Source organism: Streptomyces sp. CA189, from assembly GCF_056428985.1.
Genome location: NZ_JBWJVM010000003.1, coordinates 170,264 through 227,934 on the forward strand (window position 1 = coordinate 170,264; position 57,671 = coordinate 227,934).

Consider the following 57,671-nt stretch of genomic DNA (forward strand, 5'->3'; position numbering starts at 1 on the left):
CCGGTCCGGTTCCGACCCGGTCAGCGTGATCGGCCGGCTGTTCTCCTCAGGCGATCCCGAGGTGGAGCCGGTGATCCGGCTCGACGAGCAGGCGGCCCGCGCCGCCCTGGACGGGATCGGCGCGAAGACCCGGCAGGAGGCCCGGGAGGGCTCGGTCTCCTTCGAGAAGGGCAAGGCCAAGGCGGTGGCCCCGGTCACCGGTACCGACCTCGACGTCGACGGCTCCCTCGGCGTGCTCCGCTCGTCCTACCCCCGGGCCGCGGACGGGCCCGTCGTGCTCCCCGTCCGGAGCACGGAACCCCGTATCGGGCAGCAGGAGACGGAGCGGGCGCTCAAGGAGTTCGCCGAGCCGGCGGTGTCCGCGCCGGTCACCCTGACCGTGGCGGGCAAGCGCATACCCGTCGGCCCGGCCGTCCTCGCCAAGCACCTCACCCTCAAGGACGACGGCCAGGGCCGCCTGGCGCCCGGCCTCGACGCCAAGGCGCTGCTCGCCGACCCTGAGCTGGCCGGTCCGCTGCGGCAGGCCGCGCCGGGACCCGTCGAGGCGAAGCTGCGTTCCGACTCCGCCGGCGGGGTCTCCGTCGCCGAGGAGGGCCGGGTAGGACGCCGGGTCGCCGAGGAGGGCCTGTCCGCCGCCGTGCTGCCGCTGCTGACGCGGGCGGGCGCGGCGGAGCGTACGGGCGAGGTCGCCACGGAGGAGGTCCAGCCGAAGCTGACCAAGAACACGGTCGCGCAGCTCGGCATCAAGGAGGAGGTGTCCTCCTTCACCGTCGACTTCGAGAAGGCCCCGTACCGTACGACGAACATCGGGCGGGCCGCGGAGCTGATCAACGGCTCGCTCGTGCTGCCCGACGAGACGTGGAGCTTCAACCGCCGCGTCGGCGAGCGCACGAAGGAGAACGGTTTCGTCGACGGCCTGATCATCAACAACGGCCAGTACGAGAAGGCCGCGGGCGGCGGTGTCTCGGCGGTGGCCACCACCGTCTTCAACGCGATGTTCTTCTCAGGGGTCAAGCCCGTCGAGTACGGGGCGCACTCCTTCTACATCGAGCGCTACCCGGAGGGCCGCGAGGCCACCGTGGCGTGGGGCAGCCTGGACCTGCGCTTCGCCAACGACTCGGGCAAGGCCCTCTACATCCAGGCCGAGGCGACCGACACCTCGATCACCATCACCTTCCTGGGAACGAAGCAGTACGACGAGATCCGCGCGGCCAAGGGTCCGCGGACGAACGTCAAGCCGCCCGCCACCCGCACGGACACCGGCCCGAAGTGCGAACCGCAGTCCCCGCTGGAGGGCTTCGACGTCGCCGTCGACCGGGTGTTCGTGAAGGGCGGGCAAGAGGTCAAGCGGGAGACGATGAAGACCCGTTACACGCCGAGGGACAGTGTGACCTGCGGCTGAGGCTCCTTTCCGAGGAGCCCGGACCACCCGTGCGGGTGAGCGCGTGCGGGGGTGCGGGCGTTCGTCGGGCAGGGTGGGCGGATGGAGTCGCGCCGGGGACCGAGGGTGCCCCTGATCGTTGTCGCGCTGGCCGTGGCGGCCGGGTGTCTGACCGGATGTGTGACCGTGGGCCCGGCCGGGTACGGCTCCGTTCCCGGGAACGGAGCCGTACCCGGGAACGGAGCACGGCCCGCGCCGACGGAGGTACGGACGGGCCTGCCGGGACCGGCGGCCGAGGCCTGGCCGCTGGGGGCGCTGCCGGAGGTCGCGCAGGATGCGGACCCGGTACCGGATACCGCCCCGACTCCCTTGCCCGGGGCAGCCGTTGCCCCGCCGCCGGCCCAGCCCGCGGCGCCCGCGGCCCGGCCGCGGAGCCGGGTGAAGCCCGCCGCGCCGCGGCACCGGCCGGAGCGGCCCCGGCGGGCCGCGCCGAAGAAGCCTGCGGCACCCGCCGCGAAGCCCCGTCGCGCCCGGCCCGCGCCGAACCGTACGTACGACATGGCGCCGCTGTGCGCGGCGGCCCGGGGGACGGTGGACCCCGCCATCGTCGCGCTGTGCCGCTGACCGCGTGGCGCTGCCGGGTGCGGGAGGCGGGATTCGCTTGGATGGGCCCGGCGGACCCCGACCGGGGCCCGTCCAGCCTCCACCCCCAGGAGTGGCCATGGCGAAGATCGCTCTCTTCGGCGCAACCGGCACCATCGGATCCCGGGTGCTCCACGAAGCACTCGGGCGCGGACACCAGGTCACGGCCGTCGTACGCGATCCCGCGCACTTCGCCGAGTCCGAAGCCAGCTCCGCGGACGTCACCGTCGTCGGCGGCAACGTCCTCGACCCCGCGTCCGTGACCCGGGCGGCGGCCGGGCAGGACGTGGTGGTCAGCACGTACGGTCCGGGCTCCGGTGATCCCGGCACGCTCGTCGGTGCGGCGAAGGCACTGATCGGCGGCGTACAGGCCCTCGGTGCGGACGAGGACCGGCCGCGCGTGCTCACCGTCGGCGGGGCGGGCTCGCTGCGCACCCCCGGCGGACCGAGGGTCTGGGACCAGGCCGGGATTCCGGCGCCGATCGTCGCCGTCATGCACGCCCACGGGGACGCCCTCGACTTCCTGCGGACCGTGCCGGTGGAGGAGGTCCACTGGACCAACATGAGCCCCGCCGCCACGGTCGAGCCGGGCACCCGGACGGGCACGTACCGGCTGGGGCTCGACGACCTGGTCGTGGACGACGACGGAAAGAGTCTGATCTCCGCGGAGGACTTCGCGGTCGCGCTGCTGGACGAGATCGAGCGCGACGCGCACGCGGGCAGGCGGTTCACGGTCGGGTACTGAACCGGGTGCCGTTTCGCGTGCCGTTTTTCGAGTGCCGAGGGGCGTGCCGGGTCCGCCCCGCCGCCGATATTCGCTGGTCCGGGCGGGTTCCGCCTCCCTAGAGTGACCAGGCACCAGCCTCGGCCCGCAGGGAGCGGATCATGCGCACGCACTACCCCCGGACCCCGCACCTGCCCTGGTCCCCCGGTGCCACGTCCGACGACGTGCGGACCAGCGGGCCCGGCATGCTGGCCGGGTTCGCCGGGCGCGAGGTCGTGGTCACCGAAAAGCTCGACGGCGAGAACACCACCCTCTACACCGACGGCCTGCACGCGCGGTCGCTCGACTCGGGCCACCATCCGTCACGGGCTTGGGTGAAGGGCCTGCAGAGCCGTATCGGCCCGGGGATCCCCGCCGGTTGGCGGGTGTGCGGGGAGAACGTCTACGCCCGGCACTCGCTTGCCTACGAGGAACTCGACGCGTGGTTCTACGGGTTCTCGGTGTGGGACGGCGACCACTGCCTGGACTGGGACCGGACGGCACTCTTCCTGCGCGACCTCGGGGTCCCGGGACCGCGCGTCCTGTGGCGCGGCGTCTTCGACGAGCGGGCACTGCGCCGGCTCCGCCTCGACACCACACGGCAGGAGGGGTACGTGGTCCGCACGACGGCCGGGTTCGAACGGGCCGACTTCGGGCGGTGCGTGGCCAAATGGGTCCGGGGCGGACACGTGCAGACGGACACGCACTGGATGTACGCCCAGGTGGTGCCGAACGGGCTCGGTCCCGCGGCCGCCCTCTGGGACGCCCGGTCGGGCGCGGATCCGGATGCCGCCGGCCTGCTCCGCGCGGTGGGCGCGGACACGATGGTGGACGCGGCGGGAGTCGCGCGACTGGTCGCCGAAGTGGCCGACCGCATCGACGGGTTGAGCGTACGCCGGTCCGGTGAGGACCGGCTGGCCGGGATCCTGGCGGCGGCCCTGCGCGGCGTACCGCGAGCCGCGCTCGCACCCCGGCTGGCGGCGGGGCCGCTCGGGATGGCCACCGCACGGCGGGTCGCGGACCTGGTCGGGCTCTACCCGGCGCTGCGCAGGCCCTTCCCCCATCCGGACACGGAACGGCGGGCGGGGCTCGTACGGATGGCGGAGGCGGCCGATCTGGGGGTGCTGCACGCGCTGGCGGGGGCGGTCCCCGAGTCCGGTGGAGGTGGCGAAGCCGGTAGCGGGGAGGGGGCCGGCGAGTGCGTGGAGTGGTCCGCACTGCACGCCGAGGAGGCGGGGGTGCTCGGGCCCGCGCCGCTGGAATCCCTGCGGGCCGGGCTTCGGGACGCCCTCGCCGGAGCAGGCGTACGCGACGGACACGGAAGCGGAGACGGGGATGCGAACGGCGGCGGGGATGCGAACGGCGGCGGCGGGATCGGCGGTGACGCCGCCGACCGCTGCTGGGCCGAGGCGCGCCGGGCGTACGGCCAGGGCAAGCTGACCGGCCCCGAGGAGGCGGTCGCGGCTACCTGTCGGTGGCGGGACGGCTCTTCCTTCCCCCGGCTGGTGCAGCTGTGCGGCCCCTCCGGCAGCGGGAAGAGCACCTACGCCCGGAACCTGCCCGCAGTGGAGTCCTACATCAGCCTCGACGAGCTGCGCCGTGCCCGGGGCTCCCGTGCCGACCAGCGGGACAACGCGGACGTGCTCCGGGAGGGCCTCGACCTTCTCGACTCGGCACTCGCCTCGGCCGCGCACCGCGGGGGCACGGTGGTGTGGGACGCGACCTCCCTCACCGCCCAGCAGCGCGGCCTGGCCGGCGCCGTCGCCCGTCGGCGCGACGCGCTGGTCACCCACGCCGTGCTGCTGGTCGGGGAGGCGGAGCTGTTGCGCCGCAACTCCACGCGCGCGCACCCGGTACCGGAGCAGGTGCTGACCTCGCAGCTCCGGCGGTTCGCTCCGCCGTATCCCGGCGAGGCGCACCGCACGTGGTACCTCGGGGCGGACGGAACCGTCGAGGACACGGCGGGCACGATCGGTGCGACGACCCGTACGGCTGCCCGTACGACGGCCCGTACGACTGCCCGTACGGCTGCCGGCGAGGAGGGCTGATGCGTACCAGCGAGGAGCTCTACCACCAGGTCCGCTGGGACCCCCGCTTCGACCCCGCCCGGTTCACGCTGGGACTGCTGCAGCGCGGAGCCGCACCGAAGCGGGTACCCCTCCCGTCCTTCGTGCCCGGGGGCGACATCCCCTGGCACCGGGTGCTGTTCGTGGAAGCCGACGGCGAGCTGGTGTGGGACCGGGCGACGGGCGTGGACGTCATCGGCAGCACGGCGGCCGGGCGGGTCCGCGACCCGAGGCTGCTGCGGGCGCCGTTCTTCACCGCGCGGACCCCGTACGCATGGGACGCGTCCGGAGGCGGCGCGTGGCGGGCGGCACCCGAGGGTGAAGTCCGCACCCAAAGGCCTTCGTGCGTGCGCCTGTTGACATGGAACACGCTCTGGGACCGGTACGACGCCCCGCGCATCGCCACGGCGCGGCGCAGGCCGTTGCTGCTGGCAGACCTCGCGGCGGCCGACGCCGATGTGATCGCGCTCCAGGAGGTGGAGCGCGAGCTGCTCGGCATGCTGCTCGCCGAGCCGTGGGTCCGCGCCTCGTGCACGGTCGCCGCGGACCCGGGCGGCCGGGACGTGGCGGAGAGCGGGCTGCTGGTGCTGAGCCGGCTGCCGGTGCGGGAGGCGGGCGTTCACGTGCTGGCTCCGCACAAGGCGGTCGTCGCCGTGACCGTGGACACGGCGGCCGGGCCGCTGGTGGTCGCGGCCACCCATCTGACGAGCGACCACACGGAGCGGGGCGAGGACCGGCGCACGGCCGAACTGACTCGGCTTTCCGAGGGGTTGGCGGGGATCGAGGCGGCCGACGTGGCCCTGCTCGGCGACTTCAACGACGGCCGGTCGGGAGGAGCGGGTCCGGCAGCGGCGCTGGGGCTTCGGGACGCGTGGACCGAGGCGCACGGGGCGCAGGACGGGACCCCGACCTTCGATCCGGTCGCCAATCCGCTCGCGGCGGTGGGGTCGCTGTCGGGACGGGCCGCTCGCCTGGACCGGATCCTGCTGCGGTCGCGGGGAGTTCGCGTGGCGGAGGCCGCACTGCGCGGCGCCTCCCCGGCCGCGGACGGACTGTTCATCTCCGACCACTACGGGGTCGAGGCCACCCTGGACTTCGACCCGGCGCCCGACGGGCGCGGAGGAGGCGGCGCGGGCTCCGGGCACGCAGTGCTGGACGTGCAGGCCACCGCGCGGACGGCCGTGGCGTGGCTGGCGCCGCGGGACGAGGCGGTGGAGGCGGTCCGTCGCGCACACGACCCGCAAGCGGAGCGATGGCCCGCACAGGTGAACCTGCTCTTCGGCTTCGTACCGGAGTCCTCCTTCGAGGCGGCACTGCCCCTGCTGGCCGAAGCGGCCGTGGAATCGGCCGCGTTCACGGCACGCCTGGACGGGGTGTACGCCTTCGGCCCGACCCTGTGGCTGGACCCGGCGGCGGCCGGCGACGCGCCGTGGCAGGAGTTGCGGCGGACGTTGGCGGCGAGATTCCCCGGCTGCGAGAGTCGGGTCGAGGGTTTCACCCCCCACCTGACGCTGGGACGCAGCCCCGATCCCCGGCGTGCGGAAAGGGAGTTCGCGGCACGCCTCGGCGACGGCCGGTCGGCGCGCGTGGACTCGCTCGCCGTGCTCTCCCGGCGGGGCGACGGCCCGATGGAGGTCCGGGCGACGGTGGAACTCGCAACCGGAAGGATCCGCTGGGTCGCGGAGCCCGCACGTGCCACGGCGGGCCGGGCGGACGGCGCAGGGCCGTCCGAGGCCGATGCCGAAGCCGACTCCGTCACGGCGCGGATCGCGGCGGCGCTCCCCGAGGGGGTCGTGCACGTGGCCGGCTCGCGCCGGATGGGCTGTGCGCTGCCGGACTCGGATCTGGACCTGGTCGCGGCCCTGCCCGGCGCCGTCGCCCTGGCGGAGGTACGGGCGCGGGTCGCCTCGGCGCTCCCCGAGGCCGAGCGGCTCCGCGAGGTGACCGGCGCCCGGGTGCCGGGCCTGCGGCTGAGCGTCGCCGGGCTGGACGTGGACCTGGTGGTGGTCGCCACCGGGCCGGTACCGCCTGACCGGGCCGTAGCCCGGCGGGCGCAGCTGGGCGAGGCGGCCGCGGTGGCGCTGAGCGCGGTGAGCGACACCGATGCGGTACGGGCCTTCGTGGCCCCGGAGCACACGGCGTTCGCCCGGCTGGCGCGCGAGGTCAAGGTCTGGGCACGGTCGCGGGGGCTGGACTCGGCGCCCTTCGGCGGCCTGCCGGGAATCGCCTGGGCCGTGCTGGCCGCCCACACGGTCCGCTCCGCCCCGGACCTCTCCCCCGGGCCCCTGCTCCGCACCTTCTTCGCCACCTGGGCCGCCTGGGACTGGCGCACGCCGGTGAGCTTGGCCCCGGCCGCGGACCCGACAGGGGGCGGGGGCGGCGCGGACGCCGTCACCGTGCTGACACCGTCCGCCCCGGTCCGTAGCTGCACCACCCAAGTCGGCGCAGGCACCGCCGACTTGCTGACGCGGGAGCTGTTCGCCGCATGGGAGGCGCTGGAGGAGAGCCCCACGGCCCAGCTCGCCGCCGCCGCGACCCCGCACCGTCGGCACGCCGCCTGGGCCGTGGTCACCGTGACGGGCTCCAGGCCCCTCGACTTCGAGGACAACGTGGGCCGCACGCGCGGCCGGCTGCGCGCCCTGCTCGGCTCCCTGACGGAGGCGGGCCTCGCGGACGCGCACGCCTGGCCCCGGCCCTTCGAGCGGACCCCGGCCCTGGCCCGCTTCGCGATCGGCCTCGGCCACACGCCGCCGGACCCGAGCGCCCTGGCGGCCCTCACCGCGCCCTGGTCGGCGACGCTCCCCGGCACCGAGGTGACGTGGGCGGATTGCGGCACCGTCCCCGACCTCCTCTGACGACAAGTAACGAACGCACGGCAGCACCAGGCCGAGCATCTGGCCCCACTCTCCGAACGCGGCCACGAGTCCGACCAGGGCTCCGCCCCGCCCCTAGGGCGTGGCGAGACGGAGCGGTCAGAGCCTCAGTAGAATCCTGTGAAGTTTTTTCGTCAACACTTTTCACAAGGATTGAAGAAACTCCAAGTTCACAGGCCTGATGCGTGATTGACACGCCGTTGGATCTTCAGTTCATGAACGTTCAAACCCTTGACGGCCCCGGCGCCGGGCAGTTCACTCACGCTTCGATCCCCCCGGATCCACAACGTCAGGAGTAGCCCCGCATGCCCCTCCTCTCCGCTCACCCGCCCCACCCGTCGCCCCACCCGGCGCGCCACCCGGCGCGCCGGCCGTCCCGGCTGACCGTCGCCTCCCTCGCGGCCGCCCTGGTCGCGGCCCTCCTCGTGCTGCTGCCGGGCACCGCGGCCACCGCCGCACCCACGCTCCTCTCCCAGGGCAAGGCCGCCACCGCCTCCTCCATCGAGGGCGCCGGCACCCCGGCCTCCGCCGCGGTCGACGGCGACAACGGCACCCGCTGGTCGAGCCAGTTCGCCGATCCGCAGTGGATACAGGTCGACCTCGGCGCGTCGGCTCAGCTCAGCCAGGTCGTCCTGCGCTGGGAGACCGCCGCCGCGAAGGCGTACCGCGTCGAACTGTCCACGGACGGCGCCAACTGGTCCACGGCCTACTCCACGGCCAACTCCACCGGCGGCGTCCAGACCCACGACATCACCGGCACCGCCCGCTACGTCCGCGTGTACGGCACCCAGCGCACCACTGGATACGGCTACTCACTCTGGGAGTTCCAGGTCTACGGAACCACCGGGGGCACCGGCCCGACCCTTCCCGGCGGCGGCGACCTCGGCCCCAACGTGATCGTCTTCGACCCGTCAACCCCGAACATCCAGGCCAAGCTGGACGAGGTCTTCACCCAGCAGGAGTCGGCGCAGTTCGGCTCCGGGCGCTACCAGTTCCTCTTCAAGCCGGGCACCTACAACGGCCTCAACGCCCAGATCGGCTTCTACACCTCGATCTCCGGCCTCGGGCTGAGCCCGGACGACACCACCATCAACGGTGACGTGACCGTGGACGCGGGCTGGTTCGGCGGCAACGCCACCCAGAACTTCTGGCGTTCGGCCGAGAACCTGGCGCTGAACCCGGTCAACGGCACCAACCGCTGGGCCGTCTCCCAGGCCGCGCCGTTCCGCCGGATGCACATCAAGGGCGGCCTCAACCTCGCCCCGAACGGCTACGGCTGGGCCTCGGGCGGCTACATCGCCGACTCGAAGATCGACGGCCAGGTCGGCAACTACTCGCAGCAGCAGTGGTACACCCGCGACAGCTCCATCGGCAGCTGGTCCAACGGCGTCTGGAACCAGGTCTTCTCCGGCACCCAGGGCGCGCCCGCACAGAGCTTCCCGGAGCCGCGCTACACCACCCTCGACACCACCCCGGTCTCCCGCGAGAAGCCGTTCCTGTACCTGGACGGCTCCGAGTACAAGGTGTTCGTCCCGGCCAAGCGCGTGAACGCACGCGGCACTTCCTGGGGCAACGGCGCTCCGCAGGGCACGTCGGTCCCGCTGAGCCAGTTCTACGTCGTCAAGCCCGGCACGAGCGCCGCGACGATGAACCAGGCGCTGGCCCAGGGCCTGCACCTGCTCTTCACTCCGGGCGTCTACCACGTCGACCAGACCATCCAGGTCAACCGCGCCGACACGGTCGTCCTGGGCCTCGGCCTCGCCACCATCATCCCGGACAACGGGGTGACGGCGATGAAGGTCGCCGACGTCGACGGCGTGAAGCTCGCCGGATTCCTGATCGACGCGGGCCTGGTCAACTCCCCCACCCTGCTGGAGGTCGGCCCGGCCGACGCCGCCACGGACCACGCGGCGAACCCGACCACCGTCCAGGACGTCTTCATCCGCGTCGGCGGCGCCGGCGCGGGCAAGGCCACGGTCGGCATGGTGGTCAACAGTCACGACACGATCGTCGACCACACCTGGATCTGGCGCGCCGACCACGGCGACGGGGTGGGCTGGGAGACCAACCGCTCCGACTACGGGTTCCGCGTCAACGGTGACGACGTGCTGGCCACCGGCCTGTTCGTCGAGCACTTCAACAAGTACGACGTGGAGTGGAACGGCGAGCGCGGCCGCACGATCTTCTTCCAGAACGAGAAGGCGTACGACGCTCCCAACCAGGCCGCGATCCAGAACGGTTCGATCAAGGGGTACGCCGCCTACAAGGTCGCCGACTCGGTCAACACCCACGAGGGCTGGGGCCTGGGCAGCTACTGCTTCTACAACGTCGACCCGACGATCCGTCAGGACCACGGCTTCCAGGTGCCGGTGAAGCCGGGTGTGAAGTTCCACGACATCCTCGTGGTCTCGCTCGGCGGCAACGGCCAGTACGAGCACGTCATCAACAACACGGGTGCGCCGACCTCGGGCACCTCGACCACCCCCTCCACCGTCGTCTCTTTCCCCTGATCCACCCCTGATTCCCGGTTCGCGGGGCGGCTGCCGGCCGCCCCGCGTTTTCCGGGCCATCTGAGAGAGCGCTCTCTCAGCGGGGGCCTCCCTCCCCCTCCCTCCCCCAGAAGGAGCTGAACGATGAATCTCCGACCGCGGACCCTGTCCGCATTCCTGGTCTCGGCGGCCATCGCCGTGACCGCGGCCGCCGGTCTCGGCGCCACCGCGCTCACGGCCCAGGCCACGCCCGACTCCGCCTCCGCCTCCGTCCACACGAACATGAACCACGCCGCCGCGGCCCCGCTCGCCGGCGGCGACGACCCCGACGGCGACGGCTACATCCCGGCCGTTCCGCAGGTCACCGGCGTGACCCCGTCCTGGAACAACCCGCCGGACCGCTATTTCCACGAGTTCCAGGCCAACTGCTCGGTCACCAAGACCGCACCCGACGACCCGATCGTCTACGCGGGCCGGCCGGGCGCCTCGCACGACCACACCTTCATGGGCAACACCGGCACGGACGCCAACAGCACCACCGCCTCACTGAGCGCCGGCGGCACGGCCTGCACCGCGGTCGGCGACCTGTCCGGCTACTGGATGCCGACGCTCTTCAACGGCAACCAGAAGGTCCTGCCCACCGGCCCCCAGGTCATCTACTACAAGACCGGGGTCACCGACTACACGAGCGTGCGCCCCTTCCCCAAGGGTCTGCGCTTCCTCGTCGGAAGCCCGACCCAGACCGCGGCGGAGTTCCGCGGGCACAAGGGCTGGGTCGAGGGCTGGGAGTGCGGTGACAGCTTCAGGAACACCGAGTTCCCGGCCAACTGCCCGGCCGGCACCCAGCTCAACATCCGCATGCAGTCGCCCAGTTGCTGGGACGGCAAGAGCCTCGACACCCCGGACCACAAGGCGCACATGGCCTACCCGGTCACCAAGCCCGGCAACAACGACAACGTCTGCCCCGCCTCCCACCCGGTCGCGGTCCCGATGGTCGAGTTCAAGATGGCCTTCCCGGTCAGCGGGGACATGTCGCAGGTCAGGCTGTCCAGCGGGTCCGGGCACTCCTTCCACTACGACTTCTTCAACGCGTGGGACGAGCGCACCCTGAACGCCATGGTCGAGCACTGCATCAAGGGCGGCCTGCAGTGCAACAACCGCGGCTACGACCAGTTCCACCCGGAGGCCGGCACCGTGCTCGGCCCCGACGGACGCCTCCCGTAGCACTTCCCCCTCCCCCCACCCCCTCCCAAGGAGGTTCCTGCATGCTCACCCGCATGCGCAGCACCGTGGTCACCGCCGCCCTGCTCGCGGGCGCCGTCACCCTCGTCCCCGCCGGTCCGGCCCAGGCCGCCGGCAGCGTGGTCAAGGTGACCGGCTCCCAGGGCAACTGGCAGCTGACCGTGAACGGTTCTCCGTACCTCGTCAAGGGCGTCACCTGGGGCCCCTCCCCGGCCGACGCCGCGCGCCTGCTCCCCGACGTGAAGTCGCTGGGCGCCAACACCATCCGTACCTGGGGCACCGACGCGAGCAGCGCCCAGCTGTTCGACGCCGCCAACGCGAACAACGTCAAGGTGGTGGCCGGCTTCTGGCTCCAGCCCGGCGGTGGTCCGGGCAGCGGCGGCTGCACGAACTACGTCACGGACACGACGTACAAGAACAACATGCTGGCCGAGTTCACCAAGTGGGTGCAGACCTACCGCGACAACCCGGCCGTGCTGATGTGGAACGTGGGCAACGAGTCGGTGCTCGGCCTGCAGAACTGCTACTCCGGCACCGAGCTGGAGAACCAGCGCAACGCGTACACGACGTATCTGAACGACGTGGCGAAGGCCATCCACCGCATCGACGCCGACCACCCGGTCACCTCCACCGACGCCTGGGTGGGCGCCTGGACGTACTACAAGCGCAATTCCCCGGACCTGGACCTCTACGCGGTCAACGCCTACAAGGAGGCCTGCGGGGTCAAGCAGGCCTGGCAGCAGGGTGGTTACACCAAGCCCTACATCATCACGGAGACCGGTCCGGCGGGTGAGTGGGAGGTCCCGAACGACGCGAACGGCGTCCCGCTGGAGCCCGGCGACCAGGCCAAGGCCGACGGCTACACCAACGCCTGGAACTGTGTCACCGGACACGGGGGCGTGGCCCTGGGCGCCACGGTCTTCCACTACGGCACCGAGTACGACTTCGGCGGGCACTGGTTCAACCTGACCCCGGCCGGGGAGCGCCGCAAGATGTACTACGCCGTGAAGCGGGCCTACGGCGGCAACACTGCGGGCGACAACCTCCCGCCCACCGTCTCCGTCCCCTCCGTCCCCGACCCGGGCGCCGTCCCGGCCGGCAAGGAGATCACCATCCAGGCCCCGGCGACCGACCCCGAGGGCGACCAGCTCTCGTACGAGGTGCTCTGGGGCAGCAAGTACGTGGACGGGGGCGGCGGGCTGATCTCGGTACCGTCGACCCACCTGGGCAACGGCACGCTCAAGGCCACGGCCCCCGCGAAGACCGGCGCGTGGAAGCTCTACGTCAAGGCCAAGGACGGCCGCGGCAACGTGGGTGTCGAGCAGCGCTCGGTGAGGGTGGTCCCGCCGCCGGTGTCGGGCACGAACGTGGCGCTGAACCGGCCCACGACCGCCTCGACGTTCCAGAACGACGGATACGGCGGCTGCCCTTGCGGTCCGCAACTGGCCACGGACGGCAACAACACCACGCGCTGGGCCACCACATGGGCCGACGCCCAGTGGCTCCAGGTGGACCTGGGGTCGGTGCGGCAGCTCAAGCACGCGCAGTTGGTGTGGGAGACCGCCTACGGCAAGGCGTACACCATCCAGGTGTCGGACGACGGCCAGAACTGGCGTACCGCCTACGCCACTTCGAACGGTGACGGCGGCATCGACGACTTCGACATCGCCGCGTCGGGCCGCTACGTGCGCCTCGACCTGACCCAACGGGGAACCGGCTACGGCTACTCCCTGTTCCACTTCGGCGTCTACGCCTGATCCCTGGCCCGACGCCCCGCACACTCCGCGCGCCGCCCGAACCTGACCCTGGCGGCGCGCGGTTCTGCGCTCGGAGGCCTCCCCGGGGTCAGACCTCCAGGACGATCTTCCCGGCGGTGTGCCCCTCCCGGCTGAGCTCGAAGGCGGCGGGCAGTTCCGCGAGCGGGAACGTCTCGGCGACGGTGACGGTGAGCTGCCCGGCGTCGGCCAAGCGGCCCAGCTCGGCGAGGTCGGCGCCGACTGGCCGTACCCACATCCACTGGCCGCCGGCGCCGAGCACGGTGTGGTCGGCGATGGAGGCGTGCCGGCCGCCCTCGGCCAGGACCGCCAGGGTGGTGTCGAGGACTCCCCCGACAAAGTCGGCGACGACGGTGACCCCGTCGGGCGCCAGGGCGCGGACCCGGTCCGCGAGGCCCTCGCCGTACTCGACGGGTTCGCAGCCCAGCTCGCGCAGCCGGTCGTGGTTGCGCGCGGAGGCGGTGCCGATGACGCGGGCCCCGAGCGCGCGGGCGATCTGCACGCCCAGGGAGCCGACGCCGCCCGCGGCTCCGTGCACGAGGACGGTGTCCTCCTTGCCGGTGTCCAGGCGTGTCAGCAGCTGGTACGCGGTGAGCCCGGCCAGCGGCAGCCCCGCGGCCTGCTGCCAGGTCAGGGAGGCGGGCTTGGGCGCGAGGGCCCGTACGGGCACGGTCACGAACTCGGCGAAGGTGCCGCCGTGGACGTAGTCCTTGCGGGCGTAGGCGATCACCTCGTCGCTCGCGGTGAACTCCGGGGTGTCGATGCCCGCGTACTCGACCGTCCCGGCCACGTCCCAGCCGGGGACGACGGGGTACACGACGTCCATGAGCCCGTCGAGTCCGCCCGCCATGATCTTCCAGTCGACGGGGTTGACGGAGGCGCACCGGACCCGCACGAGGACCTCGCCGGGGCCGACCTTGGGCACGGGGATCCGGGTCTCGGAGAGCACCTCCACTCCGCCGTACGTGTCGTACGTCATCGCCCGCATGGTGCCCTCTTGGTCCTCGGACATACCTCTCGCCCTCTCCGTGAGCCGGTCGCGTGCCCCCGCCCCCCATCCCACCACGAAGAGCCGCGCCCGCCCCGGGAGGAGGAGGGGCGGGCGCGGCGCGGCGGAGCGGTTCCGGGAAGGGGAGGGAGGGAGGGAGGGGCTGAGGGAGGTCGGGGCTACAGGGCGCGGTGGGCGGCGATCAGGTCCGCGTAGTGGCGGCCGCTGGTCTTCACGGTGCGCTGCTGGGTCTCGTAGTCCACGTGGACCAGGCCGAACCGCTTGTCGTAGCCGTAGGCCCATTCGAAGTTGTCGAGGAGGGACCAGGCGTAGTAGCCGGCCAGCGGTGCGCCGCGGCGGGCCGCGCGGGCGCAGGCGGCCAGGTGGGCCGTCAGGTACGCGGTGCGCTCCGGGTCGTGGACGCTGCCGTCGGGGGCGACGGTGTCGGGGTACGAGGACCCGTTCTCGGTGATGAGGATGCGGCGGGCACCGTAATCCTCGGTCAGCCGCATGATCAGGGCTTCCAGGCCGTCCGCGTCGACCTCCCAGTCCATGCCGGTGCGCGGGACGCCGGGCCGGTCGATCATCCGGGCGTAGGGGGCCGCGCCGTGCGGGTCGGCGGTGACCACCTGCGGGAAGTAGTAGTTCAGGCCGATCCAGTCGAGCGGGGCCGCGATGGTCTCCAGGTCGCCGGGCCGCTCGGGGAGCTCGACTCCGTAGACCTCCCGCATGTCGGCGGGGAAGCCGCGGCCGTGCACCGGGTCGAGCCACCAGCGGTTGACGTGGCCGTCCATCCGGCGGGCGGCCGCGCGGTCGGAGTCGCTGTCGGTGGCGGGCTCGACGGTGGAGAGGTTGTTGACGATGCCGATCTGCGCGCCGGGTGCTGCGGCACGGACGGCCTGTGCGGCCAGCCCGTGGCCGAGCAGCAGGTGGTAGGAGGCGCGGACGGCGGCGGTGAGGTCGGTCCGGCCCGGGGCCATCCTGCCTTCGAGGTGGCCGATCCACGCCGAGCAGAGGGGTTCGTTGAGGGTCGCCCACTGGGTGACGCGGTCGCCGAGGCGCGCCGCAACGATTCCGGCGTACGCGGCGAAGTGCTCGGCGGTGGCCCGCTCGGGCCAGCCGCCGCGGTCCTGCAGGGCTTGCGGGAGGTCCCAGTGGTAGAGGGTGACCGACGGTTCGATGCCGGCGGCGAGCAGGCCGTCGATCAACTGGTCGTAGAAGTCGAGGCCCTTGGTGTTGACCGGGCCGTCGCCGCCGGGCAGGACGCGCGGCCAGGCGATGGAGAGCCGGTAGGCGTTGGTGCCGAGCCGGCGCATCAGGTCGATGTCCTCGCGCCAGCGGTGGTAGTGGTCGCAGGCGGTGTCGCCGTTGTGACCGCCGTCGATGGCACCGGGGACGCGGGTGAAGGTGTCCCAGATGGACGGGGACCGGCCGTCCTCGGCGACGGCTCCCTCGATCTGGTAGGCGGAGGTGGCGGTGCCCCAGACGAAGTCGCGCGGGAGGGCGGCGAGGTCGATGGAGTCGCGGGCGGTGTCGAGACGGCCCGTGTCGGAACGTTCTGCGTACAGGGTCATTTGACGGCTCCTGCCGTGAGTCCGGCCACCAAGTACCTCTGCAGCAGCAGGAATCCGGCGACGATGGGGATGCTGACGACGAGCGACGCGGCCATGATCTGGTTCCAGTAGACGTCGTTCTGCGTGGAGTAGCCCTGCAGTCCGACGGCGAGGGTCCGGGTGGCGTCGTTCGTCATGACGGAGGCGAAGAGCACTTCGCCCCAGGCGGTCATGAACGCGTACACGGCGACGGCGACGATGCCGGGAACGGCGGCCGGGATGACGACGCGGAAGAGCGCGCCGAGCGGTCCGCAGCCGTCCACGGTGGCGGCTTCGTCGAGCTCGCGGGGCACCGAGTCGAAGTACCCGATGAGCATCCAGATGGAGAAGGGGAGGGAGAAGGTGAGATAGGTGAGGATCAGGCCGCCGCGGGATCCGTACAGGGCGATCCCGGTGGTGTTGCCGATGTTCACGAAGATCAGGAACAGCGGGAGCAGGAAGAGGATCCCGGGGAACATCTGGGTGGACAGCACGGTCACGGTGAACAGGCGCTTGCCGCGGAAGCGGTAGCGGCTGACCCCGTACGCCGCGAAGACGGCGATCACGACGGAACAGGCGGTGGCCGAGCCGGCCACGATGAGCGAGTTCACGAAGTACTTGGCGAGCGGGACCGTGTGCCAGATGTCGATGTAGGGGCGGATGGTGAGCCCGCTGGGGATCCAGCGGAACTCTCCCGCCACGTCCTTCAGGGGTTTGAGCGAGCTGGCGGCCATCACGTAGACGGGCAGCGCGACGAAGCCGGCGAGGAGCGTGAGGAAGACGGCCCGGATCACCTTGAAGGACGTCGGCGGGTCGAGCGGTGATCTCGTACGGGGCCGCGCGCGCGGGCGGCCGCGCAGGGCGGGTGCGGTGCTGCGGTCAGGCATCGGCTTCCTTCCGTCCCCGGGTCGTGACGAACAGGTAGACGGCCGTGACCAGCAGCAGGAAGAGCAGCAGCAGGACGGACATGGCCGAGCCGGTGCCGAAGTTCCAGGTCACGAAGCTGGATTGGTAGATGTGGATGGAGATGAGGTCGGCCGCTTCGGGGGCCGCCTTGCCGAACAGCACGAAGGGGGTGTTGAAGTCGTTGAAGGTCCACAGGAACAGCACGAGGATCAGCACCTGGTTGACGGCGCTGACCGACGGCAGCGTGATCCGGCGGATCTGCTGCCAGACGCCGGCTCCGTCCAGCGCGGCCGCCTCGTAGAGGTCCTTGGGGACGTTCTGGAGCGCGGCCATCACGATGAGGAAGGCGAACGGCCAGCCCTTCCAGACCGAGACGGTCAGCAGGGCCCAGAAGCTGTTCTCGCCCAGCAGCCAGAAGGTGTGCTCGGCGCCGCCGAGCCCCAACTGGTCGTGGATGACGTGGTTCACCAGGCCGTTGTCCCGCTGGAACATGAACGCCCAGGTGATGACGGCCGCGTAGCCGGGCAGTGCGTAGGGGATGAGGAACAGGCCGCGCAGGAGTCCGCGGCCGCGGAAGGTCTCCTGCATGAACACGGCGGTGGCGGTGCCGAGGAACCAGCACAGGGCCACCGACAGGAGCGTGAACAGGCAGGTGGTGAAGAAGGAGTTGAGCAGGGCCTCGCCGACGGGCTTGTTGACGTCGACGGCGAGTGCGTAGTTGTCGAGGCCCGACCAGGGGGCGCTGGACCAGTCCCGGATGAAGAACTGGGTCAGTTGCCGGAAGCTCATCACGATGCCCATCACCATCGGGACGAGGTGGACGAGCAGTTCGAAGAACAGGGCGGGCAGGAGCAGGAGGTAGGGCAGGGCGGCGCGGCGCAGGCGCCCGGTGCGGCGTACCCGGGCACTGGTACGCCGCACCCTTCCCGCCGTGGCGGAGGTCATGAACGGTTACTCACTTCTGCATCTGCTGCTGGGCCTTGGTGAGCTTCGCCTTGACCGAATCGGTGGTCACCGGGCGGCCGGCCGCGGCGTCGGCGAAGAGCTCCTTGACGGCGGTGCCGACCGCGGTCTCGAACTGGGACTCCTCGGGGACCTGCGGGAGCGGGGCGGCGCTGGTGGAGAGGGTGTTGCGGAGCACCGTGAGGTCCTCGGTGCCGAAGGCGGCGTGCGTCTGAGCCGACTTGACCGGCGGGATGGAGCCGTAGGTCTGGTTGAGGATCTTCTGCTCCTCGTCGCTGGTCATGAACTTCACGAACTTCAGGGAGCCGTCGATGTTGTCGGTGTTCTTGAAGACGGCCAGGTTGATGCCCGCGACCATGGAGTTGACGTTCTTCCCGGTGCCGGGGGCGCCGCCGGCCGGGACGGGCGCGGGCGCCACGCCCCAGTCGCCCTCCTTCATGCCCTGGGCCTTGAAGCTGCTCGCCGCGTTCTGCCACAGGACCATGGCGGTCTTGCCGTTGGCGAAGTCCTGGAGGGACTGGTTCTTGTCGTACTCGGCGTTGCCCGGGGCGATGATCTTGTCCTTGGCCATCAGGTCCACGTACTGCTTGACGGCGTCGACGTTGGCCGGGGTGTCGAAGGTCGGCTTGCCGCTCGCGTCGAAGAACTCCGCGCCGTGCTGCTGCGAGAAGACGAAGGCCTGGTGGATGTTGTTGGAGAGGTTCGCGCCCTCCGCGCCCAGGGCCCACTTGCCGTCCTTGGACAGCTTCTGGCCGACGGTGACCATCTCGTCCCAGGTGGCCGGGGGCTTCTCGATGCCCGCCTCCTGGAACATCTTCTTGTTGTAGTACAGCGCGTACGACATCGAGTAGAGGGGGACGGCGGCCGGGTCCTTGCCCTTGGCGCCCGCCGAGCCGATGGCGGAGTCCACGAACCGTTCCCTGCCGCCGATCGCCTCGAAGTTCTTGGCATCCCAGGGCAGCAGGGCGCCGGTGGCCTGCAGGGAGGAGGACCAGGTGTTGCCGATGTTGAGGACGTCGGGGCCCTGCCCGGAAGCGGTGGCGGCGAGGATCCTGTTCAACAGGTCCGACCACGGGACCACTTCCAGCTTGACCTTGATGCCGGTCTGCTCCTCGAACTTCTTCAGCTCCGGGCCGAGGGTCGCCTGGTCCGCCGCGATGTCGGGGCCCTGGTTGGAGGCCCAGTAGGTGATCTCCTTGGGGGCCTTGTTGGAGCCCTCCGCGTCCGCGGATCCGCCTCCGCAGGCGGTGGCGGCTGCGAGCATGGAGACGGTGACGGCGGTGACGGAGGCGGCTCGGGTTCTGCGCATGGCGGCTCGGTCCCTTTCGGCAGGGTTGAGGAGAAAGGCCGGTGGACGGTACGAGCACCCGGCCCCAACCGGGTACTCGGCGACTCCGTTCTTTCCAGGCCTTAATTTAGGACGTGAGTTAAGCCTCGGGAAAGGGTCGCGTCAAGGGGTCGCGCAAGGGTATGTTGCGATCGATGTCAGGGCGGAAGGAGCCACATGACGACGGGGCGCAGTGGACGTACGGTGCGGGACCTGCGAAGGGGCAACCGCAGCGCCGTGCTCCAGCAGTTGTACTTCGGCGGGCCCATGAGCCGGCAGGAACTGGGCCCCGCGACCGGCCTGAGCTCGGGATCCGTCAGCAACGTGGTCGGTGAGCTCGTGGCGGACGGACTGCTGGAGGAGGCCGGCATCGTCGACTCCGACGGCGGCCGTCCGCGTACGCTGCTGCGCGTCGCGCCCGGCAGCGCGCACATGATCGGCATCGACGTGGGCGAAACCCGGGTCAGGGTCGAGCTGTTCGACCTCACCCTCACCGAACTGGCGCGTACCGAGCTGCCGTTGCAGCCGCGCGGCTGCTACGACGTCGGCCCGATCGTCGACCACGTACGGAGCGGGATCGCCACCGTCCTGGACCGGGCCGGGGTCGGGACGGACCGGCTCCTGGGCGTCGGCGTCGGCGTGCCCGGCATCGTCGACCGCGACGCGCCGGGCGGCGCCGTGGTCCACGGGCAGACCATCGGCTGGGACGCGGTCCCGCTGGAGGCGCTGCTGCGGGCGACGGGAGCCGTGCCGCCGGAGGTCCCGTACATCATCGACAACGGGGCGCGCACGCTCGGCCAGGCCGAGATGTGGTTCGGCGCGGGGCGCGGGGCCCGGGACGCGGTGGTCGTGCTCTTCGGCTCCGGCGTCGGAGCGAGCCTGATCACCGACGGTTCCCCGGACGGCGCCACCACCGGGGGCGCACCGCTGGAGTGGGGCCACCTGACGGTGCAGGTCCGCGGGCGGCGCTGCCGCTGCGGGGCGCTGGGCTGCCTGGAGGCGTACACGGGGGCGGAATCGCTCCTGGCGCGCTGGGCGGAGCGGGGCGGCGGCGGGGCGGCGGTCGCGGTCGCGGGGGACGAGGAGGACGCCCTGGCCGCGCTGCTGGCGTCGGCCGGCGCCGGGGACGCGATCGCGCTGGACGTGCTCGACGAGACCGCGGAGTACCTGGGCGCGGGCCTGTCGGACGTCATCAACCTGTTCCATCCGGAACGGATCCTGATCGGCGGCTGGGCGGGCCTGATGCTGGGCCCGCACATCCTCCCTGCGGTACGGGAACACGCGACGCGCTACTCGCTGCGCCACCCGGCGGCCCGGGTCACCATCGACATGGGCTCCCTGGGCCCGGACGCGGTCACGGTGGGCGCGGCCACCCTCCCCCTGGCGGCCTTCTTCACCACGGGCGGCCGCCGCACCCCGCCGGAGCCCGCGACGGAGGCCCCGGGCTGGCAGACGTCCCTGCAGACCCGCGGAGGCTCCGCGCCGGCGGCGGGGCGGGGGTAGGGCCGGCGGGGTGCCGTTCGCGGGGCGCCTCCGTGGGACCCCTCCGCAGGGCGCGCCTGCGGGACACGTTCGCAGGGCGCGTTCACGGGCTCGTTCATGGGGCCCGTCTGCGGGGCCCGTCCAAGGGGCCCGCCCAAGGGGCCCGCCCAAGGGGCCCGCCCAAGGGGCCCGTTCACCAGGCTCGGGCGCGAAGCGCGGGTAGGGTGCCGGGGGCAGGGTGTCACCGAAGGAAGGCCGACCATGATCCTCCCCAAGATCCGGGACCCCCGCTTCGTGACGATCCGCCGGGGTGGGACCCTCACCGGCGCGGACCATCACCTGCTCGCGCTCTGGGCGGCAACCTGCGCGGAGCACGTCCTCGGCCTGTTCGAGGCTGCCCGGCCCGAGGACCCACGGCCGCGCCAGGCGATCGAGCACGCCCGGGCATGGGTGCGCGGCGAGGTCACGATGACGCAGTCACGCGCGGCGGGCGGCCATGCGATGGGTGCGGCCCGAGATCTGCGCGGGGCGGCACGGCACGCCGCGTACGCCGCCGGCCAGGCCGGGGCCGTCGCCCACGTCGCCGCGCACGAACTCGGTGCGGCCGCCTACGCGATCAAGGCGGCACGCGCTGCCGTGCCGGACGCCGAAGGCGAGGCCGCGGGGCGGCAGGAATGCCGGTGGCAGCGCGAGCAGCTCCCGGAGGCGATCCGCGAACTCGTCCTCGACGACCAGCGGTTGCGCAACGACATCTGCTGGTCGGCCTTCGACTGCTGAGCCCCTGCGGGCCCTAGGCCGTCTCTTTCGGATCTTGCCTGGCCCGCGCCGCCCGGCACCGCACGACGTGGGCCTGACCGGCAAGATCCGAAAGAGACAACCTAGCCGTTCGGCCGCAGAAGCACCCGGTCACGGCCGGCATCGAAGCCGATGAGCGGGCGACCACAGTCCTCGTCCCCTTCGGACACGAGCACCACGGACTTGCCCGTCCTGCGTCCGAGCACACCGAGGAACCCGCTCAGCACGTCCAGCCGTTCCTGCCCCCGGAGCTGGCAGATGTCCACGTCGAAGTCGACCTCTGCCACCGAGGGCGGGTCGAAGATCACCAGCACCTCCGGGTGCGGCCAGACCCGGAACCTCGCCCCATCCAGGCCGGTGGCCGGGGCGAAAAGGGCCTCGGCCGACGGCAGCGGAAGCGGGACCCCCTCGCTCACCCCGTACTCGCCGCGCCAGCCGTGCTCGGCGACGAGGTCCAGGAGCGCTTGCCAGTCCTCGGGGCCGGCCCCCTCGACCCGTCCCTCCAGGATGCAGCTCCCCTCCATGCCGAAGAGGCCTTCCACTTCGTCCCACAGCAGCTCGCCCATCCGGCCATGCTCACCCGGCTCCCGCCGCGCCGCACCCGGATTTCCTGCCCCCGTTCGCCCCCGCCCCTCACCCGACCCCATCGGCCGACCCCATCGGCCGGCGGCCGGCGCTCAGGCCGAGTCGCGGACCACCAGCACCGGGTCGAAGAGCACTTCCACCGGGTCGGATGCCGCCGCGCCGGACACCCGGTCGAGGAGGAGGCGGACCATCTCCGCCGCCATGTCCTCCACGGGCTGGCGGACCGTCGTCAGGCGGGGCCTGGACGCCACCGCCGCGCCGGAGTCGTCGAAGCCGACCACCGCCACGTCCTCGGGGATCCGGCGGCCGTGTTCGCGCAGCACCAGGCAGGCGCCCTGCGCCATCAGGTCGTTCGCCGCGAACACACCGTCCAGGTCCGGGCGTTCGGCCAGGAGCGCACGCATCCCCTGCTCGCCGCCGTCCAGCGTGAAGTCGGCCTCGGCCACCCGTACCGCCGTTCCGGCCAGCGCCTCGCGGAAGCCCGCCACCCGGTCCCGGCTCGCCGGCACGTCCGCCGGGCCGCCGATCGCGACGAGCCGCCGGCAGCCCCGGGCGAGGAGGTGCCGCGCGGCCAGCGCCCCGCCCTCGCGGTGGCGCAGGTCGACCCAGTCCAGCGGGACCTCGGGCGCCGGGCGGGCGAAGAGCACCGCGGGCAGGCCGGCGCGCGCGAGCATGCCGGGCAGCGGGTCACGGCCGTCGGTGGTGACGAGCAGGGCTCCGTCCCCACCGCCCTGGGAGAGGTACGCGAGCACCTGCGCGCGGTCCGCCTCCCCGTCGGCGAACAGCAGCACCGGATGCACCCCGCGCGGGCGCAGGGCCCGTACGACCCCGCTCACCACCCGCCCGAAGAAGGGGTCCTGGAACACCCGGCCGGTGTCCGCTCCCGCGCCCGAGACCACCAGCGCCACCGCACCCGAGCGCCTGGTCACGAGCGAGCGGGCCGCGCGGTTCGGCACGTACCCGGTGGCGGCCACGGCCCGCTGGACCGCCTGCTGGATGGCGGGGTCCACATTGCGGACCCCGTTCACCACGCGGGACACCGTGGCCCGGGACACACCGGCGGCGCGGGCCACGTCCTCCAGGGTCGGGGCCGTGCCGGTGCCGGTGGCCGTCCCGGTGGCGATGCCGGTGCCGGTGCCGGTGGCCGTGCGCGCTGCGTCCATGGCGGCACTGTAGCCGCCCCCGCTCAGGCCTCCCTCAGACCTCCCCCAGCCCCCCTTCAGACCTCCCTCAGACCTCGATCGCCCCACGGAGCGGCAGATCACCCGCGGTGCGACCGGCCAGGACGGTGAACCGCCCCGGCTCCGCCGTCCAGCCCCCGGCCTGCGGGGACCAGTGCTGGAGGGCCCGCGCGGGGATCCGTACGTACGCCGTCACCGGTTCCCCGGGCTCCGCCTCCGCAGCCGCCCAGCCCGCGAGCCACCGCACCGGGCGCTCGACCGCCGAGTCCGGCCGGGACAGGTGGAGTTGGACGACCTCGCGCCCGTGCCGGGCGCCGGTATTGCGGAGGGTCACGGCAACCTCGTAGCCCCCGCCGGGGGTCGGCTCGGGGGCACCGAGACCCTCGAACTCCCAGGTGGTGTAGCCGAGTCCGTGCCCGAACCAATACGCGGGAGCCGGGCCGGCCGAGCCCCTCCGCAGCCAGGCGCGGTGACCGATGTGCAGGCCTTCCTCGTACGGGAGTCGGCCGTCGGCGGGCTGCGTCGTGCGTACGGGTGCGTCGGCGAGCACGGCCGGCCAGGTGGTGGGGAGACGCCCGCCCGGCTCGGCGAGGCCGAGGAGGACGTCGGCGAGTGCGTGCCCGCATTCCTGACCGGGGAACCAGGTGAGGAGGACGGCTCCGGCGGCTTCGCGCCAGGGCAGCTCGACGGGGCCGCCGGAGTTGACCACGACGACGGTACGGGGATTCGCGCGGGTGATCGCGGCCACCAACTCGTCCTGGGGCGCGGGCAGTCGGAGCGATGCCCGGTCGAAGCCCTCGGACTCGCCGCCCTCGGTGGTGCCGACTACCACGACGGCCACGTCGGCCTCCCGGGCGGCGGCCACGGCGGCGGCGAGCGCCTGCGCCGGGTCGGGGAGGGGCGGGGCGGCGGTGAGCACGGTCGCCCGGCCCGTGCCCGGGACGAGCTCGCGCCGGGCCACGACGTGCACGGGGTGGCCGGCGGTGAGCTGGATCCGGGCGGTGTGCTGGGGCGGTCGGACGTGGATGACGGCCGGATCGGCCGTCTCGGGCGGGTACTCGCCGTCGAGCACGGCCGTTCCGTCGACGGCGAGGCGGAGTGCACCGAAACCGCCGAGTCCGAGGGTCCAGGTTCCACTCGTGTCCGGGTGGAGGACGGCGGCGAGCCCGACGGTGTGGGCGCCGGGCGGCAGCTCCGGCTCCAGCACCCGGCCGGAAGGCTGGTGGGCGGAGGCCAGCACCGCCCCGTCGGCGCCGAGCACGCGCAACCGCACCCCGGGGGCGCCGCCTTCCGGGTCGCGGGCGTACCGCACGCCCAGCGGGGCCTGCCCGCCGCCGCCCTCGGGCGCGGGGCCGGGTTCGTAGGCGACCCGGACGTGCGGCCCCAGCGCGCTCCGCAGCCCGTCGAGCGGACTGACCACGCGCTGCGGGAACACCTCGGAACTACCGCCGCCCTGGACCCGGGGGTCGTCGGCGTGCACTCCGATGACGGCGACCCCTCGGCCGCCCAACGCCCCCCGCTCCAGGGGCAACACCCCCCGGTTCTCCAACAGCACGAAGCTCGCAGCAGCCGCGGACCGCAGCTCCCGGCGCAGCGCGTCGAATGCGGGGGCGGGGGCCGGGGGTGGGGCCGAAGTCCGGGCCGACACCTGGGCGCCGGGCCGACCCGGGGGCTGCCCCGCCGGGCTCGAAGCCAGGGTCACGGGCTGGGGCAGAGCCACGGCCGGGAGGTCCGGAGCCGGACCCGAGTCCGAGTCGGGGGAGGCGGCCGGGGGCGGGAGCAGAGCCGAGGCCTGGGTCAAGGGCGCCAGATGCGGATTCGAGGCCGGATTCGGAGCCGGGGAGGCGACCTCGGCCAGGGCAGGGTCCAGAGCCGCCCCCGGCCCCGGCCTCAGCCCCGACCCCGGAGGTACATCACCAGGGATGAGGGTCCCCACCCGCGAGGCCAGCCGCAGGAGCCTGCAGGCCTTGTCCGCGACCGCCTCCTCCGGAACCCGGCCGCCCGCCAGGGCCTCCCGTAGCGACTCCCCCCACGGACCGCGCGGGCCCGGCATCGCCAGGTCCTGCGCGGCGACGGCGGAGGCCACGGTGGAACGGACACCGCCCCAGTCGGAGACGACCACCCCGTCGAAGCCCCACTCCCCCTTCAACGGCTCCGCGAGCAGGCAACTCTCGCTCATCGTCACCCCGTTGACCTTGTTGTACGCCGACATCACCAGCCACACCCCCGCCTGGACGGCGGCCTCGAAGGGCGCGAGGTAGAGCTCGCGCAGCACGCGCTCGTCGAGCCGTACGTCCACGGTCAGCCGCTCCGTCTCGGAGTCGTTGGCCACGTAGTGCTTGGCCGTCGCGGCCACCCCGCGCGACTGGACCCCGCGGATGAGGGCCGCCCCCGTACGGCCAGCGAGCAACGGGTCCTCGGAGAAGCACTCGAAGTGGCGTCCGGCGAGGGGGCTGCGGTGCAGGTTGAGGGTGGGAGCGAGAACGACGTGGACGCCCTTGCGCCGGGCCTCGTCGCCGAGCAGTTCTCCGAGCCGGCGGACCCGGTCCTCGTCCCACAGGGCCCCGAGGGCGGTGGGTGAGGGCAGCAGGGCCGAGGTGAACCGCTCGTCCCAGCCGGGTCCGCGCACTCCGGCCGGACCGTCCGAGAAGACGATCTCCCGCAGCCCCACGTCCGGTTCGGGCCGGGTCCGCCAGGTGTCGGCCCCGGTCAGCAGCCATACCCGCTGCTCGGGATCCAGCTTGTCCAGCAGTCGTTCCACGTCACCGTCGCGCATGTCCACCCCTCACACACCAACCCCCCGAACACCGGGAGAGCGCTCTCCCGCATGATCCCGGCGCACCGGATCACCTGTCAACGGCCTTGGCCTACACGGACTTGGCTACACGGACCGGGGCGCGCGGAGTTCGGCTCGCCGGATCACGGGGGGGTGGCGGAGAGGGCCGCCGGCGGGGGCAGGACGGTGGCCTCGGCCCGCATCCGGTCCACGCCGCCGGGAGTCAGGTGGGGGAGGAAGTCGCTGTACGTGGCGACCTCGGCGCATTCCTGAGGGGCCCTGCTGGGCGATCCACCACGACGAGGGCGGGGCGCGCGCGTACGCGCGTCCGGCCTCGCGCTGTTCGGCGGGCGCGGAAGCGGGATCGCGGATCGACTGGCGGTGGACGGGCTTCCGCCACCGCTCACGTCCGGTGCCGCGTCCCGGCTCCTCCACGATGATTCCACCCGTCCCGAGCCGCCGCAGGTGGTAGCAAGGCGTGGAAGGCCGGCCGGCAAGATCCCACGCCGGTCGGCCAGGCGAAGCCCGGCCCGGTGAGCCACGTGCGCACGATTACCGGCCAATGGCGTGGCTGACGTGTGCTCAGGACTGTTCTACGGAAGCGCCCTTGGCGAGAATCCCTCGATGGCTGCTCTCGAAGCGATATACGGAGTCCTGGGCGTCCTGGGAGGCGCGACGATCGGAGCCTGGAGCACCGGGCGCCAGCAGCGTGGGGCGCAGAGGAGCATCTCGGCCACCACGGCCGCCGAGAAGGATGCCCGGACGCTCGAACTGGCCCTGGAGACCACCTCCACCGCCCGCATCGCCACCCGGGCCTGGGCGCTGTTCATGGAACTCGCCGTGCAAGACCTCGCGACCCCCCGGCCGGTGGATCTGGCCACCTTCGACGGCGAGTTGAAATCACTCCTCGGGGACGTCACCAACGCCCTCTTCCGCCTGGCGGCGATCCCCGGCATCCCTTTCGCCGAGGCACCGGCGGGCATGAACTCACCACTGACGCACGCGACACGGACCGTCCGGGAGTCTCTGCTCCAGAAGGAGTCCGGCCGGAGCATCGCGCCCGGAGAGGCCGCCACCCTGCTCGCGCTCGTGCGGGACGGCGCCGCCGACATGAACGAGACCTTCGTCCGCCAGACGGACCTCCTCACGGGCCGCACTCCTGCTCCCACCGCTTCGTCCGCCCGTCGTGATCTCCCCGACTACCTGAGCCAACCTGCGGGGTACCAACGTCCCGGGCTGCTGCCGCCGTACGAGACTCCCCGGCATCTGTCCGCGCCCGCGCCTTCGCCGTCCTCCTTCGAGCCGTTCTGGTTCGCGGTGCCGGCGCCCCGCCCCCTGTACACACTGGACGGAGAGGCCTCCCCGCGTCCTCGGGACCAGTTACTGCCGGGCTCATGGCACCTGGCGATCGACCGGCACCCATCAGGTCTGGTGGTCTCGGTGGACGACGACCTCCGTCTCGTCCTTCGGGCCACGGGCGGCATCCAACGAGGCTAGCGGCGCCGTGCGGTTGAGTTCATTTCCGCTGGTCAGCCGGATGGCGCGGTGTTAGCCTGCGGCCATCCCAGGTGTGGGCACGACACGGGGTAATGCGTCACACAGGAGGCTCATATGTCACGTCGTCCGGTCACCATCGTCACCGGAGGCAGTCGCGGTATCGGCGCCGCCACGTGCGTCCGGCTCGCCGCCGACGGGCACGACCTCGTCCTCGGCTACCTCCACGACGACGCGGCCGCCAAGGCCACCGCCGAGCGGGTGCGGGAAGCCGGCGCGCGGTGTGTGACCGTGCGCGGTGACACTTCCGAGGAGTGCGGCGTGGAGCGGCTCTTCGACATCGCCGGAGCCGAGTTCGGTGCGGTGACCGGGCTGGTCAACAACGCCGGGGTGACCGGCACCCCGGGCCGGCTCGCCGACATCCGGGTCGAGGACCTGCGCCGCGTGCTCGACGTCAACCTCCTCGGGTACCTGCTCTGCTGCCGCCGGGCCGCCCGGGACATGGCCGCGTCGGGCGGCGGGGCGATCGTCAACGTCTCCTCCGCGGCCGCCACCCTCGGCAGTCCCGGCCGCTACGTGCACTACGCCGCGACCAAGGCCGCCACCGACACCCTGACCCTGGGCCTCGCCAAGGAGCTGGGCCCGGACGGCATCCGGGTCAACGCCGTGGCCCCCGGCATCATCGACACCGACATGCACGCCGCCATGGGCGACCCCGACCGCCCGGCGCTGGCGGCGGCCGAGATCCCGCTCGGGCGGGCGGGGCAGCCCGTGGAGGTCGCCGCGGCCATCGCCTGGCTGCTGTCCGCGGACGCCGCGTACACGACCGGTACGGTCCTGCGCGTCGCCGGCGGGCGCTGAGCCTCCCCCGGCACCTCCCGGTCCCCGCCTGCGGAGGGACGGGGAGGTGTCAGCCTTCGCTCGCGAAGGCCGCGCGGGTGGCCGGGCCGTAGACGCCCGGCGGGTCCCCCTTGATGCTCCTGTTCTGCTGGAGCTGGTGTACGCCGCGCCGGGTCTGCTCGTCGTACACCCCGGTGAGGGAGACGTACGTGAACCCCTGCGCGTGGAGCCGTTCCTGCAGGGCGCGCACCTCGGCCCCGCGGTCCCCCGGGCTCAGCGTCCCGTCCGGGCCCGGCGTCGGGCGCGTGCCCGTCGGGCCGGCGGGCTTCGGGTCCCGGCTCGTGCTCGCCGACGGGCCGGAAGGGGGCCGGCCGGCGGCCGACGGAGCCGTCGCGGACGTGGCTCCGGGCACCGGCGGGCGTACGGGCTCCCCGGCCGGCGTGGGCTCCTCGCCCGCACCCGGGCTGCGCTCGGGGAGGACCGGGACGGACAGGCCCGGCGGGGCCACGGCGCGCGGCGGCTCCCGGTCGGGGCCGCGCAGGAGGAACGCGAGGGCCCCCGCCGCCCCGAGCGCGAGCAGGGCGAGCCCGACGAACGGGAGCCGGCTGCCCCGCCGGTCGGCGACAGGGGCCGCCGAGGGCGCGGTCCCCGGTACGGGTTCCCGCTCGGGCGCGCGCGAAGGACCGGGCGCCTCGACGGGCGGCCCGAAGCGCGTCGGTACGGAGATCCGCCCGGACTCCTCGGGCCAGGCGGGCGCGGAGGAGCCGGGCGCGGAGGAGCCGGGCGCGGGGGACCCGGGCAGCGGGCCCGAAGCGGTTACGTAGGGGCGTACGAGCAAGCGATCGTCGTCGGGCACGATCCCACTCTCATCGGGGTCAGGGGACATGGTTGTCTCCCGGCGGGTACGGGGGCCGGCGCGGCGGTGCGGTGTCGGCTCCCGTACCCGGCCGGTCAGGTCCTGCGCCGCCGGGCGACCAGGACCGTGCCGACGCCGGCGGCCGGAACACGGGCACCGCCGATCGCCGGGGGCGCGGCCATGCCCGCGCCGGTCAGGGCGGGCCCGCCGGCCGGGCCACTCGCGCCGGGGCCCGGGCCGGGGCCCGCGTCGGCGACGGGTCCGGGGACCGAGCCGCCGGAAGCGACCGCGAGGGGATTTCCACACGGTGTCCGCGTCGGGACCGGAGTCGGGGACGCGGAGGCGCCGGGTGTGCGGGACGTCGGGGCCGCAGCGGCGACGGCCGGCGCGAGGATGCCGCGCGGCCGGGGGTCGGCGCGGTTCGCGACCGCCCTCGTGGCGTCGGGGAGGCTCCTGGAGCCGTCCAGGCGCCACCGGACGGAGGCAGGCCCACCGGCGACGACCGCGACGAAGCCGCCGACCGCTGCCGAAGCGAGCGGAGAGCGGGCGGATCTGGGCATGTGAGGGATCTCCGAGGTGCGGCTCGTACGGTGGCGCTCGACGTCCGGAAGTCGCCGACGGGGGTCGGTCCGGGCGGTGATGTTCGACCGGCGCACTCTTTCCCCAGGACATGCCCCAGGTCAAGCCGGATGTCCGATCCACCCCATCCGCCCCGTCTGGGCATGTCCTCTTCAGCGGATCCGGCCCGTCGGGAGCGGCCCCTCCGCCAGGCTGGACGGCTGACCGTCCGGATGGCGGACGGTCAACTCCTGCCCCGGGATCTACCGGTGAGCTCCCGCCCCCCTACCGCCCGCCTACCGCTGGTCGGCCGGTGAGGCGTCGCGGGAGCCGGCGCGCCCCTCGGCGGCGGCGGAAGCATCGGTATCGCTGACGGCGGCCGCCGCGCCCGCGCCCATGACTGCCCGCGTGGCCGTGCGGGAGGTCGAGGTGAGCCGGATGGTGATGGCCGCCAGGGCCATCAGGACGGCTCCGGCCAACGGGGCCGCGGGAACCGAGATCCCGTCGACCGCGAGACCGCCGGACAGCGCACCCGCGGCGATGGCCAGGTTGAACATGGCCACCATGAGCGAGGAGGCGGCCTCCGCGTCGTCCGGTGCCGCCTTGATCATCCAGCTCTGGAGACTGACCGAGACCCCGCCGTACACGAGCCCCCAGGCCAGCAGCAGCACCGTTCCGGCGACCGCTCCCGGCACGATCGCGATCAGCGCCAGGATCACGGTGAGGGCGGCCCCGACCGTGAACAGCGTGCGGTACGGGTCGCGTGCTCCCGCCAGGAAGTTGCCGGCCACGCCCGCGATCCCGTAGCCGAGGAGGAGGGTGCTCACGTAGGCGGCGTTCACCCCGGACACGTCCTGCAGGATCGGCCGTACGAACGTGTAGGCGGCGAACTGGCCCGTCACCACCAGGAAGGTGACGGCCACTCCGGCCCGGACCGCGCGGTTGCCCCGGAGCAGGGCGGGGAGTTGGGCGAAGGTGATGGTCCGGGTCGGCGGCAGCGGGGGGAGCAGCAGGAGCAGTGCGGCCAGGGTGAGGATTCCGAGCCCGCCCACGGCCGCGAAGGCGAAGCGCCAGCCGCCGATCTCGCCGAGCAGGGTCCCTGCGGGGACGCCGAGTACCGAGGCGGTGGGGACTCCGCCGAAGACGAGCGCGGTGGCCCGGCCGACGTGGTGCACGGGGACGAGGCGGACGGCGAGGCCGCCGGCTATGGCCCAGAACCCGCCGACGCTGACCCCGACGAGTACCCGGGCGGCCAGGAGCACCCCGAAGCCTGGGGCGACGGCGGCGACCAGGTTGGCGACGGCCATCAGGGCGATCAGCACGACCAGCACCCACCGCCGGTCGAGCCGGCCGGCGCCGACGGTGACGAGGGGCGCGCAGAGGCCCGCGACCAGCCCCGGCACGGTGACCATCAGCCCGGCGGTGCCGTCGGACACACCGAGATCGGCGCCCACGGGGGTGAGCAGGCCGACGGGCAGCAACTCGGAGGTGATGAGGCAGAAGATCCCGAGCGACACCGCCCCCACGGCTCCCCATCCCCGCCACCCGGCGACGGTCGTGTCCGGCGCAACGGCCTTGTCCGGCGCGACCGCCTTCTCGGGCGCGACCGCCTCGCCCGTCGCGGGGGCAGCGGTCATGGGGCGGGACTCCGTACGAGGCAGGCAGGCGGGCGGGCAGGCGGGCGGCCCACCGGAGCGTTCCCGCCGGTCGGGCGGGGCGGGGTCCGGGGAGCCGGCACGGCAACGCGGAGCACCGGGGGTCGCGCCTCCCCCGGCATCCGCGCTGTCGTTCCCCTCCGAACCTTGTCCGGATTTCCCCGCCAGGTCCACCCCCGTCCACGTGCGCGTTCTCCCGGACCGGTGAACCTCCCGGCACGGCAGAAACGATCACAGTGGGCTCGCAGGACCGTTTCGGCGACGCCCACGGCGCCCTCCCCGGCCCCCTCGGCTTCCCCCGCCTCACCCACACGCGTGCGCGCGGAAATCCACCCGCCCACCCGTGCGGCATGGTGGTCCGATGCAGTTGCGCCGGGCCCTGCCCCTCTCCCTCGTCGCCCTCCTCGCGAGCGCCGGCTGCGTGTCGGTCGGCGGCCCGCAGGTTTCCGACGTGCCCGCGCGTGGCTCCGTACCGCCCGCCGACGCTCCGGAGCTCAGCCGGCCGGCCGACGCGTCCTCGGCCGGGAGCTCCTCCCCCGAAGCCGGTACGGCCGGGCTCCCCGCCGAGGCGCTGCCCCTCGGCGAACTCCCGGCGCGGGCCGGCGCCGACCGCGCGGACGCCGACCGGGACGGCGGACACGGACCCGCCCCCCGGCATGCCGCCAAGGCATCCCGCCCGGCGGCCGAACGGCGCGCGAAGCCGGCCGCGCCGCGCCGCGCGCACCCGCCCGAGGCGGCCGCCGCCCGACCTGGCCGCCCCGCACGGAACCCTGTACCGCCGCTGCCCCGCACGGAGGAGTTGTGCACGGCCGCGGAGGGCACCCTGCCGCCTTCCATCGTGGATCTCTGCATCCGCCAGTCAGGCCGCTGACCTGGCCCGATGGACGCATATTCTGGGCTCGCTTGACTCTCACACCGTGTCAGGGCCTGCACTGGAAGGCGTCATGTTCACCATCGGAGACTTCGCCAAGCACGGCCGGGTGTCGGTCCGCATGCTGCGTCACTACGACGCCCTCGGACTGCTGCACCCGGCCCGTGTCGACCCCGCCAGCGGCTACCGCTACTACGAGGCCGGGCAGCTCGCCCGCCTCAACCGTGTCATCGCGCTCAAGGAGCTCGGCTTCAGCCTGGAACAGGTGGGGTCGATACTCGACGAGCTGGTGAGCGCGGAGGAGCTGCGCGGCATGCTGCGGCTGCGGCAGGCGGAACTGGAAACAGCCATGGCCGCCGCGGCGGCCCGGCTGACCCAGGTCGAGACGAGGCTCCGGATCATCGAGAACGAGGGAACCATGTCTTCCATCGACATCGTCGTGAAGAGCCTTCCGCCCGTCCGCCTCGCCGAGTTGAGCGGGGTCGCGGGCAGCTACGAGGGGCAGGACATCGGCCCGGTCATCGGCCCGCTCTACGACGAGCTGTGCCGCCGTTTCGAGGCCGCCGGCATCACGCCGACCGCCCCGGGAACCGCCTACTACGAGGACGCCGGCGACGCGGAGCGGCCGGGCGCCGTCCTGGTCCACGCCGGGCTGCCGGTGGCCGCCTCCGTGCGCGCCGAGGACCTCGGGGGCGACGTACGGATCGTCGTGCTGCCCGCAGTCGAGCGGGCGGCGACGGTCGTACACCGGGGTTCGATGGACTCCGTCCTGCCGACCTCGCAGGCCCTGGCCCAGTGGATCGACGCGAACGGGGAGCGCTCCGCAGGCTATGCGCGCGAGGTGTCCCTGGCCGTCCCGGACGACCGGAACCAGTGGGTCACCGAGCTCCAGGAGCCGCTCGGCGCCTGAGGTTCCACGGCCCCCGGTTAGGCCGTCTCTTTCGGATCTTGCCGGTCAGGCCCGCGTCGTCCGGTGCCGTGCCTCGCCGCGCTGCCGGGGCTCCCGCGTACTGGACGTACTCGGGTGCCCCGGCAGTGCGGCGAGGTGCGGTGCCGGGCGGCGCGGGGCCAGGCAAGATCCGAAAGAGACGGCCTCGACGCCGGGGGAGCCGCCGGCGCTCCCTGCGGGGTCAGGCCGGTGGTGCGGCGGCCCGGCCGCGCAGGGAGCGCCGCATCAGGAGTGCGTAGACGGACGCCGCCACCACGATGCCGGCGGGCAGGGAGAGGTCCAGTCCGTCCAGGGCCCGGGCGACGGGGCCGGTGTACAGGGTGTCCACGCAGAGGGCGGCCGCCGCGATGCCCGCCGTCAGGGCCAGCGCGCCGGCCCAGTTGACGCCCGCGGTGTACCAGAAGGGGCTGCCGCGGCTCTCGTCGGTGAGCGCGCGGCCGTCGTAGCGGCAGCCGCGCAGCAGGATGTCGGTCACGTAGACGGCCGTGCTGGGGCCCAGCACGACGACGGTCAGCTGGAGGAGGTTGCCGACCGTGTCGAGGAAGTTGGAGACGAGGAGCGCGTACAGGGTCACGGCGACGGCGAGCGCTCCGTCGACGAGGACGCCGGCGGAGCGGCGGACGCGGACGCCGACGGCCTGGAGTGCGAGGCCGGAGCTGTAGGCGGTCATGGCGTTGTTGGCGATCGTGCCGAGCACGATCGCCAGCAGGAACACGGGCGAGAACCAGGCGGGCAGGATGCTCTCCAGCCCGGCCTGCGGGTCGGCCGTGTCCACGACGGTCGCGGCGAGGGCGCCCAACGAGGTGAGGAGGACGCCGGGCAGGAAGCCGCCGAGCGCGGTCCAGCCGGCGACCGCCCTCGGGGAGGTCGCACGCGGCAGGTAGCGGGAGAAGTCCGCGCTGTTGGTGTACGAGAGCGGGCCCGAGGCGATGAGCGTGACGCCGGCCGAGAGGGTGGCCCACAGGGCGCCGCCGGTCAGTGGTTCGGCGGGCTGGTGGCCGAGGTCGGCGCGGACGCACACGTAGCCGGCGACGACGGCGAACGTCACCGTGAGGGCGATCGCGATCGGGGGGTAGAGCTTCACCATGGTGGCGTGCCCGTAGACGCCGATGGCCAGGGTGAGGGCGGCGATGACCATCACGACGGCGACCTTGACACCGCTGTTCGTGTCGATGCCCGCCTTCTCGACGAGGACGAAGGCGGCGACCGCGGCGGCGGCCAGGTTGAGGGCGAGGTAGCAGATGCAGAGCAGCCAGCCGTTGACGGCGATGTTCACCCGGTTGCCGCGGATGCCGTACATCGCCCGGGCGAGCACCTCGCTCGGCGTGCCCGAGGCCGGTCCCGAGACGGCGAGCAGGCCGATCGGTGCCCAGAACAGGCTGCCCACCACGATGACCGCGAGGGCCTGACCCAGGCTCAGGCCCATGAGGACGAGGGCGCCGCCGACCACCATGCTCAGGTAGTTCACGTTCGCCGCCGCCCAGACGGGGAACAGCTCGCGGGCGCGGCCGTGGCGTTCCCGGTCGGGGACGTGGTCGATGCCGTGGGCCTCGACCCGGCCCGGCCGGTCCGTGTCCGTCTCCGTGGATGTCATGGAGCCCTCCGTCTGCGGTCGTGTCCACCTGCGCGTCGTGCCCACGTGCATGCCGTGCCCACGTGCATGCCGTGGCGGAGGCGTTCGCGCTCTCGCCCGATCTTCACGCACCCGGGGAGGAGCGGCGTACGGCGACATCAGCCCGCTCGGGCTCCACGACCGGCCGACGGTCTCGGGTGGGCCCCTACGGAGGCCGCACGCACGGCAGTTGGGGATGACCGGTACGGTTTCGGCATGGACGATTACGCAACGAATTCGACATACGGCGATGTGATCCTTTCAGACCTGATCAAGGACACCGCGCGCCAGCACCTGGTGAAAATGGGCGGCGGAGGGCTGTCCCTGGACTCCGTCGCGCACGACTGCGGCCGCACCGTCACCGAGGTGCAGGCCCTCTTCCCGCACCGGGACGACCTGCTGACCGCGCTGGTCATCGACGCCTACGACGCGTCCGGCGCCGCGATGGAGCAGGCCGACGAGGCCGCCACGGGCGCCGGCGCCCCGGCCGGTGCCCGGCTGCTCGCGGTCGCTCGTGCGCTGCGGCAGTGGTCCTTCGACCACCCCGCCGAGTTCACGCTGATCTACGGATCGCCCGTACCGGGCTACCACGCCCCGCAGGACACCGTCCTGCCCGCCTCGCGCACGCCCGGCGTCCTCGCCCGCATCGTGGGCGCGGCGCTGGCGGGCGGCGAACTCACTCCGCCCCGGCGGACGGTGCCCGGGCCGCCGTTGCTGCTGCCGGCTGCCGTGGAGGCCTTCGGCGGCCTGCCGCCGGAGCCGTTCTCGGACGTCATCGAGCGCGGGATCGTACTGTGGAGCAGCCTGATCGGACTCCTGGTGTTCCAGGTCTTCAGCCGTACCCACGACAGCGTCCGGGACGAGGCCGCGTTCTTCGACTACGCCATCGCCGTGGCGGCCGAGACCATCGGGCTCGTGGTCCCCCTCGACGGGGGCACCGGCTGAGGACCAGGGCGTTGACCAGGAGCGTTGCCCAGGAGCGTTGCCCAGGGGCGTTGACAGGGGCGTTGACAGGGGGGCCTTGACAGCGGGCCTTCACCGACGGGTTACCGTGTCCCTTCATTCGAGGGGGAACAGCGATGTCGCACCACACTGGGTGGGGTCACCACCCGGGTCAGCCCATGCCGCCGCAATGGGGAGGCGGCTGGATGCCACCGCCCGCGCCGCAGCCGGGCGTCATACCCCTGCGCCCGCTCGCCACGGGCGAGGTGCTCAACGGGGCCTTCGGGACCTTCGGGCGGTACTGGAAGCCCCTGATCGGCATCATGGCCGCGGTCCAGGGCATCGGGATCCTGCTCGTGGGCGCCGCCCTCGCGATCACCGTCGCGGTCGCCTACGACCGGTTCTCCGCCGTCTTCGGCCTCGCGCCGGGAGAGGACCCCGAGGGCTCGGACGTGGCGGCCCTCTTCCTGTCCTTCGTACCGGCGGGCGTGGTCCTGCTCGTCGCGATGACGGTGGGCGCCGCGATGTTCAGCGCGCTGTGTCCCGCTTTGATCCAGGAGGCGGTGCTCGGCCGCCCGGCGACCTTCCGCTCGATGTGGCGCCGCAGCTGGTCGCGACTGCCGTCGGTGCTCGGCACCGTGCTGCTCACCGCGCTGATGGCGGGCGGGCCGGTGCTCCTGCTCTACGCCATCTGCATCCCGCTGATCATCATGTCCACGTCCCTGGACGGCTCCGGCCCGTCGGCCGCCTTCGGCCTCCTCATCCTGGGCTCCTTCCTGTGCGCGCCCTTCTCGATCTGGCTCGTGGCCCGGTTCAGCCTCGCGCCCGCCGCGGCGGTGTGCGAGGGACTCGGCCCCGTCGCGGCCCTGAAGCGCTCTTCGCACCTGGTCCGCGACGGCTGGTGGCGGGTGTTCGGCATTTCGCTGCTCGGCTACCTCGTGGCGATGGCCGTGGGGTACGTCATCCAGATGCCGTTCGGCTTCGTCGGCATGTTCGCGCTCTTCCCGACCATGCCGGGACCGGGCGACTCTTCGCCGGATCCCGGCGCGCTGCTCATCGGATTCCTGGTCTACGGGGGCACCATGCTGCTCGGCGGTGTCATCAGCTCGCTGTTCCAGTTCAGCTTCCCGCAGCTCGTCATCGCCCTCGTCTACGTCGACCAGCGGATGCGCAAGGAGAACCTCGCGGCGGTGCTCACCGCCACGGCGTTCCCCGCGCCCGCGCCGGGGGCGGCGCCGGGGGCTGGGGCTGGGGCTCCTTCGGCCCCCTCTCAGACCTGAGGGCGCAGTAAGCCGGGCAGACTCGCCCCGGCCCCCTGCCCCGGTTGCCGGACGTCAGGGGGCCGGGGTGAGGCTCGCACCTACAATGATCGAATGATCTTCATTGTGGTGAAATTCCCCGTCAAGTCCGAGTACGTCGACCAGTGGCCCGAGCTGGTCTCGGAGTTCACCCGGGCCACCCGCGCCGAACCCGGCAACCTGTGGTTCGAGTGGTCCCGCAGCCTGGAAGAGCCGGACACCTACGTACTGGTCGAGGCGTTCCAGGACGATGCCGCGGAGGCGCACGTCACCTCCGGGCACTTCCGCGCGGCCCTGGAGACCATGCGACCCCTGGTGACCCGGACGCCGGAGATCGTCAGCACCACCATCGAGGGCGCGACCGGCTGGAGCCGGATGGGCGAGCTCCAGGTCGACTGACGGCCCGTGCCAGGTCGGTGCGGCCCGCACCCTGCTCCCCTGCCCCCCTCGCGCCCGTTCCCTCCCGGGCCCTCCCGGTCTCGCGTGCCGCGGAGCGGCCCGGGAGAGGCGCACGTGCAACACGTTCAACAGCGGCACCCCTCCCCCACCGTTGCCCTCGGCCCGCGGAAGCGGTTGAGGAGCCCGAGGGCGGCAGCACCCCGACGTCAGCAGGACGCCTGGACAGCCGTACCGAATTCAATCTTTGGGGCGATACCCCGATGGCCCATCGGCCGTAACGTTTCTTCCTCCGTGCCCCTGAGCTGCGGCGATGACGTCCGACCAGGTGTCCAGCACATCCGTTCCCTTCGGCCGCCGCGCCCGCCGTGATCTTGACCCGCCCTACAGTCGTGCCGCTCCCCCGAGATCCCTCCTGAGAGACGTGCGCGACTCCCCTCCTGCCTTGCCCAGAAGACCAGTTGACACCCTCGGCCACCCGATCCGCCCCGCCCGCGGCGGTCCTGGAGGGCATCGCCGGATACGTTCCGCCCCGGGTGGTCGCCAACGCCGGACTCCCCTCGGCATGGGGCATCGACGACGCCTGGGTGCACCGCCGCACCGGGATCCACGAGCGGCGGTGGGCCGACCCCGGGGTCTCCACCGGCGAGCTCGCCCTCGAAGCCGGACGCCGCGCCCTGGCCGTGGCGGGCGGCGCCCCCGTGGACACCGTGCTCGTGGCCACCTCCACTCCGGACCGGCCCATGCCGGCCATGGCCCCGCAACTGGCCACCCGGCTGGGCCTGGGCGGCGCGGCGGCCTGGGACGTGAACGCCGCCTGCAGCGGCGTCCTGTACGGGCTCGCCACGGCCGCCGGCGCCCTGCTGTCCGGCTGCGCGGACCGGGTCCTGCTCGTGGCGGCCGACCTGTACTCGACCCTCCTGGACCCCGCGGACCACTCGGCCGGCATCGTCTTCGGCGACGGCGCGGGTGCCGTCGTGCTGCGCCGGGGCCGGTCCGGGGAACCGGGGAGCATCCTCGCCTTCGACCTCGGCAGCGACGGCTCGGCCGACGAGCTGATCGAGGTCCGCGGCGGCGGAGCCCGGGAGCGGTCGGCCCCGGCCGCCTACGGCCCCGGCGACCGGTACCTCCGGATGCAGGGGCGCGAGGTGTTCCAGCACGCGGTGACCCGGATGACCCAGTCCTCGCAGACCGTGCTGAAGCACGCGGGCTGGTCGCCCGAGGATGTGGACCGGTTCTGCGCCCACCAGGCCAACGCCCGCATCGTGAAGGCCGTCGGGGAGCGCCTGCCCGTCCCCGGACCCCGCCGGGTGACCAACATCGAGCGGGTCGGCAACACCGGTGCCGCATCCATCCCGCTCGCCCTGGCCGACGCCGCCTCGCGCGGCGAACTGCACGCCGGGGAAAGGGTGTTGCTCACCACTTTCGGCGCCGGGCTCACCTGGGGGTCGGCGGCCGTGCTCTGGCCCCGGCTCGACCGTGCGGTGCCCGGCATCGAACCGGCCCCCTGAGGTCCGCCCCTTCGCCCCGGGCTCCGCCCGGCCCCGGCACCCGCTGCCTCGTACGCCGTCCGCGCCGAAGCGGCCTTCGCTCTCCGATCACCACCCGTCCCGGAAGGACACACCGCCATGCCCCCGGTCCAGACCATCCTCACCACCGTGCTCACCGAGAAGTTCGAAGTCTCCCCCGAGAGCGTCCTGCCCGACGCCACCCTGGAAAGCCTCGACCTCGACTCGCTCGCCCTCGCCGAACTGGCCCTCGCCCTCCAGGAAGAACTCGGCGTGAAGGTCGAGGAGCACGAGGCCGCCAAGCGCACCACCATCGGCGAGCTCGTGGCCGTGCTCCACTCCAAGCGGACCGAGCAGGACGCCCTGTGACGGCTTCCCCGCACCCGCGCGCCGTCGCCGTCACCGGCCTGGGGCTGATCACCCCGGCCGGGATCGGCCGCGAGGACACCTGGGCCGGGGTGCTTCGGGGCCGCTCGACGGCGGACACCGATCCTGAGCTGAAGGACTGCCCGGTCGATTTCTCCTGCCGGATCCCCGCCATGACCCCCGAGCAGGGGCGCATCGGCGGCGGCAAGGCCTGGCGGATGGGCCGTTTCACTCAGCTCGCGGTCCTCGCGGTCCTCGCGGCCCGCGAGGCCGTGGCCGACGCGGGACTCGACCCCGCCTCCTGGGACGGGGCGCGCGTGGCCGTGGTGATCGGCTCGGGACTGGCCGGCGCTCCCCACCTGGAGACCCAGACGCTGCGCCACCACCAGGGGGGACCCGACCTGGTCTCGCCCTCCCTCATCCCGATGCTCATCCCCAACATGGCCGCCGGCGAGGTGTCGACGGACCTCGGCGCCCACGGCCCCTCCCTGGCCACCGAGACGGCCTGCGCCTCCGGGGCCACCGCCCTGGCCGTCGCCCGTGACCTGCTGCTCTCCGGCGCCTGCGACATCACGGTCGCCGGCGGCGCGGAGGCCGCCGTGACCCCGGTGGTCGCCACCGGGTTCGCCCGGATGGGCGCCCTGTCGGGCCGGGTGGACCAGCCGGCCCAGGCCTCCAGGCCGTTCGCGGCGGACCGGGACGGCTTCGTCATCGCGGAGGGGTCCGCAGTGCTCGTACTGGAGCGGGCGGCGGACGCAGCGGCCCGCGGGCGGCGCGGGTACGCGCACCTGGCCGGAGCCGGCCTCACCTCGGACGCACACCATCCGACGGCACCCTCCCCCGGCGGCGAGTACGCCGAGGCCGCCCTGCGGGCGGCGCTCGCCCAGGCCGGGCTGTCCCCGGCGGACGTCGACCACGTCAACGCCCACGGAACCTCCACCCCGCTCAACGACCGGACCGAGGCCGAACTCATCGCCCGCGTCCTGCCGCACGGCCCCAGCGTGACCGCCCCCAAGGGGGTGCTCGGCCACAGCCTCGGTGCCTCCGGCGCCGTGGAGGCCGCGCTCACCATCCGGGACTCCCGGGTGGCACCGATCGCCAACCTATCGGCGCGCGGCTCCGGTTGCGGTTCCGGCTCTCCCTACGACATCGACTGCGTGACCGGCACGGTGCGTGCGCAGCGGGTCGCCGTCAGCCACTCCTTCGGCTTCGGCGGGCACAACGTGGTGCTCCTCCTCACCGCGCCCTGACCGCCACCGTCCCCTCACCAGCAGAAGGCTTCGTCCCCTTGGCCGTTCACAGTGCCGTCGTCCACGCCACCGTCCACGTACCGGAGGAGCGCCAGAGCGTCTCCGCGGTCGAGGACCGCTTCCGGGCGGCCAGCCCCGGCATCCCCATGTCCCGGGGCGTGCTCCAGCACATGTACGGGCTGTCCCAGCGCACGGTGGCCCCGCCCGAGGAGCAGCCCTCCGACCTGGCGGTGCGCGCCGCCCGCAGTCTGCTGGAGGAGAGCGGCACTGCCGCCCGGAAGGTTGACCTGCTCTACGCCGGCATCCTCGCCGACATGGAGGAACCGGCCACCGCCCATGTGGTGGCGGCCAAACTCGGCCTGGACTGCCCGGTGTTCGACCTGAGGAACGCCTGCAACGGCGTGCTGAACGCGCTGGAGGTGGCCGACGCCTTCGTCCGGACCAGACAGTACCGGCGGGTGCTGATCACCAGCGCCGAGGTCAGCACCCGGGAGAGCCGCTGGAGCGTCACGGACCCGGACGAGGTGCTGGGCGCCCTGCCGAGCCTGAGCACCGGCGACATGGGCTCGGCGGTACTGGTCGCGGCGAGCACGCGGCCCGGGATCCTCGGGAGCCGGTTCTTCGCCAACTCCTGGGGCTGGCAGGCCGCGACGCTGCCCAACCCGTACGCGAACCACCGCAGGATGGGCCGCCTGGAGATCGACTCGGCCCGGCTCGTGGCGTCCTTCGACGGGATGCCGGCCAAGGTGCGTGCCGCGGTGCGCGAACTCGGGGTGGACGTGGAGGACTTCGACCTCGTCTGCGTGCACCAGCCGTCCGCGCCCTTCACCCGGGTGGCGTGCGGCTGGGTGGGTGTGGACCCGTCGCGGATCCTGTCCACCTTCCCCGCGCACGGCAACGTCGCGACCAACACCATCCCGCTGCAGCTGGCCACCGCGCTGACATCGGACCGGCTCCACCCGGGCGACCTGGTGGGCATGTTCGGGTTCGCGAGCGGCGCGAGCGCCGGCGTCGCCGTCTGCCGGTGGTGAGCCCGATGACCACCGAACGGCCCGAGCCTCCCGTACGCATCATCCCGCTGCCGCCCGAGCGGTGGACGCCCGCGCTGCGCGGACTGCTGGCCGGATCCGCCAAGGACGGACCGGGCCGGGTGAACCTCTTCGGCACGCTCGCCCACCATCCCGGTCTCGCCCACGCCTGGCTCTCCCTCGCCCGGGTCCTGACCCACGAAGGGACCCTGACGGGCCGTCAGCGCGAGCTCGTCGTCCTGCGCACCGCGCACCGCCGCGGCGGTTCCTTCGTGTACGACCGGCACCGCGCGGTCGCCTCCGACGCCGGACTGGACCCCCGGGAGGTGGCGGCGACAGCCTCATACCTCGCCGAACACCCTTGGTCTGAGCTGGATTCGGCCCTGCTGGAGGCTTCCGACGCGCTCGCGGCCGGCGAGCCGCTGCCGCAGCCGCTGTGGGACCGGCTGGCGGGCGGACTGCGCCCCGACCAGCTGATCGAACTGCTGATCCTCGCCGGGCAGTGCGCCACCATGTGCGCCACCCTCGGCGCCCTCCACACCCCGCCCGACGGCGGCCGAACCCCCTCCGAATGAGATCCGCCACCATGACCGTCACCGTGACCACCACCACGCCAACCGCCGCCGTCGCACCCCTTGCCGGCGGAAGCCCGGCCGCGGCCCCGCTCGCGCTGCCCGCCCCGCTCGCGCTGCCCGCCCCTACGACCCGCCGCCCGGCTATACGCAGGCCGCCGCCGAGGCGCCGGTCAGCCGTGCCGAGCTGCCCGACGGCACCCCCTGCTGGCTCGTGACGGGCCATCAGGAAGTGCGGGCGGTGCTCGCCGACGCCCGTTTCAGCGCCGACGCACGCACTCCGGGGTTCCCCTTCCTTTCCCCCGGACAGCGCCAACTGGCCACCGCTCAGCCGAGTTTCATCCGCAGGGACGACCCGGAGCACTCACGGCTGCGCCGGATGGTCGCCAAGGACTTCCTGACCCGCCGGGTCCAGGAACTGCGCCCGGCCATCGCGGAGGTGGTCGAGGCCGCCGTGGAGGCGATGACCGCCGACGGGCGCCGGAGCGCCGACCTCGTCGCGGACTTCGCGCTGCCCGTCCCGTCGCTGGTCATCTGCCTGATGCTGGGGGTCCCGTACGAGGACCACGCGCTGTTCCAGTCGCTCAGCCGGACCCTGCTCGACAACACCACGGACCCCGGACGGGCCGCCGAGGCCCACCGCGAGCTGATGGGCTACCTGGCCGAGCGGAAGCGGCGGGATCCCGGGGACGACATCCTCAGCCGGCTCGCCGTCCGGCCCGACCTGACCGCGCGGGAAACGGCCTCGCTCGGTTTCATGCTCTTGATCACGGGACACGAGAGCACGACCAACATGGCGGCGCTCAGTGTCCTGGCCCTGCTGCGCCGCCCCGAGCAGGCCGCCCGGCTGCGGGCCGAACCGGCCCTGATCCCGGGGGCGGTGGAGGAACTGCTGCGCTACCTCACGATCATCCACCTCGGCCTGGGCCGCGCCGCCACCGAGGACGTCACGGTCGGCGGGGCGGCGATCCGGGCCGGGGACGGGGTGATCTGCATGCTGTCCACCGCCAACCGGCAGCCGGAGCTCTTCGGCCCCCCGAACCGCACCGACCCCACCAAAGCCCCGGGGGACGGCGGCCCGGCCCGTCCCGCCGAGCTGGACGTGACCCGGGACTCGCGCCGGCACGTGGCCTTCGGCCACGGTCCGCACCAGTGCCTGGGCCACACCCTGGCCCGCGTCGAGCTCCAGATCATGCTGGAGACCGTCCTGCGCGAGCTGCCCGGCCTGCGGCTAGCCGTACCCGAGGAGCAGCTCGTGTTCCAACGGGACACCATCGTCTACGGGTTGCGGGATCTGCCCGTTGCCTGGTGACACCACGCCTGGTCAACTGCGTGCAGCTTCCCGGGATTTGCCCGATCCCGCCGAGAACCGAACGGGCCTCCGCCGCGTGATAGCCGACACGATCGGCATGCGCGCGAACACGGGGGATCACGGGTGGGATTCACAAGGAGAGCCAGGACCGCGGCGCTCGCCGCGGCGGTGACCGGGACACTGATCGCGGGGACCGCGTCGGCCGGCGCCCAGCCGGCGCCGGACGGTACGGCGGCTTCGGCGAAGGGCAGGCCGAAGACGGGCACGAAGGCGCCGGCGACGGTGACCCTGATCACCGGCGACCGGGTCGTCGTCAAGGGCGACGGCAGCGTCGAGCAGCTCCTGCGGGGCGCGGGCCGTGAGGGGACGGCCTTCTCGGTGCGGCGCGAGGGCGCGCACACGTACGTGGTCCCGCAGGACGCGCTGCGCCTGGTCGCCGACGGGGTCCTGGACCGGCGGCTGTTCGACGTGGCCCAGCTGGTCGCGGACGGGTACGACGACGCGCACCGCAGCACGCTGCCGCTGATCGCCGGATACCGGCGGGACGCCTCCGGGGCCAAGGCCTTCGGTGCCTCCGGCGACACGCTCGCCGGGGTCGCCCGGGACCGCCGTGAGCTGCCCGCGGTGGCGGGAGAGGCGTTCACCGCGGAGAAGGCCGACGCCGCGGCCCTCTGGTCGGCCGTCACCGGCCGTACGAGCGCGCGCACGTTGGGCTCCGCGCCCGTGCCGCCCCTCGCCCACCTGTGGCTGGACGGCAAGGTGAGGGCCACGCTGGACAAGAGCGTGCCCCAGATAGGCGCGCCCGCCATGTGGAAGGCCGGATTCACCGGCACGGGCGTCAAGGTGGCGGTCCTGGACACGGGGGTCGACGAGACCCACCCGGACCTCAAGGGCGTCGAGACGCTGCAGAAGAACTTCAGCACCTCTCCCGACTCCGCGGACCGGTACGGGCACGGTACGCACGTGGCCTCGACCCTCGCCGGGTCGGGCGCACGGTCGGGGGGCCTCTACAAGGGCGTGGCACCCGGTGTGCAGCTCCTGGACGGCAAGGTCATGGACGATTCCGGAACCGGTGACTTCTCCGCGGTGGTCAGCGGCATGCAGTGGGCCGTGGACCAGGGCGCGGCGGTCGTCAGCATGAGCCTGGGCTTCGGCGACGACCCGGGCATCGACCCGGTGGAGGAGGCGGTCGCCCAGCTGTCCGGCAAGGCGCTGTTCGTGGTGGCCGCGGGCAACGACGGCGACAAGGCCGGCACAGTCCTCTCGCCCGGCAGCGCCCCCAAGGCGCTCACCGTCGGCGCGGTGGACAAGCAGGACCAGCTCGCGGAGTTCTCCAGCCGCGGCCCGACCGCCGACGGAGCGGCCAAGCCGGACATCACCGCCCCGGGCGTCGAGATCACCGCTGCCGGCACCACGCAGAGCCCGTATCCGGGTCCTGCCGAGGGCTACGTCGCCTTGTCGGGCACCTCCATGGCCGCCCCGCACGTGGCGGGCGCCGCAGCTCTGCTCCGCCAGCAGCACCCGGACTGGAGCCCGGACCGGATCAAGGCCCTGCTGACCGGCTCGGCCGAGCCCAACCCCGCGCTCAACGCGTACCAGCAGGGTGCGGGCCGCACCGACCTGGCACGGGCCGTCAAGACCGTCGTCACTTCCGAGCCCGCCGCCCTCGCCTTCGGCACGCACTCCTGGCCGCACGCCGACGACAAGCCGGTCGCCCAGTCCCTCACCTACCGCAACCACGGCACCACGCCCGTCACGCTCGAGCTGAGCACGTCCGGCTCCGACCAGTCCGGCCGCCCGGCCCCGGTCGGGATGTTCACCGTCAAGGACGCCCAGCTGACCGTCCCCGCCGGGGGTAGCGCGACGACCACCGTCACCGCCGACACCCGCAAGGGCACCGTGGACGGCGCCTTCGGCGGCACCGTGCTGGCCGCCGGGGGCGGGCAGGAGGTGCGTACCGGCCTGGTGGTCGAGCGTGAGGTGGAGTCCTACGACGTCACCCTGAAGCACCTCGACGTCAACGGCGCGAACCCGTTGACCTACTACACCACGGTGACGAGGCCCGGCGAGGGCGCGCACGGCCGCTTCGAGGTCCCGTACGACCCGAGCGGCACCGTCGTCCAGCGGCTGCCCAAGGGCGACTACCTGCTGGAGGGCGTCGTCTGGGGCCCGGACGCCACCCTGGGCTTCTTCGTCCAGCCGGTGCTGAAGGTCAGCGGGAAGACCACGGTCACCTTCGACTCCCGCAAGGCCAAGCCGTTCGCCGTCACCCCGCCGGATCCGTCGGCGAAGCTCGTGACCGCCTTCGCCGGGTTCTACGACGAGGCCGCGATGGTGTCCGACATGTGGGCCACCGACGGTGCGACGAAGATCCTCACCCAGCACCTGGGCCCGGCCGCGCCCACGCTGCGGGCGCAGTACAACGGCCTGTGGAAGACGCCGGGAGCGGCGGGCGAGAACGTCGACTACCGACTGGCCTTCAACCGCACGGGCACGTGGTTCAACGGGCTCGACCGCAAGCTCACCCGGGCCGACGTCGCCGAGGTGAAGCTCGGCTTCGGCGCCTCGGTCACCGGGGCGAAGGCCCAGATCTACGCGATACCGACGGACGACCGCGAGTTCACCCTCGGGGTGCAGGACCCCCCGGTACAGAGCCTGCCGCTGGCGAGCACCCAGTACGTCACCACGGAGGGGGTGCGCTGGTCCTGGGCGGCCTCGCAGCTCGACTCCGGAGGCGAAGGGCGCATGACCTACACGCACAACCGGGTGTCGTACAAGCCGGGCAAGCGCTACACGCTGAACTTCAACACCGGCGTGGTCGGCCCCGACGTGGAGGCCGGGGACGAACAGGGCGCGTGGCGGACCGGCGACTACCTGGACGCGAACGTCCAGTTGTTCAACGACGGCAGCGGTCACGAGGGCTATTCCGTCTCCACCGGGGGCTTCACCCGGCTGGAGTCCGGCGGCCGGGTCCTCGCGGAGACCGAGCCCAACGGCTGGATCAGCGCCGAGGTTCCGCCCGGCTCCGCCGTGTACCGCCTGACCAAGGAGGCGACCCGGTCCGCCGAGGACACCGCGACCAGCACGAAGGTGAGGGCGAGCTGGACGTTCACCTCGGCCCGCCCGGCGGGCACGGACGAGCGGGTGGCGCTGCCGCTGTCCACGGTGCGGCTCACGCCGAAGCTGAGCCTGCGCGGAACGGCGCCGGCGGGCGGTGCGCTGAAGGTGCCACTGGTGCTGGGCGGGGCGGCCGCCGCGGAAGGGCAGGTCGCCGCGCTGGCGGTCCGGGTCTCCTACGACGGGGGCAAGACCTGGAGCCTCCTCGCGGTGGCGACGGACGCGAAGGGCGCGCGGTCGGTGACCGTGAAGCACCCGGCGTCGGCCAAGGCCGTGTCGTTCCGGGTGGACCTGAGGGACAAGGCCGGCAACACCGTGCGGGAGACGATCACGAACGCCTATCTCCTCGCGCCCTGATCCGACCGTACGACGCTCCGGCCCGGCCCCGCACCTCGCGGGTGCCGGGCCGGAGTGGCGCCGGGGGCGTGGTGTGACCCGGCGGTGTGCCGGCCGCTTTGATTGCTCCGGCTGGTACGAGTAGATTCGTCCGCTTGTTCGTGGAACCGTGCGCACGAGAGGGCGGGGGCTGACGCCGATCATGCCGATCATGCCGACCAGAAGGACCGGGCGGTCGCTGGGGCGGCAGTTCAGGTGGCTCTGGGCGGCGTACGCGGTCAGCGCGCTCGGCACCTGGCTCGCCTTCGACGCCTTCGCCCTGATCGCGATCTTCGTGCTGCACGCCGGGCCGGCCGAGGTGTCGGCGCTGGCGGCCGCGGGGCCGGCGGTCGCCGCGGTGGTGGCGCTGCCGCTCGGGCCGTGGGTGGAGTTCCGCCGCAAGCGGCCGGTGATGATCGCGATGGACCTGATCCGGTTCGCGGCGCTGATGAGCGTGCCCGCGGCCTTCGCGCTCGGCGGGCTCGGGATCACCCAGCTCCTGGTCGTCTCGGTCGTCGTCGGCGCGGCGGACATCGCCTTCACGGCGGCCGGCGGCGCTTGTCTGAAGGCGCTGGTCCGGCCGGAGGACCTGCTCGTCGCGAACGGCCGGTTCGAGTCCACCACCTGGACCGCCACCATGCTCGGGCCCCCGCTCGGCGGGGTGGCGATCGCCGTGTTGGGGCCGGTGATGACGGTGGTGGGCAACGCGGTGAGCTACCTGCTCTCGGCGGCGGGGATCCGCGCGATCGGCGGTGCGGAGCCACGCCCCGCACCGCCTTCCGGAACTCCGGCGCGGCTGCGCTTCGGCGACCTGTTCGAAGGCTGGCGGTTCATCCTGGCCGACCCCGAGCTGCGTCCGCTCTTCGCCAACACGATCCTGGTCAACGGCCTGATCATGGCGACCTCACCGCTGCTCGCCGTCCTCATGCTCGGCCCGCTCGGGTTCACGCCCTGGCAGTACGGACTCGCCTTCGCCGTGCCCTGCGCCGGCGGCCTGCTCGGCTCACGGCTGGCCCCGCGGCTGGTCGAGCGGTTCGGGCGGCACCGGGTCATGATCACCGCCGGGGTGCTGCGGGCGTGCTGGCTGCCCTGGCTGGCCTTCGTCCACTCCGGGACCGGCGGGCTCGTACTCGTCATGGCCGTCGAGTTCGGGCTGATCACCTGCATGGGCGTGTTCAACCCGGTCTTCGCCACCCGCCGGCTCACCCGGACCCCGCCGGACCGGGTCGCCCGCGTCCTGTCCGCCTGGTCGGTCACCAGCAAGGCGTCCATCGCCGCACTGACCGCCCTGTGGGGCCTGCTGGCCGCCTTCACCGACCCCCGCACCGCCCTCGCTGCCGCCGGCCTCCTGGCCATGACGACCCCTCTCCTGCTCCCCCGGCGCGCCCGCACGCCCCGTACGAAGCGGCGAGCGCCACTGGGCTGAGTCCGGGCCGCCCGGGCGATCGACGCCGGCGGCCCGCAGGCCACCGGTGTCACGCCGTGGCGGAGGAGCCCGGGTCGGGCAGCGGAACGGACCTGGTGCCCGGGGGCAGCGGGAGCGGCACGTCGGCGGGCATCAGCGCGAAGCGGCGTACGTCTCCGGACAGGCCGGCCGAGAAGTGGTCGGGCGGCCCGCCCCCGGTCAGTCCTCCCGGCGCAGGTGGTCCAGTTCGTCCCCGATCGCCGTGCGCAGCGGCTCGTGGTGCGGACCGAGCGCGAACTGCTCGTCGGCCCACCGATCGCGCGGGTGGAGCCATACCGGCCTGCCCACCACATCGGCCGGCTCCCAGTCGAAGCGTGGCCACACGTGGGCGTGCAGGAACCCGTCGGTGTTCCCCAGGATTTCCAGGTTCACCCGTCGGAAGGCCGGATCCGCGCGTCGGGAGACTCGTTCGACGGCCTCTCCGAGGTGGTCCATGTCTGACAGGAAGGCCAGCCGCTTCTGCCTGGGCAGGTCGGACAGCCTCTCCGCCTCGGGATCGTCAGCCAGGAGTACCGAGTAGCCCGGCAGGAACTGCACATCTCCGATCACTGCGAACCCAGCTTTCAAGCGCCGCAGCACTGTCGGGTTCTCGCCGCGAAGCGCGCTCCCTATCCGATCCGTCCGCCAGTCGTCAGCCATGGGCAGAGGCTAACCGATGGTTTCAGAATGAGGTCCGGAGGCGGCAAAGGCGCATGATACGCGGCCGGTTGAAGCGAGTGCCCACGCCCTCGACCCGACCCAGCGCGAGGGCTGGGACTTCCTCATGGAGATGGATCCCCACTTCTCCTTTGCGTTTCCCGGCGAGGATCGCGGCGGGATCATGGTGCGAGTCGTCGAGGCAGACCATGGAACCCTCTCGCTCACGGAGGCACCGGACTGGAACGGCTCCGCGGACGGCATCTTCGACCTCCCCTGAGCGCAGCCCCCACAATCGACTCGTTCTGAAACGATCAGTAGGTCCTGGCCGGCCGGTCATGTCCGGAGCCGGCGAATGGTTGCTGCGAGGTGGCGCATGGGCGCGGTCAGCACCTGCAATGCCACCAGTCCAACTCCGGATCTGCCAGGGGGTCTTGATGCGTTCCTCCGAGGAGCACCGCGCCCAGGAGCCGGTGTTCTACGCGGCACGGCCCCTTCGGATGCGCGTCATGGACGGCGTCCTCCCACAGGCCGAGATCGGCCGGACCATGCCCGGGGCGGTGGGGGGCCGGGTCCCGGCCGGCCGGACGGGGGCTCCGGCCGGCGGGACATCGTACGCGGGTCAGGAGATGGTGATGAACCGGGCGGTGCTCGGTACTCCCTGGGTGTCGAGGGCGAAGAGCATGTAGGTCCCCGGCAGGACCACGCCCGGGTCGGCGGGTATGGACACCGTGTAGGTGCCCGTTCCCGTGGCCGTGGACGCGACGGGGACCCGTCGCTGGTCGTTGTCGGTGGAGTGGGTCGCGGCCGCGGCCCGCATCAGGACGAAGGATGCCACCGGGGTGGAGGTGGAGAGCGTCAGTGAGGTGCCGGGGGGTGTCCTGGAGGGGACGTCTCCCGTGATCTCGGGACGCGGTTTCGGTGATCCGTCCGGATTGAGGAGGTACGGGGGCGTGAAGACGGCCCCGTCGGCGTGGTTGGTGGCGCAGTCGCCGCACAGGCCACCGCCGCCGGAGAAGACCCGCCCGTCCGGCAACAGGTTGGCCACGCTGTGGTAGTTGCGCGGGACGGCCATGGTGGCGAGCGGGGTGAAGGCGCCGGTCGAGGGGTCCCACAGTTCGGGGGTCAGGACCGAGGTCGCGTCGCTGAACGGGACCGGCCGGCTCTGTCCGCCGAAGACGATCACCTTGCCGTCGGGCAGGACCACGCTGTTGGCGAAGGCCCGGGCGTACTCCATGTCTCCGGTGCGGACCGTTTCCACCTGGCTGCCCGCGATGCTCACGGTGTAGGCGCGGCGGGTGGCGGGGGTGTCCTGGTAGGCGGGCGAGCCTCCCAGGGTGAGCAGTTTGCCGATGTCGTACGCGACCGCGTTGCCGGTCATCGCGTCGGCGCTGTCGGCCCGGGTGCCGGCCGGGGTGATGCTGCCCGTACCCGTGGTCGAGATCCAGTTCATCTGCTTGCTCGGGCCCAGTTGCAGCACTTTGCCGCCCGAAGTGGCGTGCAGCCACATGTGGTTGTCGGCACGGTAGGGTCCGGCCGGGTCGGCCGTGGACGCCTGGAGGGCGGGGACGCCCGGGAGCCCGCGCCAGGTTCCGGTCTCCGGCGACCAGGCCTCACCGGCCTTGTCGCCCGCGGGTCCGCTCCAGGAGCCGCCCAGGACGAAGGCCTCTCCGGTGGAGAGCAGGGTCATGGACTGGTAGCCGCGGGGGATGTTCATGTTGCCCGCGGCGGACCAGTCGTCGGTGGCGGGATCGTAGATGCTGGCCTTCTCCGCGTTGCTGCCCCCGGTGACCAGCACGCGGCCGTCGGCCAGCATGGCTATGCCGGGGCAGAACATGTCGTGCCCGGTGTTGTCGATGCGGCGCTGGGTGACCTTGCCCGTCTTCAGGTCGAGGATCGCGGTCTGGGTGTAGCCGTTGCTGCCGCCGAAGCGGTCCACCGCGTACGCGGACCAGGCCAGCAGTTTGTCCCCCGGCAGGACTGCGGTGGCCACGGGGACCAGGGGGAAGCCGGTGATCCGGCCCCAGGATCCGTGGACGGCGGGGGCGGCCGGCCCGCTCAGGCGGATCTCGGCGGCGGAGGTCCACGGGCCGCGGGCCCCGGCCTCGGTGGTCACGGTCAGCCGTACGTACCGGGCGTTCGCGGTACGGGTGAACGTGGCGGTCTTGACGGTGTCGTCGTCGCGCCAGGTACCCGCGGCCACCGGTGCGCCGAAGGCGGCTCCGTCGGTGCTGGTGGTGACGGTGTACGCGCCGGCCCGGCCGTTGGGGCCGTTCGTGCGGGGGTGGTAGACGAGTGCGGAGACGGCGGCCGTGCGGTGCATGTCGATGGTGATGCTGTGCGGGAGGGGGGCCGGAGTACCCGACCACCTGCTGTGCCAGAGGGTGTTGGTGTCACCGTCGAGGACGTTGGCCGCGCGGCCGTTCTCGCGGAGCGTCTCCTCGTCGCTCGCCGCGGCCGTCCATCCGGTCCGGGCGAGGTCCACGGTGGCTTCCGGGGTGCCGGGGTCGCCGAGCAGGTTGATCTCGGCGGCGGAGGTCCACGGGCCGCGGCCGCCGGCCTCGGTGAGCGCCGTCAGCCGTACGAACCGGGCCCCCTGCGGGGCGAACCCGAGCGTTTTGGCGCTGCCGTCGTCCGCGAGCGTGCCACTGGCGACCGGGGCCGGCCAGGTGAGTCCGTCCGCGCTGACGCTGAGGGTGTACTCGCCGACGCGCCCGTTGGCCCCGTTGGTGCGGGGGGTGTAGACGAGCGCCGAGACGACCGCCGTACGGTGCATGTCGATGGTGATGCTGTGCGGCAGGGGGGCCGGAGTACCCGACCACTTGCTGTGCCAGAGGGTGCCGGTGTCACCGTCGAGGACGTTGGCGGCGCGGCCGTTCTCGCCGGCCGTCTCCTCGTCGCTCGCCGCGGCCGTCCATCCCGCCCGGTCGAGTACGGGCGCCGTCGGCTCCATGGCGTTCGCCGGCGCGATGCCGTGGTGCGGCGACTGCTGCGCCGCCCGCTCGCCGACCGGCCCGGGGGTCGGTGTGGGGCTCGCGATCCCGAGCCACGGCGTGAAGCCGATCAGGAGCGCGCCGAGACCGAAGGCTATGAGCAGCCTGGACCGGCGTAGCGCGCGGGGTAAGGCGAGGAAGCGCCTGGACTGCAATCTGACCTCCTGGGGCGAACCGGTATGCCCCATGGAAGATAGGTCAGGGTGGCAGCAACTCACCTAAATGAGAGGAGAGTTGACGCAAAACCGCATCCACCGACGCGATTCGGGAGGGAGCGCCTAGAGCGGCACGGCGCCGTCGGCGGCGAACGGGCCGCCGTGGCCGGGGACGATCAGGTCCGCCGCGGCGAGCACCCGCAGCCGGGAGGCGCGCAGCACCTCGCGGTCCGGGGCCACCGGGTCGTCGGCGGGGCCCTCCGCGTGCCACCACAGGTCGCCGGCGAACGCCACCACACCCGAGTCCGTTCCGGCCAGCAGGGTGATGTCCTCGTGGCTGTGTCCCGGCGTACGGATCAGGCGCAGGGAGGGGGTGAGTTCGTAGCCCTCCGCGTCCCGGTTCGTCCACTGGTCACCCTGGTACTCGACCTTGTGGTCGTGCACCCGGGCCCGGCCGAACAGGCCCGCGTTCATGGTGTTGTCCGGGTGGTGGTGGCTGAGCACCACGTCGGTGATGTCCTCGGGACCCAGCCCCAGTTCAGCGAGCGGGCCGAGGATGTCCGCGTGGCTCGCCACCATGCCCGGGTCGAAGATGAAGTGCCGGCCGGCATCGGATACGTAGGAGACGGTGGCGGCCACCCCGGGGCCGGTGGAGCCGACGTAGCCGGTGGTCAGGACCTTGTAGACGGCGCTGCGGCCGAGCGGTGCGTCGGTGCGGAGGTCCTGCGCGGCGACCGTGGCGTCGGCCGCGATGTCCGCCGTGGTGTTGGCCGTCGTGTCGGCCGCGATGTCTGTCGTCGTGTTCGTCATGGCTGCAATCCTTCCGCGCCGGCCGGCACCGTACGAGTGGCACACCTGCCAGTGATCGCAGGATTCGTGCCACGGGTGGCAGACTGCCCCCGTGCCCCCTTTCACGACCGTTGCCGCGTACGTCCCGCCCGGTGTCGGCATGCTCGCCGTCGGGATCGTCACCGAGGTCTTCGGCCCGCACGGCTCGGGGGTGCCCGGCTTCGATTTCGCCCTGTGCGCCGAGCGGCCCGGGCCGGTCCCCACCGACATCGGCGTGCCGCTGGCCATCGAGCACGGCCTCGGCCGGCTGGCCGCCGCCGATCTGGTGATCGCCCTGCCGGGGGCCGGCTTCCGCACACCGCCCGGTCCGGCGGTACTCGACGCGCTGGTGTCCGCGCACGAGGGCGGCTCCCTGCTCGCGGCCCACTGCGTCGGCACGTTCGCGCTCGCCGAGGCCGGGCTGCTGAACGGGCTACGAGCCACCACGCACTGGCGGTTCGCCGTACTGCTGGCCGACCGGCATCCGGACGTCGCCGTCGAACCGGACGCCCTGTACATAGACGAAGGCAGGATCGTCACGGGCGCGGGAGCCGCCGCCGGCTTCGATCTGTGCCTGCACCTGCTGAGGCGGGAGCACGGGGCCGCGATGGCCAACGCCGTCGCCCGGGACATGGTGCTGCCCTCGCACCGCGACGGCGGGCAGGCCCAGTACCTCGCCGCACCCGTCCCCGAGGACTGCCGGGACGAGCGGCTCTCCGAGGTGCTCGCCTGGGCCCGCGACCACCTCAACGAGCCGCTTCCGGTCACGGAGCTGGCCCGCCGCGCCGTGATGAGCAAGCGCTCCTTCGCCCGCCGCTTCACCGCGGCGACCGGTACCACCCCGCACGCCTGGCTGCGGAACCTGCGGCTGAGCAGCGCCGAGGAACTCCTGGAGAGCACGGACCTGCCCGTCGAGGAGATCGCCCGCCGGGTCGGCTACGGAAGCGCGGCGGTCCTGCGCGAACAGTTCGTGCGGCGCAGGGGCGTTCCGCCCCGCTCCTACCGCCGCTCGTTCACGAGCACGCCCTAGGGCCTGTCGTCAAACTCCCGTCTGCCTCGCGGCGCCGACGCACCCCTGTCCTATGATCGTTCCCGTGACCTCCGCGCTGATCCTCATCGACCTGATGCCCCGCATCATCGACCTGCCGCTCGCCCCTCACTCCGGTGAGGAGGTACTGGCCCGCAGCCTCCGGCTGGCCGAGGCCTTCAGGGCGAACGGACGGCCGGTGGTGCTGGTCCGAGTGGACCGGCCGGGCGTCGCGGAGCAGCCGCCGGGCAGCGGCTTCGCCGACGGACTGGTGCGGCCGGGCGACGTCCTGATCGTCAAGCAGACCGTCGGGGCCTTCCACGGCACCGGCCTGGACGAGCGGTTGCGCGGCTCGGGGGTGGACACGCTGGTGCTCGCGGGGCTGGTCACGACGATGGGGGTCGAGTCCACGGCGCGGGCCGCCAGCGACCACGGCTACGAGCTGGAGTTCGTGGCCGACGCCATGTCCGGTTTCGCCGCCGACGAGCACGAGTTCGCCGTGGAGCGGGTCTTCCCCCGGTTCGGCGACGTGCGCAGCACGGCGGACTACACCTGATCACGATGAAGGACCGGACCGCCCGAAGCACTGTACGAAGTCTCCTGTGAACGAACCGACCCGGCCCGCGACCGTTCGCGTGTTCATCGCCCTCGCCCCGCCCGACGACGCGAAGGAGGAACTCGCGCGCGAGCTGGGCCCCGCCTACGCCGCGTACCCGCACATGCGGTGGAACCGCATCGAGGACTGGCACATCACCCTGGCGTTCCTCGGCGAGCTGCCGGTCGAGGCCGTCCCCCTCCTGCGACCCCCGCTCGCGGAGCTCGCGGCGGCGCACCGTCCCGTACGCCTGGCCCTGCGCGGGGGCGGGCACTTCGGCGAGCGGGTGCTCTGGAGCGGGATCGACGGGGATCTCGAAGGGCTGCACCGGCTCGCCGCCGAGGTGCGCGCCGTGGTCAAGGAGTGCGGCATCCCCTTCGAAGACCGGCCGCTGCGCCCCCATCTGACGCTGGCCCGCGCCCGCCGGAACGATCCCTCATCGGCCGTGGAGGCCGCCGCCGGGCTCACCGGGTTCACCGGTCGCCGCTGGCGGACGGAGCGTCTGCACCTGGTCGGCAGCAACATCGGCCGCGGCCCGGGGCCGATCCACTACCGCGACATAGAGGCGTGGAACCTCGGCGGCGGGGAGGACGACGGGCAGTCGGCCTCCGCTCGGGACGGCACGGAACGGCCCGCTCAAGACAGCACAGAATCACATTGACCTAAAACTGCTTACTACTAAGCTACTTCCCGGCAATGTAACGCAGGGGGAGAGATCGACGTGGTCAAGGGCATGCGCGAGGAACGGGTGGCGGGCGAACGGTCGCTGCTGCTCGGAGTGGGAATCAGCGCGATCGGGATCGGGATGTACATCCCCTTCTCGCTCGTCTTCTTCCACCACGTCACCGGCCTCTCCTTCGCCCTCGTCGGCATCGTGCTGACGGCGACGGGCCTGGCCGGCCTCGCGGTCATGCCGCTCGCCGGCTCGGCCGTCGACCGGTTCGGGGCCAGGAAGGTCAACCTGCTGCTCTACGCGGTCCGGGCCGTCGGCTTCGCCCTGTACCCGCTCGCCGAGTCGCTCCCCTCGTTCGCCGCCGTCGCGCTGGTCACGGCCCTCGCCGACCGGTCCTTCCCCATCGTGCAGCAGTCGCTCATCGGAGAAGTGGCCCGGGGCGGCGCCCGCGACCGGCTCCAGGCCTCCATCCGCGCCCTGCAGAACGCGGGCATGGGCGCCGGCGCCCTGGCCGTCTCCGGAGTGCTGGCCCTGTGGGGCACGGACGGGTTCACCTACACCGCCTGGGGCAACGCGGCCGCCTTCGCGCTCGCCGGACTGCTCGTCACCCGCGTGAAGCCGGTACGGGACCAGGCGGACGGCGAGCTCGGCACGGACGGCGCACTCGGCTCGGCCGGCTCGGCCAAGCGTCCGCCCGCCGGCTATCGGATGGTGCTCGCCGACCGGCCCTTCCTGGGCCTGACCGCAGCCAACTTCCTGACCGCGCTGGGCTACGCGGCCCTGTCCGTCCTCTTCCCCCTCTACATCACCACCTGGCTGCACGGCCCCGACTCCCTCACCGGTGCGGCCTTCACCGTCAACACCGCCCTCTGCGCCGGGATCGGCGTCCTGATCGCGAGCCGGGTCCGCCGTTCCGGAGCCCGCCGCACCCGCTCCGCGGCCCTCGGGTCACTGCTCTTCGCCGTGGCTTTCGTGGGGCTGATCGTGCTCGGCACGGTCCGGCCCGGGCAGACAGCGACGTTGGTCGCGCTGCTGGCCATCGTGGTGGTCTACACGGTCGGCGAACTGATCCACAGTCCTTCGGGCGGCGCCCTGTCGGTATCGGCCGCGCCCGAGGCCGTACGCGGCCGCTACCTCGCCACTTACCAGTTGTCGTACTCCCTGGCCACCGCGCTGGCCCCGTCCCTCTTCACGGGACTGCTCGCGCTCGACGGCCGGCTGCCCTGGGCCTTCCTGACCGTCGCCGCGCTCGGTGCCGCGCTCGCGCTGCTCCGACTGGAGCGCCACCTCCCGGCGGAGGCCGTGTACACCACCCAGCCGTCCGCGGCTCCTGTTCAGGCCGCTACCGCGGAACGGGCCCCGGAAAAGGCCCCGGAACCGGCCCGCCGCGAGCCGGCCACCACGGCCGGCGCCTGAGCCGCACTCCCCCGCCGCATCGCCCGCAGCCCGCCCGAGCGCGGACCCCTCCACGAAGTCCCGATCAGGCGGGCTGCCACAGCTCGATCCGGTTGCCCTCGGGGTCCGTGACCCAGCCGAACCGGCCGACGCCCTCCATGTCCTGGGTCTCCCGCGCCACGGCCGCCCCCTTGGCACGCAGCTGCGCGAGCATCGCGTCCAGGTCGCGGACCCGGAAGTTGAGCATGGTCTGCTGCGCGGGGGACCCGAAGTAGTCGGTCCCGGACTCGAACGGCGCGAACACCGTCGGACCGGCTCCCTGCCGCCACAGCCCGTGCTCGTCAGAATCCAGCCCCAGGCAATCCCGGTACCACGTGCCCAGGGCGGCCGGATCCGCGGCCCGCATGAAATATCCACCGATTCCCAGCACACGTTCCATGCCGCGATCCTGCCAGGACGCCGTCAGAATCCCTTGCCGAGCGCGCCCAGCAGCAAAGGGTTCACCCCGCTCTCGACTTCGGGGAGCGGCCGGGGCTCAGGCCCCCGCCCCTCGAACATGGGGCGGATCCCCAGCAGCCCCTTCGTGCCGCCCCCGCTCCGCGCGGCCGGATCCCGGCCTGTTGAGCGGTGGTGACGCATAAGCTCCGCACGTGCTACCTCACCTCACGCTCGCGGCTGCCGCGACGGCCACCGCTCCCGCACTCGCCCTGCGCCCCTGGCGGGTGGAGGACGTCGACGCGCTCGTCGAGATCCGCCGGGACCCCGGGCTGCGCCGTTGGGCGACTTCTCTGCCGGAGGGCGAGGAGGACGGGCTGCGGTGGGTGCGGGACCAGGAGCAGGGGTGGGTGGCGGGTGAGCGGTTCGGCTTCGCCGTTCTGGAGACCGCGGCCGGCGCGGCTGCGGAGCGGCTGGTGGGCAGCGTGGTGCTGAAGGAGCTCTCCCCCGGCAAGGCCTCCGCCGAGGTCGGGTACTGGACCGCGGCTTCGGCCCGTGGACAGGGGGTCGCTCCGCGCGCCCTGGAGGCCGTCACCGCCTGGTCCCTCGACGCCTTCCGGGCCCAGGGTCTGCAGCGGCTCGAA

General features: G+C 73.0%; 46 protein-coding genes (2 of these 46 running past the window's edge). 30 read left to right on the top strand and 16 right to left on the bottom strand.

What is annotated here, in order from left to right:
* The 8 genes from AC061S_RS04310 to AC061S_RS04345 form a co-directional block, all read left to right on the top strand.
* A protein-coding gene (locus AC061S_RS04310; RefSeq protein ID WP_478684464.1) for a VanW family protein crosses the window boundary here: on the top strand, window positions 1–1,402 show its 3' portion. It extends 341 nt beyond the left edge of the window; only the last 1,402 of its 1,743 coding nucleotides appear in the window; its start codon lies beyond the left edge, outside the window; the stop codon is at window positions 1,400–1,402.
* 105 nt (window positions 1,403–1,507) lie between these two features.
* The gene (locus tag AC061S_RS04315; protein ID WP_478684465.1) at window positions 1,508–2,005 is read left to right on the top strand and encodes a hypothetical protein; all 498 of its coding nucleotides are present in this window, start codon (window positions 1,508–1,510) and stop codon (window positions 2,003–2,005) included.
* Between the two features lie 97 nt (window positions 2,006–2,102).
* Complete coding sequence (locus AC061S_RS04320) at window positions 2,103–2,768, top strand: NAD(P)-dependent oxidoreductase (protein ID WP_478684466.1); 666 nt, start codon at window positions 2,103–2,105, stop codon at window positions 2,766–2,768.
* Between the two features lie 140 nt (window positions 2,769–2,908).
* Window positions 2,909–4,834 (top strand): RNA ligase family protein, encoded by a 1,926-nt coding sequence (locus AC061S_RS04325; RefSeq protein ID WP_478684467.1) that lies wholly within the window; start codon window positions 2,909–2,911, stop codon window positions 4,832–4,834.
* Window positions 4,834–7,707, top strand: a complete 2,874-nt coding sequence (locus tag AC061S_RS04330) for a poly(A) polymerase (protein ID WP_478684468.1) — start codon at window positions 4,834–4,836, stop codon at window positions 7,705–7,707. The genes AC061S_RS04325 and AC061S_RS04330 overlap by 1 nt, the downstream gene beginning before the upstream one ends.
* A 323-nt stretch (window positions 7,708–8,030) precedes the next feature.
* A complete protein-coding gene (locus AC061S_RS04335; protein WP_478684469.1) occupies window positions 8,031–10,235 on the top strand; it encodes a discoidin domain-containing protein in 2,205 nt (734 codons plus the stop codon).
* 123 nt (window positions 10,236–10,358) lie between these two features.
* Window positions 10,359–11,438, top strand: coding sequence for a DUF1996 domain-containing protein (locus tag AC061S_RS04340; RefSeq protein ID WP_478684470.1), 1,080 nt, complete (start codon window positions 10,359–10,361; stop codon window positions 11,436–11,438).
* 41 nt (window positions 11,439–11,479) lie between these two features.
* A complete protein-coding gene (locus AC061S_RS04345; RefSeq protein WP_478684471.1) occupies window positions 11,480–13,213 on the top strand; it encodes a discoidin domain-containing protein in 1,734 nt (577 codons plus the stop codon).
* A gap of 88 nt (window positions 13,214–13,301) precedes the next feature.
* Here AC061S_RS04345 and AC061S_RS04350 read toward each other — a convergent pair whose 3' ends face one another.
* From AC061S_RS04350 to AC061S_RS04370, 5 genes are all read right to left on the bottom strand, one after another.
* On the bottom strand, window positions 13,302–14,219 hold the full coding sequence (locus tag AC061S_RS04350; RefSeq protein WP_478684553.1) for an NADP-dependent oxidoreductase: 918 nt from the start codon (window positions 14,217–14,219) through the stop codon (window positions 13,302–13,304).
* Between the two features lie 179 nt (window positions 14,220–14,398).
* The gene (locus AC061S_RS04355) at window positions 14,399–15,793 is read right to left on the bottom strand and encodes a GH1 family beta-glucosidase (protein ID WP_478684472.1); all 1,395 of its coding nucleotides are present in this window, start codon (window positions 15,791–15,793) and stop codon (window positions 14,399–14,401) included.
* Window positions 15,790–16,698: a carbohydrate ABC transporter permease gene (locus AC061S_RS04360; protein ID WP_478684473.1), complete on the bottom strand. Its 909-nt coding sequence runs from the start codon at window positions 16,696–16,698 to the stop codon at window positions 15,790–15,792. The genes AC061S_RS04355 and AC061S_RS04360 overlap by 4 nt, the downstream gene beginning before the upstream one ends.
* Window positions 16,691–17,662, bottom strand: a complete 972-nt coding sequence (locus AC061S_RS04365) for a carbohydrate ABC transporter permease (protein WP_478684474.1) — start codon at window positions 17,660–17,662, stop codon at window positions 16,691–16,693. The genes AC061S_RS04360 and AC061S_RS04365 overlap by 8 nt, the downstream gene beginning before the upstream one ends.
* Window positions 17,663–17,672: 10 nt before the next feature.
* On the bottom strand, window positions 17,673–18,989 hold the full coding sequence (locus AC061S_RS04370; protein ID WP_478684475.1) for an ABC transporter substrate-binding protein: 1,317 nt from the start codon (window positions 18,987–18,989) through the stop codon (window positions 17,673–17,675).
* A 195-nt stretch (window positions 18,990–19,184) separates the two neighbouring features.
* Here AC061S_RS04370 and AC061S_RS04375 point away from each other — a divergent pair, with 195 nt between their 5' ends.
* Together AC061S_RS04375 and AC061S_RS04380 are read left to right on the top strand one after the other, a co-directional pair.
* The gene (locus tag AC061S_RS04375) at window positions 19,185–20,510 is read left to right on the top strand and encodes an ROK family transcriptional regulator (protein ID WP_478684476.1); all 1,326 of its coding nucleotides are present in this window, start codon (window positions 19,185–19,187) and stop codon (window positions 20,508–20,510) included.
* 240 nt (window positions 20,511–20,750) lie between these two features.
* Window positions 20,751–21,266, top strand: a complete 516-nt coding sequence (locus tag AC061S_RS04380) for a putative immunity protein (RefSeq protein ID WP_478684477.1) — start codon at window positions 20,751–20,753, stop codon at window positions 21,264–21,266.
* Between the two features lie 101 nt (window positions 21,267–21,367).
* Here AC061S_RS04380 and AC061S_RS04385 read toward each other — a convergent pair whose 3' ends face one another.
* The 3 genes from AC061S_RS04385 to AC061S_RS04395 all read right to left on the bottom strand — a co-directional run bounded on the left by AC061S_RS04385 (window position 21,368) and on the right by AC061S_RS04395 (window position 25,826).
* The gene (locus AC061S_RS04385; protein ID WP_478684478.1) at window positions 21,368–21,850 is read right to left on the bottom strand and encodes a hypothetical protein; all 483 of its coding nucleotides are present in this window, start codon (window positions 21,848–21,850) and stop codon (window positions 21,368–21,370) included.
* 111 nt (window positions 21,851–21,961) lie between these two features.
* Entirely contained in the window at window positions 21,962–23,032 is a 1,071-nt protein-coding gene (locus AC061S_RS04390) for a LacI family DNA-binding transcriptional regulator (RefSeq protein ID WP_478684479.1), read from the bottom strand.
* Between the two features lie 67 nt (window positions 23,033–23,099).
* Window positions 23,100–25,826, bottom strand: coding sequence for a glycoside hydrolase family 3 C-terminal domain-containing protein (locus AC061S_RS04395; RefSeq protein WP_478684480.1), 2,727 nt, complete (start codon window positions 25,824–25,826; stop codon window positions 23,100–23,102).
* Window positions 25,827–26,450: 624 nt separating this feature from the next.
* On the opposite strand from AC061S_RS04395, the gene AC061S_RS04400 reads away from it, so the two are divergent.
* Together AC061S_RS04400 and AC061S_RS04405 are read left to right on the top strand one after the other, a co-directional pair.
* Window positions 26,451–27,323 carry a hypothetical protein gene (locus AC061S_RS04400; protein WP_478684481.1) on the top strand — a complete coding sequence of 291 codons (873 nt, stop codon included), beginning with the start codon at window positions 26,451–26,453 and terminating at the stop codon, window positions 27,321–27,323.
* Between the two features lie 114 nt (window positions 27,324–27,437).
* Window positions 27,438–28,181, top strand: coding sequence for an SDR family NAD(P)-dependent oxidoreductase (locus tag AC061S_RS04405; protein WP_478684482.1), 744 nt, complete (start codon window positions 27,438–27,440; stop codon window positions 28,179–28,181).
* 49 nt (window positions 28,182–28,230) lie between these two features.
* Here the strand turns inward: AC061S_RS04405 and AC061S_RS04410 are convergent, their stop codons facing one another.
* From AC061S_RS04410 to AC061S_RS04420, 3 genes are all read right to left on the bottom strand, one after another.
* The gene (locus AC061S_RS04410; protein WP_478684483.1) at window positions 28,231–29,016 is read right to left on the bottom strand and encodes a peptidoglycan-binding domain-containing protein; all 786 of its coding nucleotides are present in this window, start codon (window positions 29,014–29,016) and stop codon (window positions 28,231–28,233) included.
* Between the two features lie 95 nt (window positions 29,017–29,111).
* A complete protein-coding gene (locus AC061S_RS04415; RefSeq protein WP_478684484.1) occupies window positions 29,112–29,576 on the bottom strand; it encodes a hypothetical protein in 465 nt (154 codons plus the stop codon).
* Window positions 29,577–29,870: 294 nt separating this feature from the next.
* The gene (locus tag AC061S_RS04420) at window positions 29,871–31,211 is read right to left on the bottom strand and encodes an MFS transporter (RefSeq protein ID WP_478684485.1); all 1,341 of its coding nucleotides are present in this window, start codon (window positions 31,209–31,211) and stop codon (window positions 29,871–29,873) included.
* A 379-nt stretch (window positions 31,212–31,590) separates the two neighbouring features.
* Between AC061S_RS04420 and AC061S_RS04425 the strand changes: the two genes are divergently transcribed.
* Window positions 31,591–32,100 carry a hypothetical protein gene (locus tag AC061S_RS04425; RefSeq protein ID WP_478684486.1) on the top strand — a complete coding sequence of 170 codons (510 nt, stop codon included), beginning with the start codon at window positions 31,591–31,593 and terminating at the stop codon, window positions 32,098–32,100.
* Window positions 32,101–32,173: 73 nt separating this feature from the next.
* Window positions 32,174–33,010 (top strand): MerR family transcriptional regulator, encoded by an 837-nt coding sequence (locus AC061S_RS04430; protein WP_478684487.1) that lies wholly within the window; start codon window positions 32,174–32,176, stop codon window positions 33,008–33,010.
* Between the two features lie 220 nt (window positions 33,011–33,230).
* On the opposite strand, the gene AC061S_RS04435 is transcribed toward AC061S_RS04430, so the two are convergent.
* Window positions 33,231–34,643, bottom strand: coding sequence for a purine-cytosine permease family protein (locus AC061S_RS04435; RefSeq protein ID WP_478684488.1), 1,413 nt, complete (start codon window positions 34,641–34,643; stop codon window positions 33,231–33,233).
* Between the two features lie 234 nt (window positions 34,644–34,877).
* Between AC061S_RS04435 and AC061S_RS04440 the strand changes: the two genes are divergently transcribed.
* The 11 genes from AC061S_RS04440 to AC061S_RS04490 all read left to right on the top strand — a co-directional run bounded on the left by AC061S_RS04440 (window position 34,878) and on the right by AC061S_RS04490 (window position 48,251).
* Window positions 34,878–35,606, top strand: coding sequence for a TetR-like C-terminal domain-containing protein (locus AC061S_RS04440; RefSeq protein WP_478684489.1), 729 nt, complete (start codon window positions 34,878–34,880; stop codon window positions 35,604–35,606).
* Between the two features lie 203 nt (window positions 35,607–35,809).
* Window positions 35,810–36,883 (top strand): hypothetical protein, encoded by a 1,074-nt coding sequence (locus tag AC061S_RS04445; RefSeq protein ID WP_478684490.1) that lies wholly within the window; start codon window positions 35,810–35,812, stop codon window positions 36,881–36,883.
* Between the two features lie 93 nt (window positions 36,884–36,976).
* On the top strand, window positions 36,977–37,300 hold the full coding sequence (locus tag AC061S_RS04450) for a putative quinol monooxygenase (protein WP_478684491.1): 324 nt from the start codon (window positions 36,977–36,979) through the stop codon (window positions 37,298–37,300).
* 458 nt (window positions 37,301–37,758) lie between these two features.
* Window positions 37,759–38,808, top strand: coding sequence for a beta-ketoacyl-ACP synthase III (locus AC061S_RS04455; protein ID WP_478684492.1), 1,050 nt, complete (start codon window positions 37,759–37,761; stop codon window positions 38,806–38,808).
* 117 nt (window positions 38,809–38,925) lie between these two features.
* Window positions 38,926–39,174 (top strand): phosphopantetheine-binding protein, encoded by a 249-nt coding sequence (locus AC061S_RS04460; RefSeq protein ID WP_478684493.1) that lies wholly within the window; start codon window positions 38,926–38,928, stop codon window positions 39,172–39,174.
* On the top strand, window positions 39,171–40,421 hold the full coding sequence (locus AC061S_RS04465) for a beta-ketoacyl-[acyl-carrier-protein] synthase family protein (RefSeq protein WP_478684494.1): 1,251 nt from the start codon (window positions 39,171–39,173) through the stop codon (window positions 40,419–40,421). Before AC061S_RS04460 ends, AC061S_RS04465 begins: the two co-directional genes overlap by 4 nt.
* Window positions 40,422–40,459: 38 nt before the next feature.
* Complete coding sequence (locus tag AC061S_RS04470; RefSeq protein WP_478684495.1) at window positions 40,460–41,452, top strand: 3-oxoacyl-ACP synthase III family protein; 993 nt, start codon at window positions 40,460–40,462, stop codon at window positions 41,450–41,452.
* Between the two features lie 5 nt (window positions 41,453–41,457).
* Window positions 41,458–42,024 (top strand): carboxymuconolactone decarboxylase family protein, encoded by a 567-nt coding sequence (locus tag AC061S_RS04475; protein ID WP_478684496.1) that lies wholly within the window; start codon window positions 41,458–41,460, stop codon window positions 42,022–42,024.
* A 211-nt stretch (window positions 42,025–42,235) separates the two neighbouring features.
* Window positions 42,236–43,333: a cytochrome P450 gene (locus tag AC061S_RS04480; protein ID WP_478684497.1), complete on the top strand. Its 1,098-nt coding sequence runs from the start codon at window positions 42,236–42,238 to the stop codon at window positions 43,331–43,333.
* Between the two features lie 123 nt (window positions 43,334–43,456).
* The gene (locus AC061S_RS04485; RefSeq protein WP_478684498.1) at window positions 43,457–46,807 is read left to right on the top strand and encodes a S8 family serine peptidase; all 3,351 of its coding nucleotides are present in this window, start codon (window positions 43,457–43,459) and stop codon (window positions 46,805–46,807) included.
* 190 nt (window positions 46,808–46,997) lie between these two features.
* Window positions 46,998–48,251: an MFS transporter gene (locus AC061S_RS04490; protein ID WP_478684499.1), complete on the top strand. Its 1,254-nt coding sequence runs from the start codon at window positions 46,998–47,000 to the stop codon at window positions 48,249–48,251.
* Between the two features lie 198 nt (window positions 48,252–48,449).
* On the opposite strand, the gene AC061S_RS04495 is transcribed toward AC061S_RS04490, so the two are convergent.
* The 3 genes from AC061S_RS04495 to AC061S_RS04505 all read right to left on the bottom strand — a co-directional run bounded on the left by AC061S_RS04495 (window position 48,450) and on the right by AC061S_RS04505 (window position 52,884).
* Window positions 48,450–48,929, bottom strand: coding sequence for a diadenosine tetraphosphate hydrolase (locus AC061S_RS04495; RefSeq protein WP_478684500.1), 480 nt, complete (start codon window positions 48,927–48,929; stop codon window positions 48,450–48,452).
* Between the two features lie 619 nt (window positions 48,930–49,548).
* Window positions 49,549–52,074: a discoidin domain-containing protein gene (locus AC061S_RS04500; protein WP_478684501.1), complete on the bottom strand. Its 2,526-nt coding sequence runs from the start codon at window positions 52,072–52,074 to the stop codon at window positions 49,549–49,551.
* A gap of 123 nt (window positions 52,075–52,197) precedes the next feature.
* Entirely contained in the window at window positions 52,198–52,884 is a 687-nt protein-coding gene (locus AC061S_RS04505; RefSeq protein ID WP_478684502.1) for an MBL fold metallo-hydrolase, read from the bottom strand.
* 139 nt (window positions 52,885–53,023) lie between these two features.
* Here AC061S_RS04505 and AC061S_RS04510 point away from each other — a divergent pair, with 139 nt between their 5' ends.
* The 4 genes from AC061S_RS04510 to AC061S_RS04525 are packed head-to-tail and all read left to right on the top strand — an operon-like array spanning window position 53,024 to window position 56,613.
* Entirely contained in the window at window positions 53,024–53,932 is a 909-nt protein-coding gene (locus AC061S_RS04510) for a GlxA family transcriptional regulator (RefSeq protein WP_478684554.1), read from the top strand.
* Between the two features lie 52 nt (window positions 53,933–53,984).
* Complete coding sequence (locus AC061S_RS04515; protein WP_478684503.1) at window positions 53,985–54,485, top strand: isochorismatase family protein; 501 nt, start codon at window positions 53,985–53,987, stop codon at window positions 54,483–54,485.
* A gap of 46 nt (window positions 54,486–54,531) precedes the next feature.
* The gene (gene thpR / locus AC061S_RS04520) at window positions 54,532–55,185 is read left to right on the top strand and encodes an RNA 2',3'-cyclic phosphodiesterase (protein WP_478684504.1); all 654 of its coding nucleotides are present in this window, start codon (window positions 54,532–54,534) and stop codon (window positions 55,183–55,185) included.
* A 60-nt stretch (window positions 55,186–55,245) separates the two neighbouring features.
* The gene (locus AC061S_RS04525) at window positions 55,246–56,613 is read left to right on the top strand and encodes an MFS transporter (protein ID WP_478684505.1); all 1,368 of its coding nucleotides are present in this window, start codon (window positions 55,246–55,248) and stop codon (window positions 56,611–56,613) included.
* Window positions 56,614–56,677: 64 nt separating this feature from the next.
* On the opposite strand, the gene AC061S_RS04530 is transcribed toward AC061S_RS04525, so the two are convergent.
* Window positions 56,678–57,031: a VOC family protein gene (locus tag AC061S_RS04530; RefSeq protein ID WP_478684506.1), complete on the bottom strand. Its 354-nt coding sequence runs from the start codon at window positions 57,029–57,031 to the stop codon at window positions 56,678–56,680.
* A gap of 211 nt (window positions 57,032–57,242) precedes the next feature.
* Between AC061S_RS04530 and AC061S_RS04535 the strand changes: the two genes are divergently transcribed.
* On the top strand, window positions 57,243–57,671 hold the 5' portion of the coding sequence (locus AC061S_RS04535; protein ID WP_478684507.1) for a GNAT family N-acetyltransferase. The gene runs 138 nt beyond the window's last position; only the first 429 of its 567 coding nucleotides appear in the window; the start codon lies at window positions 57,243–57,245; the stop codon falls past the right edge of the window.

Excerpts from the sequence above, each read along its gene's own strand:
- AC061S_RS04320 (WP_478684466.1), top strand. The coding sequence starts at position 2,103 with ATGGCGAAGATCGCTCTCTTCGGCGCAACCGGCACCATCGGATCCCGG.
- AC061S_RS04325 (WP_478684467.1), top strand. The coding sequence starts at position 2,909 with ATGCGCACGCACTACCCCCGGACCCCGCACCTGCCCTGGTCCCCCGGT.
- AC061S_RS04330 (WP_478684468.1), top strand. The coding sequence starts at position 4,834 with ATGCGTACCAGCGAGGAGCTCTACCACCAGGTCCGCTGGGACCCCCGC.
- AC061S_RS04335 (WP_478684469.1), top strand. The coding sequence starts at position 8,031 with ATGCCCCTCCTCTCCGCTCACCCGCCCCACCCGTCGCCCCACCCGGCG.
- AC061S_RS04340 (WP_478684470.1), top strand. The coding sequence starts at position 10,359 with ATGAATCTCCGACCGCGGACCCTGTCCGCATTCCTGGTCTCGGCGGCC.
- AC061S_RS04345 (WP_478684471.1), top strand. The coding sequence starts at position 11,480 with ATGCTCACCCGCATGCGCAGCACCGTGGTCACCGCCGCCCTGCTCGCG.
- AC061S_RS04350 (WP_478684553.1), bottom strand. The coding sequence starts at position 14,219 with ATGCGGGCGATGACGTACGACACGTACGGCGGAGTGGAGGTGCTCTCC.
- AC061S_RS04355 (WP_478684472.1), bottom strand. The coding sequence starts at position 15,793 with ATGACCCTGTACGCAGAACGTTCCGACACGGGCCGTCTCGACACCGCC.
- AC061S_RS04360 (WP_478684473.1), bottom strand. The coding sequence starts at position 16,698 with ATGCCTGACCGCAGCACCGCACCCGCCCTGCGCGGCCGCCCGCGCGCG.
- AC061S_RS04365 (WP_478684474.1), bottom strand. The coding sequence starts at position 17,662 with ATGACCTCCGCCACGGCGGGAAGGGTGCGGCGTACCAGTGCCCGGGTA.
- AC061S_RS04370 (WP_478684475.1), bottom strand. The coding sequence starts at position 18,989 with ATGCGCAGAACCCGAGCCGCCTCCGTCACCGCCGTCACCGTCTCCATG.
- AC061S_RS04375 (WP_478684476.1), top strand. The coding sequence starts at position 19,185 with ATGACGACGGGGCGCAGTGGACGTACGGTGCGGGACCTGCGAAGGGGC.
- AC061S_RS04380 (WP_478684477.1), top strand. The coding sequence starts at position 20,751 with ATGATCCTCCCCAAGATCCGGGACCCCCGCTTCGTGACGATCCGCCGG.
- AC061S_RS04385 (WP_478684478.1), bottom strand. The coding sequence starts at position 21,850 with ATGGGCGAGCTGCTGTGGGACGAAGTGGAAGGCCTCTTCGGCATGGAG.
- AC061S_RS04390 (WP_478684479.1), bottom strand. The coding sequence starts at position 23,032 with ATGGACGCAGCGCGCACGGCCACCGGCACCGGCACCGGCATCGCCACC.
- AC061S_RS04395 (WP_478684480.1), bottom strand. The coding sequence starts at position 25,826 with ATGCGCGACGGTGACGTGGAACGACTGCTGGACAAGCTGGATCCCGAG.
- AC061S_RS04400 (WP_478684481.1), top strand. The coding sequence starts at position 26,451 with ATGGCTGCTCTCGAAGCGATATACGGAGTCCTGGGCGTCCTGGGAGGC.
- AC061S_RS04405 (WP_478684482.1), top strand. The coding sequence starts at position 27,438 with ATGTCACGTCGTCCGGTCACCATCGTCACCGGAGGCAGTCGCGGTATC.
- AC061S_RS04415 (WP_478684484.1), bottom strand. The coding sequence starts at position 29,576 with ATGCCCAGATCCGCCCGCTCTCCGCTCGCTTCGGCAGCGGTCGGCGGC.
- AC061S_RS04420 (WP_478684485.1), bottom strand. The coding sequence starts at position 31,211 with ATGACCGCTGCCCCCGCGACGGGCGAGGCGGTCGCGCCCGAGAAGGCG.
- AC061S_RS04425 (WP_478684486.1), top strand. The coding sequence starts at position 31,591 with ATGCAGTTGCGCCGGGCCCTGCCCCTCTCCCTCGTCGCCCTCCTCGCG.
- AC061S_RS04430 (WP_478684487.1), top strand. The coding sequence starts at position 32,174 with ATGTTCACCATCGGAGACTTCGCCAAGCACGGCCGGGTGTCGGTCCGC.
- AC061S_RS04435 (WP_478684488.1), bottom strand. The coding sequence starts at position 34,643 with ATGACATCCACGGAGACGGACACGGACCGGCCGGGCCGGGTCGAGGCC.
- AC061S_RS04440 (WP_478684489.1), top strand. The coding sequence starts at position 34,878 with ATGGACGATTACGCAACGAATTCGACATACGGCGATGTGATCCTTTCA.
- AC061S_RS04445 (WP_478684490.1), top strand. The coding sequence starts at position 35,810 with ATGCCACCGCCCGCGCCGCAGCCGGGCGTCATACCCCTGCGCCCGCTC.
- AC061S_RS04450 (WP_478684491.1), top strand. The coding sequence starts at position 36,977 with ATGATCTTCATTGTGGTGAAATTCCCCGTCAAGTCCGAGTACGTCGAC.
- AC061S_RS04460 (WP_478684493.1), top strand. The coding sequence starts at position 38,926 with ATGCCCCCGGTCCAGACCATCCTCACCACCGTGCTCACCGAGAAGTTC.
- AC061S_RS04475 (WP_478684496.1), top strand. The coding sequence starts at position 41,458 with ATGACCACCGAACGGCCCGAGCCTCCCGTACGCATCATCCCGCTGCCG.
- AC061S_RS04490 (WP_478684499.1), top strand. The coding sequence starts at position 46,998 with ATGCCGACCAGAAGGACCGGGCGGTCGCTGGGGCGGCAGTTCAGGTGG.
- AC061S_RS04495 (WP_478684500.1), bottom strand. The coding sequence starts at position 48,929 with ATGGCTGACGACTGGCGGACGGATCGGATAGGGAGCGCGCTTCGCGGC.
- AC061S_RS04505 (WP_478684502.1), bottom strand. The coding sequence starts at position 52,884 with ATGACGAACACGACGACAGACATCGCGGCCGACACGACGGCCAACACC.
- AC061S_RS04510 (WP_478684554.1), top strand. The coding sequence starts at position 53,024 with ATGCTCGCCGTCGGGATCGTCACCGAGGTCTTCGGCCCGCACGGCTCG.
- AC061S_RS04515 (WP_478684503.1), top strand. The coding sequence starts at position 53,985 with ATGATCGTTCCCGTGACCTCCGCGCTGATCCTCATCGACCTGATGCCC.
- AC061S_RS04530 (WP_478684506.1), bottom strand. The coding sequence starts at position 57,031 with ATGGAACGTGTGCTGGGAATCGGTGGATATTTCATGCGGGCCGCGGAT.